We start from the raw sequence: 55,548 nt of genomic DNA, 5'->3' as shown, positions 1-55,548 counted from the left end.
AGCCGCTCCCCCGCCTCGACCCGCTCCTCGACGATCTCCACGAGGCCCTCGAGGGTGGCGGTCGACCCGGCGGCGTCGGCACCCTCGACCACCACGACGATCTCCCCCAGCACGCCGCCGGCGGTCCGCTCGGCCAGCTCACCCAGGGTGCCGCGCAGGACCTCCTCGTAGGTCTTGGTCAACTCCCGGCACACCACCGCCCGGCGGTCCGCGCCCAGGACCTGCGCCGCCTCGGCGAGCGTGTCGGCCAGGCGGTGCGGGGACTCGAAGAACACACACGTGCGCTCCTCCGCCGCCAGCCGGGCCAACCACGTCCGGCGTCGGCCCGGGCGCCGCGGCGGGAACCCGTCGAAGCAGAAGCGGTCGACCGGCAGCCCGCTGAGCACGAGCGCCGTGGTGACCGCCGACGGGCCCGGCAGACACGTCACCGGGAGCCCGGCCTCGATGCACGCCACGACCAGCGAGTACCCCGGGTCCGACACCGCCGGCATCCCGGCGTCGGTCACCACCGCCACCACGTCCCCGGCGCGGACCCGCTCGATCAACTGGGGCACGCGACCGGCCTCGTTGTGCTCGAAGAAGCTCATCACCCGCCCCCCGATGGTCACCCCGAGAGCCGTCGAGAGGGAACGCAACCGGCGGGTGTCCTCCGCCGCCACGATGTCGGCGGTCGCCAGGACCTGCCGCAGCCGGTCCGAGGCGTCAGCCGGGTTCCCGATGGGGGTGGCCGCCAACACGACACGTCCGGACGTCATGACGACCACCCTATCGGTGACCGGGCGCATCCCCGCCCGGCGCACGGCCCCCACTATGCTCTGCCTGTGACCTCGACCATGGGCGTGCGCTCACCAGGACGCCCGCTGCCCGCCCCCGACACCGGTCCGGTCGACACGACCCGCGACCTGATCGCCACCGGCGTCATCCTGGTCCTGGCGTTCCTCTCCCGCTTCTGGGGCCTGACCTCGGCCACGGACAAGGGCACCCCGGTCTTCGACGAGAAGCACTACGCGCCGCAGTCGTACAACGTCTCCCAGCTCGGCATCGAGGAAAACCCCGCCTACGGCCTGGTCGTCCACCCGCCCGTCGCCAAGCAGATCCAGTCCATCGGCGGCATGCTCTTCGACTACTCGCCCCTGGGCTGGCGGTTCACCGCGGCTCTGGCCGGGGTGCTCGTGGTGCTCATGGTCATGCGCATCACCCGGCGCCTGACCCGGTCCACCCAGCTCGGCCTCGTCGCAGGGCTGCTGCTGTGCCTCGACGGCGTCAGCTTCGTGACCTCTCGAATCGGCATGCTGGACATCTACCAGGTGCTCTTCGTCGTCGCCGCCGCCAGCGCCCTGCTGGTGGACCGCGACCGGATGCGCGCCCGCATGCACCGCGCCGCCCTCGAGGGCCGGCTCCACCTGTCGAGCCTGGGACCGCGACTGGGATTCCGCTGGTGGCGCTTCACCGCCGGCGTCATGCTGGGCCTCGCACTGGGGGTCAAGTGGTCCGGCCTGTACTTCATCGCCTTCTTCGGTCTGATGACCGTGGCGTGGGACTGGGCCCTGCGCAGCCGTTACGGGGTCCAGCGCCCCCTCGCGGGCGCACTGCTACGCGACGCGGTGCCGGCCTTCCTCACCCTCGTCCTCTGGCCGGCGATCCTGCACATGTTCACCTGGCTGCCCTGGTTCGCGAACGAGAACTCCGTGTACCGGCACGTCGTGGGCGACGAGGTCGAGGACAACTGGCTGCCGGACGCGGTGCAGTCGTGGCTGTACTACCAGTCGTCGGTCCTGGACTTCCACTCCACGCTGACCACCTCCGCCGGGAACCGACACCCCTGGGAGTCCAAGCCGTGGACCTGGCCCATGAGCCTGCGGCCGATGCTCTACTACGTCGAGCAGGGCGAGGGCATCGCCGGCTGCGGGGAGACCTCGTGCGTGCGCGCGATCATGCTCCTGGGCACGCCCGCCATCTGGTGGCTGGCCATCCCCGTCCTGGCGTGGGCGTTCTGGCGCGCCGTCATCTGCCGCGACGGCCGCTACGCGTTCCCACTGGTGGGCTACATGGCCGGCTATCTGCCGTGGTTCTTCCAGCACGACCGCCAGATGTATTTCTTCTACGCCTCGGTCATGGCGCCGTTCTTCGTCATGATGATCGCGCTCGTGCTGGGCGAGATCGCGGGCAGGGCCACCGACTCCCCCCGGCGGCAACTCATCGGTCGTGCGATCGTCAGCCTGTACCTCGCGCTGGTCGCGGTGAACTTCATCTACGCGCTGCCCATCCTCTCGGGGATGCCCATCACGCAGACCGAGTGGAGCCACCAGCTCTGGCTACCCTCCTGGCGCTAGCGCAGTCGCCCACGCGCGGACCCCACCCGCACGTGGATCCCGCCCCCTGAGCATGTGCTGATCACCGGCTCGGTGCCGCCTGATCCCCGCGCCCCGCGGCCGGGGACGAGGTGTCGCCGACGGTGTGCGGTCAGTACCGTCGCGGCAGTGAACGAGCTATCCCTTCCCTTCGCCGATCTCCCGATGAGCGACGTGACCCAACAGTGGCTGGTCGAGAAGCCGGTCATGATCGCCCTGTACCTCGTGCTGGCGCTGCTGGTGCGGTGGGTGCTCCACCGGGGCATCGACCGGATCACCGCCCCGTCGAAGAACGCGTCCCCGTCCTCGTGGTGGCGCCGCCGGCAGGAACGGGCCGACCAGCGCGCCGGCGCGCACACGGTCGAACTCGACCCCGACGGCGACCGCAGTGAGGTCACCGCCGACGAGAGTGGCGGTCTCACCGCCGCGAGCCTGAAGAAGAACAGTCGACGACGCTCCGCGGAGCACGTGCGGACCGAGCACCGGCGCGCGGAACGGCGGGCACAGCGGATGGCCACCATCGGGTCGGTGCTCAAGTCGATAGTCTCGTTCGCCGTGCTCGTGTGGGTGGTGCTGCAGACGCTGGCCATCGTCGGCGTCAACGTGGCGCCCTTCATCGCGTCCGCCGGGATCGTCGGCGTCGCCCTGGGCTTCGGCGCCCAGGCCCTCGTCCGGGACTTCCTCTCCGGACTGTTCATGCTCTTCGAGGACCAGTACGGCGTCGGTGACTGGGTGGACCTGGGCGAGGCCGAGGGCACGGTCGAGCACGTGGGACTGCGCGTCACCTCACTGCGGGACCTGCACGGGACGCTCTGGTACTGCCGCAACGGCGACATCCAGCGCGTCGGCAACTACAGCCAGGACTTCGGCGTGGCGTTCCTCGAGATCCCCGTGTCCTACACCGCCGACGTCGACCGGGCGTGCACCGTGGCCATCGAGACCGCCAGGCAGGCGGCGGCCGAGGAGCCGATCGCCTCGAACCTCATCTCGGGCCCGGAACTCCAGGGCGTGAACGCGCTGGACGCGGACTTCTGGTCCCTGCGGATGACCGCGGTGACGCAGGCCAACACCCAGTGGGCCACCGAGCGGGAGCTGCGGCGCCGCATCCGCAACGCCTTCGACGAGGCCGGCATCGACGCCCCGTACCCGGACGGCCTCCCGGTGTCCGCGATGCGCGCGATGGCCTCGGGGTGAGGCCAGGGCGGCGACAGCCGTCCCCGCCCGGTCGGCGCTAGCCGCCCAGCACCCTGTCGATGCTGAACCGGCCGGCGCCGACCGCCGCCACGAGCAGCGCCCCCACCCCGAGCGCCACCACGAGTTCCCAGCCGTTCTGCGTGATGAACGGGCCGTTGGTCGCGTGGACGAAGTAGAACGCGCCGGCCATATCCACGCCGAGCAGGATGCCCGCGAGCGGGGTGAGGAGCCCGGCGATGAGGGCGGCCCCGGCCACCAACTCCACTCCGGCGACGATCGCGGCGGTGACGGCCGGCTGCGGGATGCCGTAGCTCGAGAACTGCTCGGCCACCCGGCCCAGGCCGAGGGTGAAGAACTTCTGCCATCCGTGGGCCGCGAACACCACCCCGAGCCCGACACGGGCCAGGAGGATCGCGGCGTCCCGGAGGGTCTCCATCCCCTTCACGGGAGGATGCCCCGGCCGGCCTTGGCGAGCCGACGGTGGAGGGCCATCATCGCGAGCCGGTACAACGGCGGGGCGAACTTCTGCGCCGCGAAGCCGACGCGGACGTCCGGGGAGGTGTAGACGAGGTAGCGCCCCTTGCGCACGCCCTCGAGCATCTTCTCGGCGGCTTGATCCGGGGTCACCGCGTGGCGCCGGAACTGGTCGACGGTCCTGGCCACCTCGGGATCGGACCTGTCGACGCCCGCGATCTCGACGGTCTCCACGAGCGGGGTGTCGACGCCGCCGGGGCAGACGAGGTGCACGCCGATGTCGTACGGCGCCAGGTCGAAGCGCAGGACCTCGGCGATGCCGCGGATCCCGAACTTGGCGGCACTGTAGGCGGCGTGCCACGGCAGTCCGAGCAGACCGGCGGCGGACGAGACCAGGACGAGCGCGGCGGGCTTGCGGGCGGTCATCATCGCGGGCACGAACGCCTCGACCACGTGGATGGTGCTCATGAGATTGACCTCGACCATCGACCGCCAGATCCGGTGCTCGAGCAGATCCGGGCGGCCCCAGGCCGAGTTGCCGGCCACGTGGAAGATCGCGTCGGGCGCACCACTGTCGGCCACGACGCGCTCCCCGAACGCCATCACGGCCTCGTGATCGGTGAGATCGAGCGCCTCGGCCACGAGCACGGGCGCACCGGCGTCCCGGCAGGCCTGCTCGGCGGAGGCCAGCCCCTCGGCGTTGAGGTCGGTGAGCACCAAGCGGGCGCCCTCATCCGCGAGCCGGAGGGCCGCCGCGCGACCGATCCCGCTGGCCGCGCCGGTCACCACACAGACCCTGCCCCGGTAGTTCTTGATCCGTCGCCTCGACATCTACTCCCCCACGTCCGGGCCCGGATCGAAAAGCGGCGGGCCACCCGATGTGATCACCGTAGCGGCCCGACGGGGCACGTGAGGCGGGGACGGGCGGGCGCGTCCGCTCTACACGGGTGGCGTGGGGCTCGTCGCCTGGAGGGTGTCGTGGCCGCCGCGGGCGGGGATCGGCGGGACGTACTCGCGCAGCACGCAGCGGCTGCCGCTGTAGATGGTGGCCATACAACGGTTGCAGTGCACGCAGAGCGACCGGCGTCGGTCGTCCTCCTTGAGCTTGTTGGGCAGGTCGGGCTCACGCAGCAGGCCACGGCCCATGGCGACGAACTCGAAACCGGCCCCCATCGCCTTGTCGATGGACGGCCGGTCGACGATCCCGCCGAGCAGCATCATCGGCAGGTCCACGGCCTCGCGGATCTGCCGGGCGTCGTCGAACATGTACGCGTCGGTGTACGGGTACTCCTTGAACATCTTCGGACCCACGACCTTCATGCCCATCTTGATCACCGCGGGCTGGGTGGCGGCGAACTCCTCCAGGGGCGCGGCGCCCTTGAACAGGTAGATGGGGTTGAGCAGGGAGCTGCCGACGGTCATCACCAGCGCGTCGGCGGAGCCGTCCTGCTCGAGCCACTGGGCGACCTGGCGGGCCTCGTCGATCCAGAACCCGCCGGGCACGCCGTCGTCCATGTTGAGCTTGATGGTCACCGCGATCTTGTCGCCCATGGCGTCGCGGATGGCGCGGCCGATGCGGCGGGCGAAGCGGGCTCGGTTCTCCAGCGATCCGCCGTAGGAGTCCTTGCGCCGGTTGAGCTTGGGGCTGAGGAACTCGCTGACGAGGTAGTTGTGGCCGAAGTGCACCTCGATGGCGTCGAAACCGGCCTCATACGCACCGCGGGCGGCGCGGACGTGGTCGGACACGATCCGGTCGATGTCCGCCTCCGTGCAGGCCTTGGTGATCGCCAGGCCGGTGGGGGCCGGGATCCGGGACGGCCCGAGCGGCGGCAGCCCGTTGGAGGAACCGTTGGCGACGGCCCCGGCGTGACCGACCTGGGCGGAGATCGCGGCGCCCTCGGCGTGCACGGCGTCGGTGAGCTTGCGCAGCATGCCGCCGTCGTCCATGCCCCAGTGGTACTGGTGCTTGTCGGTGCGGCCCTCGGGGGAGGTCGCGAGGTAGGCCACCGTCGTCATGCCCACGCCGCCGCGGGCGTACTCGGCGTGGAACTCGATGAGCTCGTCGGTGATGCGCCCCTTGGGACAGCGCCCCTCGAAGGTCGCGGCCTTGACGATGCGGTTGCGCAGCGTCACGTTGCCGATCTTGCCGGGGCTGAAGACGTCGGGTGCGGGTGTTCCGGGCGCGAGACTCATGGGCAGAACTATAACCTGTTCCACCCGCCCCGTCCCCCGTCTGGCCAGCACATTTGCCGCGAATCGCCACAGGAACCCTACGCCGGGCGGCGCTACGGCCCGCCACCTGCGGACCATAGGTACGCCTTACCCGCTAAAGGCGCCCGTGCCGATCTCCACGAGAGGCACGCCGCAGGCGATCGTCACGATCCCGTCATCCCTACCGGCGAGCGTCCGAGGCACCGGCGACCGCGCTCCTGATGTGGGCCGCGAGCACGGCCAGCGCTGACGCGCCCTCCGGGGTGCCCGCCACGACCGGGAAGCAGTGGATCATCCCGGGCCAGACCCGCAGGTCGATCGTCGCGCCACGCGAACGGCTGGCCTCGACGAACCGGCGGACGTCGTCGACCACGAAGTCGTCACCGCCGCACACGATCGCGATCGGGGGCGTCGACGCGTCGAGGGGGCGCCGGGCGGGTGAGACCCCCGGGTCGTCGACCGGGACGTCCCCGGCGTAGGCATCGCGACAGGCGCGGGCCAGCCTCGGTGGCGTGCGCGGGTCGAACGCGCCGCGCCACCGGGCCGCGACGGCCTGCCGCCCCGGGCCGGTGGGCCCGGCGAGGTCGACCCAGGGGCTGACCAACGCCAGGGCGGCCGGGCGCTCCCCACTGCGGCGGAGGCGGTCGAGCAGCCCGAGGGCGAGGGCGCCGCCGGCGGAGTCCCCGGCGACGGCGACCCGCTCTGCACCACCGACGCGCTCAGCGAGATGACGGAATGCCACCTCGGCGTCATCGAGGGCGGCCGGGTATCGGTGCTCGGGCGCGAGTCGGTAGTCGGGAACGTAGGCGGTCGATCCGGACAACCGCGCGAGCGTGGTCGCCATGGTGGCGTGCGAGTCCGGGGAGCCGGCGACATAGCCACCACCGTGCAACACGAGTAGCCCCGGGGCGTCCACCGGCCCGTCGATCCAGAGCCCGGGGACGGGAGCGCCGACCGCCGTCCGGGCCACGCGACGCGATCCCGTGGCCCGCGACGCGCCGGTGGCCACCGCGCGCATCGCCCGGATCCACCTCTCGTCGAACGGGGCGACGGTCAACACGGGTCGGATGACCAGCTGCAGACCGAGGCGTTGGAGGCGGGCCCGCAGGCTCGGCCTGCGGGTGAGGGTGATCCGCCGGTCGGCCTCGGTGACCACCCGACGCGCCAGCAGGGCGACGAGGGCCTCGAGGACCCTGGCTACTACCGTGCCGACGAACCGATCGGACGTCCGGATGGAGCACTCCCACTCGAGCTCGCCGCCGCCGGGCAGCGCGCGCACCGTGACGCGGCCGGGGTGACGTCGGCCGAGCCCGCGCAACAGCGCAGGCGCCCACTCGTGCCACCGCGCGGCGTCGGAGGCGAGGGAGAGCACATCGCCGGGCTCGGCCGAGAAGCGTGCGACGACGGTGAAAGAGTGAACGGCCACTGCGCCAGCTCACCACAAAGCCAGCTCACCACAGCGCCAACTCACCCCAGCGCCAACTCACCCCAAAGCCAACTCACCCCAAAGCGGAAAGGCCGTCCCCGCTTGCGCGGAAACGGCCTCTGAACTCGTAGTCCTTGGGTGGAGCTAAGGGGAATCGAACCCCTGACCTTCTCGATGCGAACGAGACGCGCTACCAACTGCGCTATAGCCCCTCGCCGCCCTGGCGGGCGACGATGCCACCCTCGCGGGCGACGATGCCGCCCTCTCGAGCAGCGTGGAACACCTTACCAGGATGGTCGGCCCCCCGACCAAACCGGGCCGTCGATCAGCCCACCGCGCGCCGCAGCGGTACGTGCTGCCGACGCCGGTGATCGTGGTGCCCGGGGTCGGAATCCAGGTGATCGTCGAACGTATCGAGGACGTCGAACGCCGGGTCCTCGTCGTCGATCTCCAGCACGACCGCACCGGGACGCCGCAGGCGGGGCGGCACCACGGACAGCTCGTCGTCCTCGCGGGACTCCACACCGAGCCGGGCGCGACGCATCCTCTCGACGCGGCGCCGGCGCAGGCTCTCCTCGAGCTTGACCTGGCGGCGCAGGTAGGTCAGGTAGGCGGCGAGCAGCAGGGCGGAGCCTCCGGCGAACCACCAGACGGCGGGCACGGTGAGCAGCGCGGCGATCACGGTGACGACGGACAACGCCACGAGGATGAGCGCGGTGCGCTGGCGCGCGTGGGCCCGCTGCTCGGCGGCCTCGCGGTCCGCCATCGGGTCGTAGGCCCCGCGCCCGCGCCGCCGCTCGGCGAAGCTCAGATCGGCGTCCGTGAGCTCGACCTCGGGCTCGGCCGGGCGTCGGCGCCCACGATGGGTGAGAACGGCCTCCTCGTCGATGCCCGCGGCGTCCTCGGCATGATCGGTCCGAGCCGCGGTCCGCTCCCCCGCCGTGCCCTCGACGAGCTCGCCGTCGACGACCACCGCGTGCCGCATCTCGTCGTCCGCCACCGCGCCCGACACGTCCGAATCCGCGGCCGCCGCGCCCACGCCGCTCGCGGCTCCGCCGCCCGAGCGGAGGTCGCCGACCCGGGCGCCCACGGCGGAGGCGGACCGCTCGTCGACCGACGCGACCGCCCGGACCGGGTCCTGCTCGTCGGCCACGGTGATGGCCGGGATCTCGGAGGTGACCTCCTCGGCGGCCGGGTCCCCTGCCACCGCGGCGCGCCGCTCCTCCATCGCCCGGCGGACGGCCTCGCCCCGGCGGCCGGCGGCCTCACGGCGCAGGGTCTGCTCGAGCAGGTGCTCCCACGTCTCGGTGTCGAGCAACTCGGCGTCCGTCGCGCCCGCCCCGGAGGGCAGACCGAAGAGGGAGTCCTCGTCCTCGGCCTGGACCGGGTCGGCGGCGGCACGGCCGCGACTGGGTACCAGTCGTCCGGAACCGCCGGAGTAGAGCGTGCGCGTCTGGGCCAGTGCGTCACCGGTGCGGCGGATGGGATTCCGCGACCGGATGAGCATCGGCGCGAGGACGAACAGCCAGACCACCACCAGCAGGATGATCAGCAGCGAGCTCGACATCGATCAGGCCTCCTCGAGCGTCTACCCCGACACGGGACGTCGTGGTGAGGTCCCAACCGTATCGGGGCCCGAGCCCCGTCCAGTGACGGCGCGCCGCAGGTCACGATGCTCAGGACATACTCAGACGCGCGGTCACGCGCGTCGCGCCAGACCCGCCTCCACGAGAGCCGCGACGGCGCCCCGCCCGTGCTCCTCGCGGGTCCGGGCCACGAGGAGGTGATCGCGCCACGCACCGTCGACGTGGAGGTAGCGGCGAAGCAGTCCCTCCTCGCGGAAACCGCACCGGTCCAGCACCACGCGGCTGGCGGTGTTCTCCGGCCGGACGGTGGCATCGACCCGGTGTAGCGCTCCCGGGCCCAATGCGTGGTCGACCCCCAGCGCCAGGGCGGCGGTGGCGACCCCGCCACCGAGGAAGGGCCGCCCCACCCAGTAGCCGATCCAGCCGGAGTGCAGCGCGCCGCGGACGATCCCGCCCACCGTGAGCTGCCCGCAGAAGCGGCCGTCCAGTTCGATGGCGGCGGGCAGACTCGCGCCGGCGCGGGCGTAACGCTTGAGCTGGGCGTGGATCGGGGGCCACGCGCGTGCGGAGTTGTTCTCGTGCCAGCGTCCCTCGAGGGTGGGTTCCCACGGTTCGAGGTGGTCCCGCTCGAACAACCGCAGCGCCGCCCAGTCCCGGGCGTCGCGGCGGCGGACCGGGCGCAGGGTCACGACCCCGGCGCGCACGCGTACCGGCCCGGCCTCGATCGGCCACCCGGGGCGGGTCACCGTGTCGGCGGCGAACGCGCTCCACGGGCCGCTCATGTCGCCGGCCCGGTCACCCGCGCTGGGCGAGGAACATCACGTCGACCTCGTCACCCGTACGCACCGCGGTGACGCCGGGGTCTATCACGACGAGGCAGTTCGCCTCCGCCAGCGAGGCCAGCAGGTGGGTGGACGACCCCTGGGCGCCGCCGAGGGCGCGGACGAGGTATTCGCCGGTGTCGGTGTCGCGCATCAGTTGTCCGCGCAGGTATCCGCGTCGACCCTCGACCGACGAGATCGGCGCGACGGTCCGTGCGCGGACGGTGCGGCGCATGGGCTGGCGCTTGCCGAGGGCGATCCGGATGAGGGGGCGGACCATGATCTCGAAGACGACCAGGGCGCTCACCGGGTTGGACGGCAGGAGGAAGGTGGGGACCTCGTCGCGTCCGAGCCGCCCGAACCCCTGGACCGACCCGGGGTGCATGGCCACCCGGTTGACCTCGATCTGGCCGAGCTCTGCCATGACCTGGCGGATGCGGGTGGTCGCCTCACCGCCGGCGGCGCCCGAGACCACGACGAGCTCGCTGCGCACGAGTTGACCCTCGAGGACCTCGCGCAGGCGGGACGGTTCGGTGCTGGCGATGCCCACGCGGTGGACGTCGGCGCCGGCGTCCCGGCCGGCCGCGGTGAGGGCGTAGGAGTTGACGTCGTAGACCTGTCCGGTGCCGGGCCGGCCGTCGACGTCGACGAGTTCGTCGCCGACGGAGATGACCGCCATCCGTGGCTTGGGGTGCACCAATACCTTCGCGCGCCCGACCGAGGCGAGCAGGCCGACCTGCGCCGGTCCGATGATGCTGCCCGCGCGCACCGCCACGTCCCCGGGCTGCACGTCGTCGCCGACCCGTCGGACGTAGTCCCCGGTGCGGACGGCGCGGGAGGGGGTGATGTGGCGCCCGTCGGCGGTGGCCCACCCGATCGGCAGGACCGCGTCCGCGAGCGTGGGCAGCGGTGCGCCGGTGTCCACCCGGACGGTCTGGCCGGGCTGGAGGCGGGTCGGTTGACGGGATCCCGCGGTGATCTGACCGACCACGGGCAGTGTCGCCGGTCCGGCCGGGCCGTCCCCGCCCTGGGGGGTGGGTCCGCCGGCGCGCACGTCGACGCTGCGCACCGCGTACCCGTCGATGGCGGCCTGGTCGAACGCCGGCAGCGGCCGTTCCGCCACGACCTCCTCGGCGCACAACAGACCCTGCGCCTCGGAGATCGCCACACGGACCGGGCGCGGGGCGACCGCGGCCGCCGTCACCAGCGCCAGCTGTTCCTCGACGGAGCGCACCCAGTGTCCCCTTCCCGTACCAGTCACCGCCCGCCGAGCGGGCCCGCCTCACCTACGGCGCTCGTCAGGAACCCAGCCGGTCCGAGAGCCACTCGCGGAGATCGTCCGCGTACGCCGGGTTGTCCAGCGCGAAGTCCACGCAGGCCTTGATGTAGCCGCCCGGGTTGCCCAGGTCGTGCCGCGTACCGTCGTGGACCACCACGTGCACGGGGTGCCCCTCGCCGATGAGCAGGTCGATCGCGTCGGTGAGCTGGAGCTCGCCGCCGGCGCCCGGCTCGATCCGGCGCAGCGCGTCGAAGATGGCCCGGTCGAGCACGTACCGCCCGGCCGCGGCGAGGTTGGACGGAGCGTCCTCGGCGGCGGGCTTCTCGACCATGCCGAGCACCTTCTTCACCGACGGGTCATCGGTGTCCTCGACGCGGAACACGCCGTAGGACGACACGTCCTCCGGATCCACCTCGAACGCGCACAGCACGCTGCCGCCGCGGGCCGCGCGGACCGCCGACATCCGGCCGAGGATCCCGAACGGCAGGACGAGGTCGTCCGGCAGCAGTACGGCCACCGCCTTCTCCTCGTCGCCGAGCACCGACTCCACCTGCGCGACCGCGTGACCGAGCCCCAGCGGCTCGTCCTGGCGCACGTCCACGACCTCGATGAGCCCGGGGGCGCGCTGGACCTTGTGCAGCAGGACGTCCTTGCCGCGGTCGGACAGCGTGTCCTCGAGGACCTGGTCCTCGGAGAAGTGCGCCATCACGCCGACCTTGCGCTCGGAGGTGACGATCGCGAGTCGCCCGGCGCCGGCCTCGGTGGCCTCCTCGGCGATGAGCTCGATGCCCGGGGTGTCCACGACCGGTAGCAGTTCCTTGGGCACCGTCTTGGTGGCGGGCAGGAACCTGGTCCCCAGGCCGGCCGCCGGCACGACGGCGGTCCGGAACTGCGGGTCGACAGAGGTACTGGACGTCATGGCGACCACCTTAGACCTCGCACCCGCCCCCTCGGGGTGACGCCACGCGCGGCAGACTGGGGTCATGCAGTCCGACCGGCCCGATCGCACCGACGAGACCGTCGCCCTCTCGGTCGCCAAGACGCGGTTGCGCCGCGAGGCCCTCGATCGCCGGGCCGCGGTGCCGGCGCCGGTGCGCGCCGAGCGCGACCGGAGGATCCTCGGGCGCCTGGGGGGCGTCGTCACCGCCGGGATGGTGGTCTGCGCGTACGTCCCCGACGACGACGAGGCCGGCGGACGGGGTCTGGCCGAGGAACTCACCCGGTGCGGTGCGCGGGTGTTCCTGCCGGTCTCGCCGGTGGTCGGCCCGTTGCAGTGGGCGGCGTACGCGGGGCCGGCGGACCTGGTCCCGGGACGGTTCGGCATCCCCGTCCCGTCGGCCCCGCCCGCCGGGCCGGAGTTCATCTCGGGTGCCGATCTCGTCCTCGTCCCCGCCGTCGCCGTGGACCGGTCCGGGAACCGGCTCGGCCGGGGCGGTGGCTACTACGACCGGTCCCTCGCGTTGACCGGCCCGCACACGAGGATGCTCGCGCTGCTGGACTCCGAGAACGTCGTCGACCACGTCCCCGCCGAGCCACACGACCGGCCGGTCGACGGCGTCATCACCCCGGAGGCGGTTCTCGACTTCGGAACTTGGCACTCGCCGGAGTAGAGTGCCAAGGCGTTATCCGATACTCCTCGGGAGGCCCGATGCCCACCTACTCCTACCGGTGCCGCGACTGCGACGTCGCCTTCGACATCCAGCAGTCCTTCGACGAGGACTCGCTGACGGTCTGCCCCCGGTGCGACGGCACGCTACGCAAGCTCTTCAACACGGTCGGCGTCGTCTTCAAGGGCTCCGGCTTCTACCGCACCGACAGCCGGGCCTCCGGCGACAGCGGCTCGGCCGGCAAGGGATCGGGCGGCAGTTCGTCCGGCAGCGGTTCCTCGGGCTCCGGCTCGTCGGGCTCCGGCTCGTCGGACAGCAGCTCCTCGACGTCCGGTTCCTCGGGATCCGGCTCGGGCTCCGGCTCCGGCGCATCCACCGGCTCGGGCTCCTCCTCGGGGTCGTCGACCTCGTCGTCGTAACCGGCACCGTCGTCACCGGCACCGTCGTCACCGGCACCGCCGTCGTCACCGGCCGCGTCACCGCCGCCCACGGCCGGGGCACCGCCCGCCGGTTCTCCCCGCGCGCTTATCCACACCCCCGGCCGTCTCCACAGGCGTCGCACCTCCGCGCGCCCGGAGCGGCATGGCCGCCCCGCCGCGCCGCTACGGTCTGATCGAACGGCACCGGCCCGCCCGGCGCCCACCGACCCGGCGCTCGAGTCGAGCGCACCGACCGACGGGGGACCCCATGCGCCGCACCATCGCCTCGGTGACCACACCCGGGCGGTGGCGGCGGCGCCGCGCGGTTCGGATCGGGCTCGCGGCCGCGCTAGTGGTGGCCGCACCGTTCGTGGGCCGATCCGGTGCCCCGGACCCGGCGGACCCCACCGCCCCGACCGCCGCAGACGCGGGGCGCGGCGACGATCCCGCGCGCGGACCGGTCCGGGTGGTGCCCGTCCCGCTCGCCGACCCGACCGTGGCCGATCTGCTCCGACCCGGCGACCTGGTCGACCTCGTCGGCACCGCCGACCTCGCCCCGGGGCAGGCACCCGCCCTCGCCGCCCACGCCGCCCGGGTACGGGACGCCCCCGTGGGACGCTCCGGCGCCCGCTCGCTCCTCGTCGAGGTCCCCGAGGCCGACGCCGCCCGCCTCGCCGCGACGGCCGCCGGGACCCCGCTGGCCGTCGTGGTCCACGGTTGAGATGAGGTCAGGAGACTTGGCCGGGTGGTATCGTCGCCGGATCTGAAAGAACCCGCCTGGGAAAGGGGCGCACGATGCTCAAGGGATTCAAGGAATTCATCATGCAGGGCAATGTGATCGACTTGGCGGTCGCGGTCGTCATCGGTAGCGCGTTCGCCACCATCGTCGACGCGTTCACCAGCGCGATCATCAACCCGCTCATCGCTCTGCTGGGCGGGAACAACGAGATCGGTTTCGCCGTCCAACTCCGGGACAACAATCCCGCGACCGTCATGGACTTCGGGATGCTCATCACCGCGATCATCAACTTCCTGCTGATCGCGGCCATCATCTACTTCGTCCTGGTCGGGCCGATGAACAAGATGAAGGAGGCCGCCGCCAAGCGCAAGGGCATCGAGGCCCCCGCCTCGGACAACGACCTCCTCGTGGAGATCCGCGACCTGCTCGCCGGTCGCCCGCTCACGCACCCGTCGGAGCCGGACAGTCCGTCGAGCAACGCCTGATCGACTCCGGTCCGCGTTCCACGGTCTACGTCCCACGCCCCGTCGGCGCCGTCATGGCCGGCGGGGCGTCGGCGTCTGCCGGCGGTGGCGCTTCGTCGCCGTGGAGTCAGCCGTGATGCGGCGGACGCTGATCGCGCCACCAGTCGTCGTCGATCCGACTGTCCGCGGTGCGCGCCTCGTCCGAGGTCGTCTCGGGCAGGATCTCCCCGAACACCTCGTCGAGTCGCGCCCGGTCCACCGGCCGCGGATCCATCACAGTTCGTCGAAGGCGGACAATTGCGCCACCACGTACGAGACGAGCGGGCACAGGGTCGCCATCCCGTCGCGGATGGCCGCGCGGCTCGGCGCGAGGTTGGCGACCACCGTGCTTCCGGACACCCCCACGTAACCGCGCGAGACGATCGAGTCCACCGCGCCGGCCGTGAGACCCGACGACCGGATGGCCTCGGCGATGCCGGGCAGGCGCTGGTCGAGGATCTCCTCGGTGACCTCGGGCGTGATGTCCCGGGGACCGACCCCGGTGCCCCCCACGGTCACGACGAAGTCGAATCCACCGACCACCGCCGTCTCGAGGGCCTTGCGGACCTCCGCCTCGTCGGACGCCACGCCCACGACACCGCCGACGAGGAACCCCTCCTCCTCGAGGAGCTCGGTGACCAGGGGGCCGATCGAGTCCTCCCGCTCGTTGAGGCGGTCGGTCACCACCACGACCATGGCGCGCCCGGCGATCTGCGGCTCGACCGGCTCGACGGCCGCGGGGTCGAAGTCCATACCAGTGGGGAGCTTGCGGCCTCCGGGCAGAGCCCGCGGGTCAAATCTGGTGCTCATCTGGCCTCTCCCAGCATCACGTCTACGGTGTTCGGCGAATCGCCCTCACGAGAAGCATAGGTGACGGTCACCGTGTCCCCCGGTGCCTGGGACCGGATGGCCGCGACGAGCGCGTCGCCGCCCTCGATGAGCCGTTCCCCCACCCCGGTGATGACCGCGCCCTGCTCGATCCCCGCGCGCTCGGCGGGCCCACCCGGCTCGACGGCACGCACCAGCGCGCCGTCGCCCTCCGGCGAGTCGCTGACCGAGACCCCGAGCACCGCGCGGGTCGCGTACTGCTGCTTGATCAGCTGGTCGGCGATCCGCCGGGCCTGGTCCACCGGGATGGCGAAGCCCAGGCCGATCGATCCCGAATTGCCCGATCCCAACGACGCGATGGCCGAGTTGATCCCGACCAGTTCGCCGTTCATGTTGACCAACGCGCCGCCCGAGTTGCCCGGGTTCACGGCTGCATCGGTCTGGATGGCGTCGATCACCGTGCTCTGGTCCGACTGGGCGCCGCCGGCCCGCACCGGGCGGTTCAGCGCGGAGACGATGCCGGTCGTGACGGTGCCCGACAACCCCAGTGGCGACCCCACCGCGGCCACGGCCTGTCCCTCGGTCAATGTCGCCGAGGTGCCCAGGGCGATGGGGGTGAGCGGGCGGGAGGTCTCCGCCTTGATGACCGCGATGTCGGTGGCCGGGTCCGTGCCGACGACGCTCGCGGGAGCCTTGGAGCCGTCGTCGAAGCGCACCTGGATCTGGCCCCCGGCCTGAGCTGCGCCGATGACGTGGCTGTTGGTGATGATGAGGCCGTCGGCGGTCAACACCACCCCGGACCCCTCGCCGCGGCCCGTCTGGGAACGCACGTCGATCGACACGACGCTCGGCAGCACCTTGTCCGCCACCGCCTCGACGGTGCCGTCGGGCGCCGTCCCCTCGGGTTGGGTCGCGCTGATGGGCGAGGACAACCCCGCCGCGGATCCGCCGGCGACCGTCGCACCGATCCACCCACCGAGCCCACCCGAGACGAGCATGGCGGCCACGATGCCGGCCGCGAGCAGGCCCCGGCCCGACTTCCGTTGTCCCGGCGGCGTTCCAGGATCGACACCCGGCCCGGCCCCGGGGTGGGGCGGCGGGCCCGAGGGGGGCATGGCGTCGGAGGGGGGTATGGCGTCCGTGGGTCGCCACGGTCCGGCGTGCCCCTGGCCCTGTGCGTGCCCCTGCGCCTGCGCCTGCGCGGGGTGCTGAGCGGGGAAGGCCGTGGTGGGCCGATCGGTTCCACCCCACCCCTGGGCCATGCCGTAGGGATTCTCGGCGGCGTAGGGGTTCTGGCCGGAGGGTCCGTGTGCGGGTCCTCCGAGACCGGCACCCGATCTGCCGGCCCACTCGTCCGGGGACCCGGGTTCGCCCCTGCCCCGGCCGTTCTCGTTCTCGTTCTCCATGGGTCCCATGGTTCCCGATGGCGCTGTGTGCCCGCTGAGACGGTACTCGCCACCCCGGGACTCACCCGGGCGGCTGCTCGCTTCCGGGGATGGTCACCCGCACCAGTGCGCCGCCGCCCTCGGCGTCGCTGATCTCGACGGTTCCACCGTGTCGGGTCGTGACCTGTCGGACGATGGCCAGCCCCAGACCCGACCCCGGCATCGCGCGCGCCTCGTGCGAGCGGTGGAACCGTTCGAAGACCAACTCGCGGTCCTGTTCGGGAATGCCGGGCCCCTGGTCGGCGACCGTCAGTTCCATCACCGCGTCGGAGACGGGCCGCATCCGCACCGTCACCGTCCCGCCGGCGGGACTCCACTTGGCCGCGTTGTCGCACACGTTCAGCACCGCCCGCTCGATCCCGGCCGAATCGCCGAAGGAGTACCACGGCATCAACTCGACGTCGAAGTCCACGTCGTGTCGGCGACGCCGGACCCGCTCGAGGGCCCGTTCGACCGCGTCGGAGACGGCCACCGGCTCCAGCTCGACCTCGCCGGAGTCCTCCCGGGCGAGCTCGACCAGATCCCCGACGAGCTGACTGAGTTCCGAGATCTGCCCCACGACGTCTGCCTCGAGTTCGTTCCGGTCGGCGTCGGGGATCGTCCGCGCGCCGGGGCGACTGGCCGCGATGAGCAACTCGACGTTCGTCCGCAGACTCGTCAGGGGCGTCTTGAGTTCGTGCCCGGCGTCCGCGACGAGCCGCGCCTGTCTCTCCCGGCTCTCCCCCAGCGCGACGAGCATCTGGTTGAAACTGCTCGTCAGGCGGGCGATCTCGTCGTCACCGGCCACGGGGATCGGCCGCAGATCATCGGTGCGGGCGATGCGTTCCACGGCCCTGGTCAGCCGGGCCACCGGCGCCAACCCGGTGCGGCCGACGGCCGTCCCGGCCACCGCGGCCAGGGCGATACCCGCTGCCCCGACGAGCGTGAGCACGATCGCCAGACGGTTCAACGCAGCACGGGTGGGGCTGAGGTCCTGGGCCAGGATGAGGGTCGAGCCGTCTCGGACCCCGACCGCGTAGATCTGCTTGCCCCCGGAGGTACGCAGGCTCGATTCCGACTCGCCGCGCACCACCGCGATCTCCGGGCCGCCGATCTGGAAGGGTTCCCCGGTCGCGGTGCGAACCCCGGAGGGGGCGACGATCTGGGCGTCCAGGTTCGGGTTGAACGCCCGCAGCGCAATCAACGTGCTGCGGGACTGGAGGGCGAACTCGGACGCGAGTTGGCTGTTGACCAACTGATCGGCCTGCTGCTGCAGGCGGTTGTTGACATCGCTGTACATCGACCCCGACACGACGAAGTACGCCGCGACGGCCATGAGGGCCACCGCGACACCCACCGAGCTCGCCGCCAGCAGCGTCACCCGCTGGTGCAGGGAGATCGGTGCGGACCCCGTCCGCATCGTGCGGGCGGGCACTACGGCGTCTCGCGCAGCACGTAACCCACACCGCGCACGGTGTGGATCAACCGGCTCTCACCCTCCCCTTCCGTCTTACGCCGTAGGTAGCCGATGTAGACCTCGAGAGCGTTACCCGAGGTCGGGAAGTCGTAGCCCCACACCTCCTCGAGGATGTGGCTCCGGGTGAGGACCCGGCGTGGGTGGTGCATGAGGAGCTCGAGCAGGGAGAACTCGGTGCGGGTCAGCTGGATCCGGCGCTCGCCGCGGGTGACCTCGCGGGTCGCGATATCCATCCGCAGGTCCTCGAACTCCAGCACCTCGTCGACCTCCTCGGCGTCCGTGCCGCGACGACGCAGCAGAGCCCGCAGGCGGGCGAGGAGTTCCTCCAACGCGAAGGGTTTGGGCAGGTAGTCGTCGGCCCCCGCGTCCAGACCAGCGACCCGCTCGGAGACGGCGTCCCTCGCGGTGAGCATGAGCACCGGCAGGTCGTCCCCCCTGCTGCGCAGGATCCGGCAGACCTCGAGCCCGTCCCGACGGGGCATCATCACGTCGAGGATGACCGCGTCCGGCCGGTTGGCGTCGACCCTCTCGATCGCCTCGATGCCATCGCCGGCGAGCTCCACGTCGTACCCGTTGAAGGTCAGTGAGCGCCGGAGCGATTCGCGCACGGCCTGGTCGTCGTCCACAACGAGAATCTTCATGACCGGATTCTCGCCCACCCGACTGAAGCGCGGCTGAGGATCCGCCCCGGAGGGCCGCCGCCACGCGCGCCACAGACGCCGACGAGCCCGACGGGTCCGTGTGGACCCGCCGGGCTCGTGACCGGGCGTGTGCGTGCGGCGCCCGCGGCGCCGCCGTGCTCAGCTGCGCCCCGGGGGCGGCAGCCGACGCGGCTCAGCGGTCGAGGTTGACCAGGCCGAGCTGAGCGGCCTTGACCAGACGACGCGGCAGCGCCACGGGGCGGCCGTCGATCTTGGTCTCCTGGAGGGCGACGTTGTCAGCCTTCCACTGGGACCGGCGGGAATGGGTGTTTGCACGCGAGAGGCGGCGCTTCGGAACTGCCATGATTATCGTCCTCGGGGTCTAGGAGGGTGGTCGGGGCGCGAACGCCCCGCTGCTCACTTGCGGCGGGTGCGGTTGCCGTAGCGACGCTGGAACTTCTCGACGCGGCCGGCGGTGTCCATGACGCGCTGCGCGCCGGTCCAGAACGGGTGCGACTCGCTGGTCACGTCCACGACGATGAGCGGGTACGTCTGACCGTCCTCCCACTCGACCGTGCGGCTGCTGGTCGCGGTGGAACGGGTGAGGAACTTGGTGCCCGTGCCCGAGTCCTGGAAGACCACCGGGTGGTAGTCGGGGTGAATGTCGTTCTTCATACTGGATCCCTCTAGCTCGGTAGAAAGTCTGTGGGTCTGGCGCTCGCTCCTGCAAGAGCGCGCAATTGCCAGTGGCCGAACCGGGGATCCCGGTGTCAGCACACGCATCGGTAGATCGTACCCGTAGGATGGCCGGGCACCCAATTCGTGCGCCGCGGACATCCGGCCGCCGGAGCCGGTGCGGCCGCCTTTATGCCCACTGACGTGCCGATTACCGTTTCACGCAGTCGGGCCGTAAACTAGACCATCGCTGTTGTCTGCACGTTTGCTATCGCCTCTCACGGTGCTCGCGACGTGGCGGTAAGCCCCCCGTACGGCCCAGGCCGACCGAGGGTGCCTCCTCCGCCGCGCGCCACCGCAGGACGGGGCGGAAGGAGAACCACGCCATGTCGGCGCATTGCCAGGTAACGGGACGGAAGCCGGGTTTCGGCAAGTCCGTCTCGCACTCACACCGCAGGACCAACCGTCGCTGGAACCCGAACATCCAGCGCCGTAGCTACTTCGTGCCCTCCGAGGGTCGTCGCATCACGCTGACGGTCTCGACCAAGGGCATCAAGACCATCGACCGCGATGGCATCGAGGCCGTCGTGGCCCGCATCCGCGCCCGTGGGGAGAAGATCTGAGATGGCCCGTAACGACATCCGCCCCATCATCAAGCTGAAGTCCACGGCCGGTACCGGGTTCACGTACGTGACCCGCAAGAACCGTCGCAACAATCCGGACCGCATCGTCCTCAAGAAGTTCGACCCGGTCGTCCGTAAGCACGTCGAATTCCGAGAGGAGCGCTGACTCGTGGCCAAGAAGTCCAAGATCGCGCGCAACGAGCAGCGCAAGGCCAAGGTCGCCCGGTTCGCCGAGCGCCGCGCCGAGCTCAAGGCAATCATCAAGAACCCCGAGAGCACGGACGAGGCACGTATGGATGCCCAGACCGCGCTCAACAAGATGCCGCGTGACGCCTCGCCCGTGCGGGTGCGTAACCGCGACGTCGCCGACGGTCGCCCCCGCGGCTACCTCCGCAAGTTCGGCCTTTCCCGCGTCCGCATGCGCGAGATGGCCCACCGTGGCGAGCTGCCCGGTGTCACGAAGTCGAGTTGGTGAGTAGGTAACCATGGCTAAAGCACGTAGCACCCCGTCCAAGAAGATCCGCGCCCAGGAGGGCCGTCGACCCAAGAAGAACCCGCTGAAGGTGGCGGGTATCGAGACGGTCGACTACAAGGACGTCAACACCCTCCGTACGTTCATCTCCGATCGCGGCAAGATCCGTTCGCGTCGGGTCACCGGCCTCACGCCGCAGCAGCAGCGTCAGGTCGCCGTCGCGGTCAAGAACGCCCGCGAGATGGCCCTGCTGCCGTTCACCAGCCGCTGAGTCACCACTCGGCGCGGGTGAACCGAACCGCCCGTCCCGCCCGCGGCCTCTAGCCGCCGACTCAGGCAACAGCAACCCGATCGGGGTCGTGCCTCCTCACGCAGGAGTGCGCGACCCCGATCGGCGTTACCGCGCCTCCCCCTCCCCTCCCCGACACCAGGAGTCCACCCGTGGCCGGCGTCCTCAACGGCTTCGCCGTCATCGTCGCGCTGGTCGCGCTGGGCTGGGTCCTCGCCCGGACCCTGGTTCTCGGCACGGACGCACGGCTGGTGCTCAACCGGCTCGTCTTCTACGTCGCCACCCCGGCACTGCTGTTCGACTCCCTCGCCCGCACCACCCTCGACCAGGTCTTCACCGGCGTGTTCGTGGTGTCCGCGGTGTCGGCGATTATCGTCGCGGTCCTGTACGTGGCGATCGCCCGGTTGTGGCTCAGACGCCCGGCCGCCGATCTGGTGGTGGGTGCCCTGTCCGCCGGCTACGTCAACTCCGCCAACCTCGGAATCCCCATCGCGCTGTACGTCCTCGGGGACCTCGGGTTCGTCATGCCGCTGCTGCTCTTCCAGGTGGTGGTCCTACAACCGGTCGCCATCGCCGTGCTGGAGCGGGCCGCGCGGGCCGAGGGGTCGGACGGCGGCGGGGACGGGGGCGCGCTCGGTGCGCTACTGCAGTCGGTCCGCACCCCGATCGTCCTCGCCGCGCTCGCGGGCGTCGTCGTCGCCGCCCTGCCCTGGACGCCGCCCGAGACTCTCCTGGAGCCCGTGCACCTGGTCGGCCAGATCTCCGTCCCCGGCGCCCTGCTGGTGTTCGGCATGTCGCTCTACGGGGTGAAGGTCCTCGAGGCCGGCGCCTCGCCCCGCCGGGAGATCTTCCTCGCGAGCGCACTCAAACTCGTCGCCCACCCCGTGCTCGCGTACGCCATCGGCGCCGGGCTCATGGGGATGCGGGGCCACGAGCTCCTCACCGTGGTGGTCGCCGCCGCGCTGCCCACCGCGCAGAACGTCCTCGTGGTCGCGACCCGGTACGGACACGGGACTCTGCTGGCCCGGGACTCCGCCGTCCTCACCACCCTCGGCGCGCTGCCGGTCCTCCTGCTGGTCTCCGCACTACTGGCCTGACCCGGCGGCGATGACCCCGGCGAATACGACCGCGTTGTTGACGCCGTGGAGCACGATGCCGGGCACGATCGACCGGTACCACTCGGCCATCGCGCACAGCGAGATCCCCACCACCAGCAGGTAGGGCAGCGCCGGGGGCAGCAGGTGCACGGCGGCGAACACCGCCCCGGCGAGCAGGATCCCCGCTACGGCCCGCAGCCGCGCCCGCAGGGCCGGCAGCACGATGCCACGGAACACGACCTCCTCCGCCACCGGGACGAGCACGGCGACGGTCAGCAGCCCGAGGACGGCGAACACCGGCCCGCCGGCCGCCAGGTCCGCGATCGCCGCATCGGCCTCATCCCCCGTCGACTCGGCGCCCGCCCCCAGGGGGATGAGCACGATCATCGAGGCGGTGACGCCGGCCGCCATCACCGCGGGGATCTGCCACGCAAGGTGCCAGGGTGAGCGGTCCGGTGGCCGGAGGCCGACGTCCGCCCACCCGAGACCGCGCCGACGCAGGAGGTGGATCCGCACCGCGAGTAGCGCGGCCACGGCGGTGCCGGCGAGGACGACCAGGGCGAGGAGCGCGGTATCGGGGCGGCCGGCCCCGAGGGACCGTGCGGTGACCAGGCCGAGGAGGACGACGACGACGAGGGCGGCCCCGTACACGAGGACCCACGCCAACGCCGACAGCGCCGCCCGGCCCCGGACCGGTGTGGTCCAGAGGCCGGGCGGCGCCGGCGGCGGCGGGGTCACCTGAGGTGCTCGGCCACCCGGAACGGCGCGTCGGTGGCCGCCTCGATCTGCTCGAGGGTCACCCCGTCGACGATCTCGATGAGGGTCAGCCCGTCGGCGTCCCGGTCGAACACGCCCAGCTCGGTGATGATCCGGTTGACGCAGCCCAGGCCGGTGAGCGGCAGGGAGATCTCGGAGACGATCTTGGAGGAACCGTCCTTGGCGACCTGGTCCATGACCACGACGATCCGGCGGGCACCCACCACGAGGTCCATCGCGCCGCCCATGCCCTTGACCATCGCGCCGGGGACCATCCAGTTGGCGATGTCACCGGCCGGGTTGACCTCCATCGCGCCGAGGATCGCCACGTCGATCTTGCCCGAGCGGATCATGCCGAAGCTCATCGCCGAGTCGAAGATCGCCGACCCCGGTAGGGTCGTGACGGTCTCCTTGCCGGCGTTGATAAGGTCCGGGTCGACGTCGTCGGGGTGCGGGTACGGCCCGATGCCCAGCAGCCCGTTCTCGGACTGCAGGGTCACGTTGACGCCCTCGGGGACGTAGTTGGGGACCAGGGTCGGCAGGCCGATCCCGAGGTTGACGTACTGGCCGTCCTCCAGCTCCAGGGCCGCGCGGGCGGCCATGGCCTTGCGGTCGCGTCCGATCCTGCTCATCAGCGCTGTCCTTCCGAGGGCGGGTTGGTGGTGGTCTTCTCGATCCACTTGGTCTGGGCGACCTGCTCCGGGGTCAGTTCCACCAGGCGGTGGACGAAGATGCCCGGGAGGTGGATGTCGTCGGGGGCGAGCTCTCCGACCTCGACGATCTTCTCGGCCTCGACGATGCACACCCGGCCGGCCATCGCCGCGAGCGGCGAGAAGTTGCGGGCCGTGAGGTTGAAGCGGAGATTGCCGTTGCGGTCGGCCACGGCGGCGCGTACCAGCGAGTAGTCGGCCTCGATGGCCTGCTCCAGCACGTAGGTCTCGCCGCGGATCTCGCGGGTCTCCTTGGGCGGGGAGGCCACCGCGATCCCGCCGGCCGAGTCGTACTTCCACGGCATGCCGCCGTCGGCGACGAACGTGCCGACGCCGGTGCGGGTGAAGAACGCCCCGATGCCGGACCCACCCGCACGCATCCGCTCGGCGAGCGTGCCCTGCGGGGTGAGCTCCACCTCGAGCTCACCGGACAGGTACTGGCGGGCGAACTCCTTGTTCTCCCCGACGTAGGAGGAGACGATGCGCCGGAGCTTGCCGCTCTCCAGCAGGATGCCGAGGCCCTTGCCGTCGACGCCGGCGTTGTTGGAGAACACCTCGAAGTCCCCGACGTCGCGGGCGGCGAGGGCCTCGATCACGATCTGCGGGATCCCGCTCAGGCCGAACCCGCCGGCGGCGATGGACGCCCCGTCGGGGATGTCCGCGACGGCCTCGGCCGCGGTCATGATCTTGCTGGACATACACGCACTCCTTGGGTGTGGGGGCGGTCAGGCGATGCCGAGGATCTCGATCGCGCTCTTGCGCATGTCGACCTTGCGGACCTTGCCGGTGACGGTCATGGGGAACTCGTCGACCACGTGGACGTACTTCGGGATCTTGTGGCGGGCGAGCTTGCCGGTGGCGAACTCGCGGACCTCCTCGGCCGTGAGATCGTCGCGTCCCGGCTTGAGCCGGACCCAGGCCATGAGCTCCTCGCCGTACTTGGGGTCGGGCACGCCGATCACCTGGGCGTCGAGGATGTCCGGGTGGGTGTAGAGGAACTCCTCGACCTCCCGCGGGTAGATGTTCTCGCCACCGCGGATGACCATGTCCTTGATGCGGCCGGTGATGCGGACGTAACCGGCGTCGTCCATCTCCCCGATGTCGCCGGTGTGCATCCAGCCCTCGGGGTCGATCGCCTCGGCGGTCTTGTCCGGCTGGTCCCAGTAGCCCAGCATGACGCTGTAGCCCTTCGTGCAGAACTCGCCGGCCTCGCCGCGCGGCAGGGTGGCACCGGTCGACGGGTCGACGATCTTGATCTCGAGGTGCGGCCCGACCCGGCCGACCGTGGACACGCGCCGGTCCAGCGAATCGTCCCGACGGGTCTGGGTGGACACCGGCGAGGTCTCGGTCATGCCGTAGCAGATGGAGACCTCCTCCATGTTCATCCTGTCGATCACCTGACGCATGGTGGATTCGGGGCACGGCGAGCCGGCCATGATCCCGGTACGCAGCGTGGACAGGTCGTAGGAGTCGAAATCCTCCAGCGCGAGCTCGGCGATGAACATCGTGGGCACGCCGTAGAGACTCGTGCACTTCTCCTGCTCCACCGCGCGCAGCGAGGCCGCGGGGTCGAACGCGGGCGCGGGGATGACCATGGCCGATCCGTGGCTGGTGCACGCGAGGTTGCCCATCACCATGCCGAAGCAGTGGTAGAAGGGCACCGGGATGCACACCCGGTCGACCTCCGTGTAGTTGACGAGCTCGCCGACGAAGTACCCGTTGTTGAGGATGTTCGAGTGCGAGAGCGTGGCGCCCTTGGGGAAGCCCGTGGTGCCGGAGGTGTACTGGATGTTGATCGGGTCGCCCGGCTGCAGTGCGGCGCGGATCGACGCCAGTTCCTCGGCGTGGGTGGGGCCCGAGACCAGCGACTCCCACTCCTCGTCGCCGAAGAGCACGACCAGTTCGAGGTCGGGGCAGTTCGGCTGGACCTGCGCGAGCATCCCGGTGTAGTCGGAATCCTTGAACTGGGGGGCGGCGACGACGGCCTTGATCCCCGCCTGCTTGAGGACGTACTCCAGCTCGTGGACCCGGTAGGACGGGTTGATGTTGACCAGAACCGCGCCGATCTCGGCGGTGGCGTACTGGACCATCACCCACTCCCACCGGTTGGGCGACCAGATGCCCACCCGGTCGCCCGCCCGGATGCCGAGGCGGTGCAGACCGGAGGCCAGACGGCGGACGTCGGCGAGGAACTCGGCGTAGGTCCACCGCCGGTCGGCCTGCACGTCGACGAGCGCGTCTCGGTCGCCGAACCTCTCGACGGTCGCCGCGAGGTTCTCGGGGATCGTCTGGGTGAGCAGGGGGACGTCGGTCTCTCCGCGCGTGTGGGACCCGGCGGGGTCGAGGGTCGTGGAATCGAGATCGGTGGTGGTCATCTCGGTACTCCTTGGGGGTGGGGCCGGACGGCCCACGGGGTGGGGATTGCGGTATCAGGTGGCGACGGCCGCGGCGCGACGCATCGTCGCCTCGGCCTGGCGGAAGACGGGACCGTCGACCATGCGACCGTCCAGCCGGAACACGCCCTGGTTGTGTTCCGCGGCGGCGAGGACCTTCCGGGCCCAGGCCACCTCGTCGTCGTCGGGGGCGTAGGCCTCGCGGACCACCGCCACCTGGGACGGGTGGATACACGCGGTGGCCACGAACCCCAGCGCGACGGCGTCGAGCGCCTCGGCGCGCTGGCCGGAGGAGTCGGCGATGTCCAGGTGCACGGAGTCGACCGCCCACCGACCGAACGCGGCCGCGGCGAGCGCGACCCGCGCACGGGCGTGACGGGGTACGTCGCGGTACTCCCCCGCCTCGCGGGGGCCACCGGCCTCGGCGGAGGAGAACCGGCTGGTCGATCCGCCCATCGCGGCCAGGAGGTCCTCGGCGCCCCACATCATCCCGGCGCACCCGGGCGCGGCGGCGATCTCCTCCGCGCGGACGACCCCGAGCGGGGTCTCGACCAACGCCAGCACCGCGGCGCCGGTCGTCGAGTGCAGATCCGTGACCTGCGCGGCGGACTCGGTCTTGGCCAGCATCACGCAGCGGTAGTCCGTGTCCGCCAGGGCCTCGAGGTCGGCCGCGTGGTCGTCGGTGCCGGTCGGGTTGACCCGCACGATCGTCCGGTCCGGATCGAGTGTCGAGGCCCGCAGCGCCTCACGGGCTGCGGGGCGGTCCGCCGGTGCGACGGCGTCCTCGAGGTCGACGATCACGACGTCCGCGCGGTCGGCGGCCTTGCCGTAGCGCTCCGGCCGGTCGGCCGGGCAGAACAGCAGTGCCGGGCCGGGCGGGATCCAGGCGGGTGCGGGGGTCATGCCGTGGCCTCCCCGCCCGGGCCCGACTCCGTCGGCCGCTTGCGGACGAGCGTCTTGCGGACCGCCCTGGCCACGATGTCGCCGTGCTGGTTGCGGCCGATGTGCTCGAGGGTCACGATGCCCTCGCCCGGCCGCGACTTCGACTCGCGCTTGTCGGTGCACACGGTCTCCGCGTACAGCGTGTCACCGTGCAGGACCGGTTTGGGGAAGCTGACCTCGGAGAAGCCGAGGTTCGCCACGATCGTGCCCTGGGTGAGCTGGGCGACCGACAGTCCCACGAGCGTCGACAGCGTGTGCATCGAGTTCATGAGCCGCTCGCCGCCGAAGCCCGGCTGCTCGGCCGACCACGCCGCGTCCAGGTGCAGGGCCTGCGTGTTCATCGTCAGCGTGGTGAACAGGACGTTGTCCGTCTCGGTCATCGTGCGCCCGGGGCGGTGGAGGTAGGCGGTCCCCACCTCGTACTCCTCGAACCACAGGCCACGCTGGACGACCTCTCTGCGCTGGTCTGTCATCGCCTACAGCCCCAGACCGCGCGCGATGAGCATGAGCTGCACCTCGGTGGTGCCCTCGCCGATCTCGAGGATCTTGGAGTCGCGGTAGTGCCGCGCCACCGGGTACTCGTTCATGAAGCCGTAGCCACCGTGGATCTGGGTGGCGTCGCGGGCGTTGTCCATGGCCGCCTCGGAGGCGATCATCTTGGCGATGGCGGCCTCCTTCTTGAACTCCTTGCCGGCCAGCATGAGGCGCGCGGCCTCGTAGTAGGCGCAACGCGCCGTGTGGGCGCGGGCCTCCATGCGGGCGATCTTGAACGCGATGGCCTGGAACTCGCCGATCTTGCGGCCCATGGACTCGCGCTCACGGGCGTACTTCACGGACTCGTCGACGCACCCCTGCGCGGCACCGGTGGCCACGGCGGCGATCGCGATGCGTCCCTCGTCGAGGATCGACAGGAAGTTCGCGTACCCGCGCCCCTCCTCGCCGAGGAGGTTCTCCGCCGGCACCCGGGCGTCGGCGAAGGTCAGCGGGTGCGTGTCGGAGGAGTTCCACCCGACCTTGTCGTACGCGGGCTCCGCGGTGAATCCGGGGGTGTCGGCCGGGACAATGATCGTCGAGATGGCCTTCTTGCCGTTCTCACGGACACCGGTCACCGCGGTCACGGTGACCAGCGAGGTGATGTCGGTGCCGGAGTTGGTGATGAACTGCTTGTTGCCGTTGACCACCCACTCGTCGCCGTCACGCTTCGCGGTGGTCTTGGTGGCGCCGGCGTCCGAGCCCGCACCGGGCTCGGTCAGGCCGAAGCCGGCGAGCGTGCGGCCGGCGGCCAGGTCCGGGAGCCACGTGGCGCGCTGCTCGTCGTTGCCGAAGTGGTAGATGGGCATGGCGCCCAGGCCCACGCCGGCCTCGAGGGTCATGGCGGTCGACTGGTCGACGCGGCCGAGCTCCTCCAGGGCGAGCGACAGCGCGAAGTAGTCGCCGCCCATCCCGCCGAACTCCTCGGGGAACGGCAGACCGAACAGGCCCATGTCGCCCATCTGGGCGACGACCTCGTAGGGGAAGGTGTGGTTGCGATCGTGCTCGGCCGAGGCCGGGGCGACCACCTTGTCGGCGAAGTCCGCGACCGTCGACTTGAGGTCGGCGTAGTGCTCTTCCAACTCAGGCATTGCCTTCTCCTTCGGATTCCTCGGTGGAGGGGTGGGGCTCGACGGTCGCGAGCAGGTGGTCGGCGGGCACCTGCTCGCCGGTGGTGACGTGCACGCGGACCACACCGTCGATCGGCGCGGGCAGCGCGTGTTCCATCTTCATGGCCTCGACGGCCAGAATGTTCTGTCCGGCGGTGACCTCGTCGCCGTCGGCGACGAAGCACGCGATCACCGAACCGGGCATGGGGCTGACGATCTGGCCGTCCGACATCCCGGCGTCGTGGATCCGGGAGTCGATGAGCGGGAGCATCCGCAGGTCCCAGGTCCCGCCGTCGCCGGCCACCCAGAAGGTGTCGGCGGCCTTGGGGTCCGCCGAGCGCACGACGGTCCAGCGCTGCTGGGTGCCGTCGACGGTCAGCCGGAGGGAGGCGCCGTCCCGGGCGACCCGCGCACGATGTCGGGAGGAGACCTCGGGCGCCTCGGTGGAGCCGATCGTGGCGTCGGTGATGGTCACCTCGGCGTCGTCGGGGGTCCCCCGCAGTCCCACGGTGACCGCGTCGGACCCGGCGCCGGCGTCCAGGCGGGTCCACACCTCGGCGCGCCCGCCGATCCGCCACCCGTTGGGAACGTCCCACGGGCCGCGGCGTTGCGCGGGCACCCGGGCCCAGCGCTCCTCGGTGCGGTGCATGGCCACGGCGATCAGTCCGCCCTCGGGGGCGGGCGTCGCGGTGTAGTCGTCGACGGACCGGTCGAGCAGGCCCGTGTCCAGCTCGCCGGAGACGACCTCCGGCCGCGAGAGCAGGAACCGGCAGAAGTCGACGTTCGTGCGCAGACCCAGCACGTGGGTGCCGGCGAGCGCGGCGTCGAGCCGGGCCAGTGCCTCGGCGCGGTCGGCGCCGTGCGCGATGACCTTGCCGAGCATCGGGTCGTAGTCGCTGCCGACGACCGTGCCCACACGGAGGCCGGAGTCCACGCGGATGCCGTCGCCGGAGGGCTCCTCGAGCCCGACCACGGTGCCGCCGGTGGGCAGGAAGCCCTTGGCCGGGTCCTCGGCATAGACGCGGGCCTCGATCGCGTGGCCGGTGAGGGTGATGTCCTCCTGGCGCAGGGTGAGCTCCTGGCCCGCGGCGATGCGGACCTGCCAGTCGACCAGGTCGACACCGGTGACCATCTCGGTGACCGGGTGCTCGACCTGCAGGCGGGTGTTCATCTCCATGAAGAAGAACTCGTCCGGGGCGTGCGCGGAGACGATGAACTCCACCGTGCCCGCGCCCACGTACCCCACCGACCGGGCGGCGTCGCACGCCGCCTGACCGATGCGCTGACGGGTGACCTCGTCGAGCAGTGCGCTGGGCGCCTCCTCGATGACCTTCTGATGGCGGCGCTGCAGTGAGCACTCCCGCTCACCCAGGTGGATGACGTTGCCGTGGGTGTCGGCCAGGACCTGCACCTCGATGTGGCGCGGGGTGTCGACGAACCGCTCGAGGAACAGGGTGTCGTCGCCGAAGGCGCCTGCCGACTCCCGTCGCGAGGACTCCAGTGCCGCCGGCAGATCGGCGGGATCGGTGACGCGGCGCATCCCCTTGCCGCCACCACCGGCCGAGGGCTTGACGAGGACCGGGTAGCCGACCTCGGCGGCACCGGCGATCAGTTCGTCGTCGGTCAGTCCCGGACGCGAGATCCCGGGCACGGTGGGGACGTCACGTGCGGACACCGCCGCCTTGGCGGTGATCTTGTCGCCCATGGTCTCGATCGCCGAGGCCGGCGGTCCGACGAAGATCAGGCCGGCCTCGTCGAGTGCCCGCGCGAACCGCGAGTTCTCGGACAGGAAACCGTAGCCCGGGTGCACGGCCTGCGCCCCGGTCTGGCGGCAGGCGTCGATCACCTTGTCGATGTCGAGGTAGGACTGCGAGGCCTGGGCCGGGCCGAGGCGGACGGCGGCGTCGGCCATGCGCACGTGCAGCGCGTCGGCGTCCGCGTCGGAGTAGACGGCGACCGAGCGGATACCCGCTGCCCGCAGCGAGCGGATCACGCGGCACGCGATCTCCCCGCGGTTGGCCACCAGGACGGTGTGGAGTTTCTGTGACAGTTGTTCTGACATGGGGCTGCTCACATCCTGAAGACGCCGTTGTTGACCGGCTCGAGGGGGGCGTTGGCCGCGGCCGCCAGGGCCAGACCGAGGACAGTGCGGGTGTCTGCGGGGTCGATGATCCCGTCGTCCCACAGGCGGGCCGTGGAGTAGTACGCGGTGGACTGCTCCTCGAACTGCTCACGGATCGGCGCGGTGAACTCGGCCTGCTGCTCGTCGGTCCACTCCCCGCCCGACTTGGTGACCTGCGCGGCACGGACCGAGGCGAGGGTGTCGGCGGCCTGGGGCCCGCCCATCACGGCGATCTTCGCGTTGGGCCACATCCACAGGAACCGCGGGGAGTACGCACGGCCGCACATGGAGTAGTTGCCGGCACCGAAGGACCCGCCCACGACGATGGTGAACTTGGGGACCCGGGCGCACGCCACGGCGGTGACCATCTTGGCGCCGTTCTTGGCGATGCCGCCCGCCTCGTACTGCCGGCCCACCATGAAGCCGGTGATGTTCTGCAGGAAGACCAGCGGGATCTTGCGGCGGTCGCACAGTTCGATGAAGTGGGCGCCCTTGAGCGCGGACTCCGAGAAGATGACGCCGTTGTTGCCGATGATGCCCACCGGGTGCCCGTGGATATGGGCGAACGCGGTCACCATGGAGGTGCCGTAGTTCTCCTTGAACTCGGTGTACTCGCCGCCGTCGACGATCGTGCCGATGATGTCGCGCACGTCGTAGGGCTGGCGCGAGTCGACCGGGACGAGGTCGTAGAGGTCGGCCTGCGGGCGGACCGGCTCGCGGGGCTCGAGCACCTCCCAGTCCGGCTCGGGCGCCGGCGGGCAGGTCGCCACGATCCGGCGGACCTTCATCAGGGCGTCGTAGTCGTCGTCGGCGAGGTGGTCCACCACACCGGAGGTCTTGGCGTGCAGGTCGCCGCCACCGAGCTCCTCGGCCGTGACCTCCTCGCCCGTCGCGGCCTTCACCAGCGGCGGGCCGGCGAGGAAGATCGTGCCCTGGTTCCGGACGATCACGGCCTCATCGCTCATCGCGGGGACGTACGCGCCACCGGCGGTGCACGACCCCATGACCGCGGCGATCTGCGGGATGCCCTTGGCGGACATGTTCGCCTGGTTGTAGAAGATCCGGCCGAAGTGGTCGCGGTCGGGGAAGACCTCGTCCTGCTGCAGCAGCATCGCGCCGCCGGAGTCCACGAGGTAGATGCACGGCAGGTTGTTGGCCAGCGCCACCTCCTGGCCGCGGAGGTGCTTCTTCACCGTCATCGGGTAGTAGGTGCCGCCGGAGACGGTCGCGTCGTTGGCGATGATCAGGCACTCGCGGCCCGACACCCGGCCGATCCCGGCGACGACGCCGGCGGCGGGGGCCTTGCCCCCGTACATCTCCTCCGCCGCCAGCGGCGAGAGCTCGAGGAACGGGCTGCCCGGGTCGAGCAGCACGTCCACGCGCTGGCGGGCGAGCAGCTTGCCGCGCTCGAGGTGGCGCGCACGGGCCTTCTCACCGCCGCCCAGCGCGGCCCGCTCGAGGCGCTCGCGGAGGTCGGCGAGAAGTTCCTCGTGGGCCTGGCGATTGGTGGTCGCGGAAGTCATCGGTGCCGCTCCCTTTCAGTTAAGTCGGATTAACTGAAATCGACGATAGTGCTGCGCCTCACAAATGTCCAGACCGGATTCGGGATCACCCACCCGGACCCGGACCCGCGCTCACCCACTCCGCGGACCCGACGACGCGCACGGCCGGCGTCCCGGCGGGGGGTTGCAGCTCCCGGTCGTCGCGCCGCCGATCCGGCCGAGAACCCCGCGCGGAGACGCCGCCATTCCCGCCATCCGTGCAGGTGGACAGCTTAGGCTGGTCTGACTTAGCACAGCCTTAACTTGCTTGCAAGCCGGGGGGATGCGGTGTTGACTCTGGGGCACACCACGCCACCGTCATACGAGGAGCGATCATCATGGCCACACTCACCGGAATCAGCGCCTGCACCGTCACGGCGTGCTCCTTCAACAGTGAGGAGAGCTGCAACGCGGGCGCCATCACCGTCGCCGGAACCCCGGATCACGCCGAGTGCGGCACCTTCATCTCGCTGGACGTCCGCGGCGGACTGCCCACCGCCAGCGCACACGTGGGCGCCTGCCAACGGGTGGAGTGCACCCACAACAAGGACCTGCTCTGCTCGGCGGACTCCGTCGAGATCGGCTCCGGCGCCGATACCGCCGACTGCCTCACCTACAGCCCGGCCTGATCGGCCCGGTCCGCGCCATCGCGGGAAGCTAGCTGGCGCGGGCCACGTACTGACCCATCTCACGGACGACGTCATTGACGCACTCCGCGCGGGTCAGGAACGGCAGGTGGATGACATCGGCGTGGGTACCGAGCGCCGTCAGCAGATGCAGGCCGTCGGGATCGACGCCCAGGACATACGGCGGCTGCGCCGGGTCGGCGGACCCGGCCAGCATGGCCAAGTCAGAGCCGAAGCGCGCCCGGATCTCGTCCGCGAGCCCCGGCGCCTCGCATGCCAGGGGATCCGACGGCACCGCGTCCAGGCAGCCCGCGCGGACGGTGCCCTCGTGCCCCAGTCGGCGGATGTCGAGGTCGCCGAGTTCGATCTCGATCTCGACCACCCAGCCCTCACCCTGCCGTGCCGCACGCGCCACGCCGAAGCCGTACAGGCTCGCGACGTGGACCTTGGCCTCGACGATCGGGGCGAACTCGTCGATCATGACGACCACCTCGACCGACTCTCCCGGGGCGACCATCAGTGCGGACCAGGGGGCCGGGGTCCCGGTGACGATGATCGCCCCCTCCCCGATCCAGCGATGGCCGGCGGAGACCATGACATCCGAACGGTTCTTGGTCCCGCGTACGGCGACCGTCGCGATGCCGGCTCCGTCGAGCAGACGGCGCGCGCCGGTGGTTATCGGATCCGACACGACCGGGTGCGCTGCCATCGATTGCCTCCAGAGACCGGCCCCGCCCGCCGATGCGTTAGGTGACCCTCGCCTTACTTAGGTACCCCTAAAGTGCCCGACGGTGCGGAGCCTGTCAAGAGGGCCACCGATTTTCGCACCCCCTCGCCCTACAGTGGGGGGGTGACCGACGCCACAACCGATGCCACAACCGATGCCACAACCGATGACACCGCCCCTGCCCGGCCCCACCCCGACACCGCGCGGGTCCACGCCTTCCGTGACGACGCACTCGGGTACGACGACGCCACCGCCCTCGCCGAGCGGGTCCGCGGCGGCGAGGTGTCACCGACCGAGCTCGTCGAGGCCGCCATCGAACGATGCCAGCAGGTGGATCCGGCGCTCGGCGCCCTGGTCTTCACCGCCTTCGACAGGGCCCGCGAGCACGCACGCCGGACCGCGGACTCGCGCCTGTCCTCGCCGTTCGCCGGCGTGCCGTCGGCCTTCAAGGACGCGGTGCAGGTCGAGGGCGCCCCGATGCGGCTCGGCTCGCCCGCCGTCCCCGACTCCCCCGCGTTGCACGACGGCGAGTACGCGCGGGCGTTCCGCGCCACCGGCCTGATCCCGTTGGGCATCACCGCCATGCCCCCGTTCGGCTGGACCGCCGCAACCGAACGGCAGGGTGGCCTGGTGACCCGCAACCCGTGGAACACCGGCCGCACCAGTGGCGGTTCCTCGGGTGGTTCCGCGGCCCTCGTGGCCGCGGGGGCGTTGCCGATCGCCCACGCCAACGACGGCGGGGGGTCGATCCGGATCCCCGCGGCGGTCACCGGGTTGGTCGGGTTCAAGCCGAGCCGGGGTAGGCACACCGACGAGAAGTTCTCCCGGGGCATGCCGATCCCCATCGTGTCGCAGTCGGTGGTCTCCCGGTCCGTCCGGGACACCGCCACGTTCCTCACCGCGTTCGAGGCGAGCCACCTCCCGGTCGGCGTCCCCCCGGTGGGCCCCGTCGCCCCCGTCCCGGCACGGCGCCTGCGCATCGGGCTCGTGGAGCAGAGCCCGGCGGGCGGTGCGACCGATGCCGCGACCCTGGCGGTCCTCCGCGAGACCGCCAGCCGGCTGGCCGAACTGGGCCACGAGGTGGTGCCGACCGAGGCGCCCGTCCCGACGGGGTTCCGGGACGATTTCATCGCCTACTGGGGGCTGCTCGCGCTAAGCACGTCATCGTCCGGGCGCAGGCTCTTCGACCCCGATTTCGACCCCGCCGAGCTCGACCCCTTCACGGTCGGGCTCGCTCGGATGGCCCGACGGAACATCGCCTCGCTTCCCCTGCACCTACTGCGGTTGGCGAGGACCCGGCGGCAGTTCGACGCCCGGTTCGGCGACATCGACGTGTACATCAACCCGGTGGTCGCCCACGAGACCCCGGAGGTCGGGTACCTGGACGCGGACCTGCCGTTCGAGACCCACCTCGAGCGGGTCTCCAACTGGGTCACCTTCACCCCGCTGCAGAACATCGCGGGGTCGCCGGCCGTCTCGCTGCCCACCGGACACGCGCCGGACGGGATGCCCGTCGGCGTGCACTTCTCCGCCCGCAGGGGGCAGGACCGGCTCCTGCTGGAGCTGGCCTCGGAGTACGAGGCCGCCCATCCGTTCGCCCGGATCTGGGAGTGAGGCTCACTCCCCCAGCAGCTGGGTGACGCGCGGCCCGACCCGCTGACGCAGGATCACCTCGGTGCGGGTGCGCAGGACGCCGGGCGTGGAGATGATGGCGCTGAACACCTCCTCGAGGTGGGCGTGGTCCCGCGCGACGACCCGGCAGACGACGTCGAACTCGCCGGCGATGCTCACCACCTCGAGCACCTCGCGCACCTGCGCCAGCCCCGCACACGTCTCGTCGAGCCTGGCCTGCGCCACCTGGATGTGGACGAGCGCGCCCAGCGGATACCCGAGGGCGGCGGGATCGAGGCTCGGCGCCCAGGAGGCGAGGACGCCGCGCGCCTCCAGCTTGTCGAGCCGGGCCTGGGCGGTGCCCCTGGCCACCCCGAGTCGTCGCGAGAACTCGCGGACCCCGACGCGCGGGTCGGACAGGACGATGTCGAGGAGCCGCCGGTCGGTGTCGTCCAGGTTGGGTGATGGGTCCATGTGTCCACGGTATACGACGACGAGGTGGACAGCTGGTCCAGCCGGCGCCCGTTCTGGGCCCTCCGAATGTACAGAGTGACCGGTCTTCGAATGGCCGCGTGACGCGCCTCACAGTTCGTCCTAGCCTGGGGGGACATCGTTCGTCTCGCGAAGGCCAGGTGTTGATCATGACCTCTCTCCTCCACCCCACGGACGGCACGCATGACGACCTGCCGCGGACCGGGCGGGCGGACGCCGGATCGTTCTCCCTCTCCGATCGATACACGCGCGAGAGCGGCACGGTCTTCCTCTCCGGGATCCAGGCACTGGTCCGGACGGTCCGCGACCGGGCGCGGCTCGACCGCAGGCAGAATCTGCTCACCGCGAGCCTGGTCAGCGGCTACGAGGGATCGCCGCTCGCGGGCTACGACCTCGAACTGGCCAGGCGTCGAGAGTTCCTCGAACCGTTCGACATCGTGCACCGCCCCGCCCTCAACGAGGAGGCGGGCGCCACGGCGGTGATGGGGTCCCAGCTCGCCCGGCGCACGGGCACCCTGCGCTCCACCGCCAACACCGGCGGCGCCGCCCTCCAGGGGGTCGTGGGGTACTGGTACGGCAAGGCGCCCGGCCTGGACCGTGCCACCGACGCGTTGCGGCACGCCAACCTGATCGGTACCGATCCCACCGGCGGCGCGGTGGTGCTGGTCGGCGACGATCCCGGCGCCAAGTCCTCCACCGTGCCGTGCGCGTCCGAGTTGGCGCTCGCGGACCTGTACATGCCGACGCTCTACCCCGCGGACCCGCAGGACGTCCTGGACTTCGGCGTCCACGCGGCGATCCTGTCCCGGGTCTCCGGTCTGTGGTCCGCGATGAAGATCTCGGCGCACGTCGCGGACGCCTCGGCGACCGCCCTCGTCGATCCCGACCGGATCCTGCCCGTGTACGGCGACCTCGGGACGAGCCCGCACGTGCCGTCCGGTCGGCTCCTGGGGGCCGGCCTCATGGAGCTCGAGCAGAACCAGCTCACCATCCGTCTCCCCCGTGCGCTGGAGTACGCCCGCCTCAACCGTCTCAACCGGATCGTGCAGTCGACCCCCGACGACCGGATCGGCGTCGTCGCGGCCGGCAAGACCTACCTGGACGTCCGCGAGTCACTGCGCCGCCTCGGGATCGGCGACGACGAGCTGGGCCGCCGCGGGATCCGCATCCTCAAACTGGGCATGATCTACCCCCTGGAGCGCACGATCCTCGACGAGTTCATGTCCGGTCTCGACGAGGTGATCGTGGTGGAGGAGAAGCGCGACTTCATCGAGACCATGATCCGGGACATCCAGTTCCGCAAGCCCGGGGTGGCGAACGTGGTCGGCAAGGCGCACGAGGACGGGTCCACCCTGTTCAGCCGGTTCGGCGAGCTCGACGTCGATTCCGTCACCCGCGGCCTGGCGCAGCGTCTCGGCCCGGTCCACGGAATCGAATCGGCTCGGGCCTGGCTCGACGGCCCGGGACGCGGACGCTCCCGGATCGCGCTTCCGCTCGCCACGAGCCGCACCCCGTACTTCTGCTCGGGGTGCCCCCACAACAGCTCGACCAAGGTCGCCGACGGCACGCTCGTCGGCGGGGGCATCGGCTGTCACGCGATGGTGCTCATGATGGACGAGGAGCAGGTCGGCCACGTCACCGGAGTCACCCAGATGGGCGGCGAGGGGATCCAGTGGACCGGGATGGCGCCGTTCCTCACCGAGCGGCACATGGTGCAGAACGTCGGCGACGGCACCTTCATGCACTCGGCCTCCCTGGCACTCCGGGCCGCCGTGGCCTCCGGCGACAACATCACCTACAAGCTCCTCTACAACGGGACGGTGGCGATGACCGGCGGTCAGGACCCGGTCGGCGAGATGACCCTGCCCGAGATCCTCCGGCTCCTGCAGGCCGAGAAGGTCGCGAGGATCGTCGTCACCACCGACGACGTCAGGGCGACCCGGTCCCGGGGCCTGCCGAGGGGAGTGGAGGTCCGCGACCGGGTGGACACCCTCGAGGTGCAGCGGGAACTCGCGGCCGTCCCGGGGGTCACGGTTCTCGTGCACGACCAGTACTGCGCGGCCGAGAAGCGCCGCCACCGCAAGCGTGGCACCTATCCCACGCCGGACGAGCGGGTGGTGATCAACGAGCGCATCTGCGAGGGATGCGGGGACTGCGGCCGGAAGTCCAACTGCCTGTCGGTCCATCCGGTGGAGACCGAGTTCGGTCGGAAGACGCAGATCGACCAGTCCACCTGCAACTTCGACTTCTCGTGCCTGGAGGGTGACTGCCCCGCGTTCGTCACCGTCGTCCCCGGTGAGAAGTCCCGGCGGGTGACGTCCGCGCCTGCCCTGGCGGCCGACGCGATCCCGGAACCGGCCCGCGCCGGGGTCGCGCCCGACCGCGGTTTCTCCCTGCGGCTGACCGGGATCGGCGGCACCGGCATCGTCACCGTCTCGGCGATCCTCGCCACCGCGGCCGTCCTCGACGGCCACTCGGCGCGCACCCTGGACATGACCGGGCTCGCCCAGAAGGGCGGCGCGGTGGTCTCCGACGTCCGCGTGACCCGCACGCCGACCGAACAGCCCCCGAAGATCGGGGCCGGCGACTGCGACCTCTACCTGTGCTGTGACGGCCTGGTCGGCGCGGACAGCACCCACCTGAAGGTGGCCGCTCCCGATCGCACCACGGCGGTGGTGTCCACCACTCAGATACCCACCGGGAAGATGGTGATCGACACCTCCGAGCACTACCCGACCACCTCGGACATCCAGGCGATCATCGACCCGACCACCTCGCGCGGGCTGTACCTCGACCCGGGGGCGCTCACCGAGCAGCTCTTCGGGTCCACCCAGACCGCCAACATGCTCATGGTCGGGGCGGCGTACCAGAGCGGGGCCCTGCCGATCTCGGCGCAGTCGATCGAGCGGGCGATCGAGCTCAACGGGGTGGCCGTCGACGCTAACCTGCAGGCCTTCCGTCGCGGCCGGCAGGCGGTCGCCGAGCCGAGCGCCCTCGCGGCGTTGGCGGCCGGGTTGCACCGCCCGGCCGGAACGGCCACGGCGGGCCGGCACGTGCCCTCCCCCGCGGCGGAGCGATTGCTGACCCACCTCGACGCCGACGCCTCCGACGAGCTCCGCGACGTGGTCGCGCTCCGGGTCGACGAACTGATCGGCTACCAGGACGAGGCGTACGCGGCCGACTACGTCCGGCGCGTGGAGGAGGTCCGCGCTGCCGAGGCCGGCGTCCCCGAGCAGCTCAGCCTCGCCGTGGCCCGCAACCTGTTCAAGGTGATGGCCTACAAGGACGAGTACGAGGTCGCCCGCCTGGCCGTGGATCCACAGTTCGCGACGCAGCTCGACGAGGACTGGGGCGAGGGGGCGGTGGCCAGACTGAAGTTGCATCCCCCGGCGCTGCGCGCGATGGGAATGAAGAAGAAGATCTCGATCGGCCCGCGGGCCATGCCGGCGATGAAGGCGTTGGCCCGGATGAAGCGACTGCGCGGCACGCGGATGGACCTCTTCGGCTACGCGGAGGTCCGCCGCGTCGAGCGTGAGCTGCTGGCTGGGTACCGGGATCTCGTCGCCGACCTGGCCTCGGAGTTGCGGCGCGCGGGCCCGGTGGGCAAGGACGCCACCTGGCTGGCGACCGCGGTGGCGCTCGCGGAGCTACCGGACATGGTCCGCGGCTACGAGCACGTCAAGCTCGCGAACGTCGAGCGGTACCGGGAGGAGATGGCCCGCCTCCGGTCCGCCCTCACCTGATCGGCGAACCCCCTGATTCAGCCCGCGCAATTCAGCCCACCTGATTCGGCCCACCTGATACAGCCCACCCAGACGATCCGCCCTCCGGAATCCGGTCCGCCCCCGGGGCCCCGAGGGCGGATCGTGATCGAAAGCGCGAGTCGATCTGCGCGAGCGAACCGAGGGGCAGATCAGCACCCGGGCAGGCGCTCAGGACCGCAGCGCGGCCGAGGCCATCGCCGTGAGCACGCGCCGAAGGTCGGCCTCGGCCATGGCCGGCAGCCGGGGGCTGGAGTTGAGGAGCCCGAACACAGCGTGGACGTGGGCCCGCGCCTCGATCGACGAGAGCTCGGGACGCACCCGCACCAGGGCGTCCACCCACAACTGCGCGTATTCCCGCTGCAGGGTGCGCACCTCGTGCCGGGGAGCGGCCGGCAGGGAACCGAGGTCACGGAACTGCACGCTGATGAGATCGGGCTCCGTGGCGACGAAGTCCACGTGCACCCCGAGCAGGGCATCGAGCACGTCCGCCGGCTCGCCGGCCCGCTCGACCGCCGCCCGCCCACCGTCCCGCAGGCGACGGGAGATGTCGAGCAGCATCTCGGCCAGTACGTCCTCCTTGGAGGTGAAGTACCGGTACATGCCGGGCCCGGAGATCCCGACCTCGGCGCCGATGTCGTCCAGCCGCACGGCGTGGAACCCGCGCCGGGCCATGAGGCGGGCGGCGGCCACGAGGATCTCGTCGCGGCGCCGTGCCTTGGCCCGGGCGCGCGGGGTCAGCGGGGCCGCGGCGTCCTGCTGCTCGCCCACCCCGCTGCCCGCGGCCCCGGTCCCGGTCATGTCAGTGCCATCTCGGACGTGCCGTCTCAGTGGAAGAAGTGCCGGGCGCCGGTGAAGTACATGGTGATCCCCGCCTTCTCCGCGGCCTCGATCACCTCGGCGTCGCGGACGGAGCCGCCGGGCTGGACCACCGCGCGCACGCCCGCCTCGGCGAGCACCTCGAGCCCGTCCGCGAAGGGGAAGAACGCGTCCGACGCGGCGACCGACCCGGTGACCCGCTCCCCCGCGCGCTGCACGGCGAGCCGGGCGGAGTCGACGCGGTTGACCTGGCCCATGCCCACGCCCACGGTGGCGCCGGACTGCGCGAGCAGGATGGCGTTGGACTTGACCGCACGGCACGCGCGCCACGCGAACAGCAGGTCGCGCAGGGTCTGCTCGTCGGCGTCGTCGCCGCACGCCTTGGTCCAGCCGGCGACCACGTCACCGTCGGCGTCGAGCGAGTCACGCTGCTGGACCAGCACGCCGCCGGAGATCTGCTTGCGCTCGAACTCGCCCTCGGCGGGCGTCTGCGCGGAGAGGATGCGGATGTTCTTCTTGCGCTGCAGGATCTCCACGGCACCGTCCGCGTAGGACGGGGCGATGATCACCTCGGTGAAGATCTCGGCGACCTGCTCGGCCATCTCCACCGTGACCTCGCGGTTGGCGGCGATCACGCCACCGAACGCGCTGACGGGGTCGCACTCGTGCGCGGCGCGGTGGGCGGCCGCGATGTCGGCGTCGATCGCGATGCCGCACGGGTTGGCGTGCTTGATGATCGCGACGCACGGCTCGGCGTGGTCGAAGGCGGAGCGCCACGCGGCGTCGCCGTCGACGTAGTTGTTGTAGCTCATCTCCTTGCCGTGCAACTGGGTGGCCTGGGCGAGGCCGGGCGCGGCGGCAGCGTCGGTGTAGAGGGCGGCGCTCTGGTGCGGGTTCTCGCCGTAGCGCAGGGTGGCGGCGAGGTCGAGGCTCTGCCCCTGCCACACCGGGAACGCCTCCGCGCCCTCATCGGTCGGCTCCGCGGTCTGTGCGGTCATCCACGTGGCCACGGCGACGTCGTAGGCCCCGGTGTGGCGGAACGCGGCGGCGGCCAGGCTGCGGCGCTTCTCGAGGGTGAACCCACCGGCCGCGACGGCCTCGAGCGCCTCGCCGTATCCGGCGGGGTCGACGAGCACAGCCACCGACGGGTGGTTCTTCGCGGCCGCGCGGACCATCGACGGTCCGCCGATGTCGATCTGCTCGACGCAGGCGTCGTAATCGGCGCCGGAGGCGACGGTGTCGGTGAAGGGATAGAGGTTGACGACGACGAGCTCGAACGGTTGCACACCGAGGTCGGCGATCTGCTCGAGATGCTCGGGCTTGCGGGTGTCCGCGAGGATGCCGGCGTGAACCCGCGGGTGCAGGGTCTTGACGCGGCCTTCGAGGCATTCCGGGAACCCGGTCAGCGCGTCGACGGGCGTCACGGCGACCCCGGCGTCGGCGATACGCTGCGCGGTCGAGCCGGTGGAGACGATCTCGACCCCGGCGTCGGCGAGCCCCCGGGCGAGCTCGGTGAGCCCGGTCTTGTCGTAGACGCTGATGAGTGCGCGGCGGACGGGCCTGCGGGAATCGGTCACGTTAGGTGCACCTTTCGACCTTCGATGTGGAGTCGGCCACGGGCGGCGGCCGCGAGGACGTCGACGAGCATCTCGCGCTCGACGACCTTGATGCGTTCATGGAGGGTGGCCTCGGTGTCGTCCGGGTGGACGTCGACGGCACGCTGGGCGATCACGGGTCCGGTGTCGACGCCGGCGTCGACCAGGTGGACGGTGCTGCCGGTGACGGTCACCCCGTAGGCGAGCGCGTCGCGCACCGCATGGGCGCCGGGGAACGACGGCAGTAACGCCGGGTGGGTGTTGAGTACGCGACCGTCGAACCGTCCGAGGAACGCGGCGCCGAGGATGCGCATGAAGCCCGCCGAGACCACCCAGTCGGGATCGAACCCGCTCACCACGTCGGCGAGGGCGCGGTCCCAGTCGGCGCGGTCGGTGTGGTCGCCGGGCCGGACGACGGCCGTCGGGAGGTCGGCGCGGCCAGCCCTGGCGACGGCCTCGCAGTGGCGGTCGGAGACCAGCGCGACGATGCGGTACGGGCAGCCGGGGGCGTCGGCGGCGTCGAGCACGCTCTGCGCGAGGGTCCCGGAACCGGATGCCATCAGGACGACGCGGCAGCCCCCTGGGGAACCGGCGCTGGGCGAAGAGGCGCTGGGGGTCTCGCTACCGACCACGTCCGGCTCTCCTACCCGTCGATCCTCAGACCCACCGGGAGCGCGGGCCACGGCTGGGAGTCTAGTCGGCCGCCCCTCTGCCCTCGGCAGGCAGACCGGTCGGATCGTCGGAGTCGGACTGTGCATCGCCGGGTTCGGCATCGTCGGCGACCGTGTCCCCACGCCGGGTGTCCTCGGGCTCGCCCTCGTCGAGCCGGACCTCCTCGAACTGATCCTCGGCGGGCTGATCTTCGGTGGGCTGATCTTCTGTGGGCTGGCCTTCGGCGGATTGGCGTTCCGCAGACTGCTCCTCCCCGGACTGGCCTTCCGCGGACCGCGGGTCCTCGACCACCGCCGGCGATGGCGGGACCTCGGTGGCCGTGTCGTCTTCGCCCGGGGCCGGCTCGAGGTCGGACTGTGCGCCGAACTCGGCCTCCGCGATGCTTCCGGAGCCGTCGACCTCGTCGTCGTCGACCGTGTTGTCAGGCTCGTCATCGGCACCGTCCTCGGCGCCGGCGTCACCGCCCCCTGCATCACCGACCCCTGCGTCCCTGACCCGTGCGTCCTCGACCGGGTCCTCGACCACCGGGGCGGTCCCGGCGCGGCGACGACGCCGCTCGAGTTCGCTCTCGGCCCGCTCGCGGCGCCGAGTCAGGCCCGCCAACGACAAGGCGATCGTCGCCGACCCGATGATGCCGAACAGCACCAGGGCCATCGACGCCGCGATGAGCGAGCCCGTCCCGACCATGCCGAGCATCCCCAGCCGGCCGCCCGCGATGACCGGGCTCACCGCGACCACCAGAGCCACGATCCCGGCGGCCAACCACGTCGCCTTGACGGCGTCGCCGGTTGTGCGGAACCAGTGCGCCACCGACCTCGCGAGCCCTGCCGCCACGAACACGGTCACCAGCAACAGGCCCTGCACGACCCAGTGCGGGTTGGTGGTGGGCAGTACGGCCGCCAACGGCACCTCCGGCATCGGCCCCCGGGACACCGCGAACACGCTGTAGGAGGCCTCGCCCAGGTGCGCCTCCCCGCCCACCATGAGCGCGGCCCCGGTCATCACCACGTTGGGCAGGTACGCCACCGAGATGCCCGTGAGTGCGGCCGTGCCCACGACGCCCTTGCCGATCTCCAGGACCGACCCGACCGGCTCCCACGCCATGACCAGTCCGACCAGCACCAGCAGTGTCGCGATGGCCCACGTCGCGGCGACGAACGCGGTGCCCAGGTGGATCCCCCCGCGCACCCACAGCGGAAGGATCTCGCGCAGGTCACGGCGGAAGTACAGCCACACCCCCAGCCCCGAACCCACGATCCCCACACCTGCGGTCCACAGCAACGCCGTCGACAGCGCCGACTCGCGTACCGCGAAATCCGAGGCGGCCGACCCGACCAGCAGCGTCGCCAGACCGGTCAACAGCAGCCCCGCCAGCGTCACACCGGCCACTGCCGCACCCGCCTCGCGCGGGCCCGGCTGCTCGACGTCCGCCAGCACCGCACGGGTCTGTCGGGCCAGGACCGCCACATAGATCAGCGCGGGCAACAACGGCAGGAACCCCAGCTCGACCTGGTCCACGGTCAACGGCACCCGGTTGACCACCAGCCACTCCACCGCGACCACCGCGAACAGCGAGTCGAACCCGTCGGCGGCGAACAGCAGCACCGCCAGGGTGAGCGCCGCCAGCACCAGTACGGAGACGATGACGGGCAGCGCCGCGGCGGCCGCCGTCCACAACAACGAGCGGGCACCCGCGGGCGACCGTCTCGCAGCGGGCCGGATGACGCGTGGGGGACTCACTCTGACAACCGTAGATACCCACCGGCGCGGGGCACCCCCGGCACGCCGCGACCCCCGCCATCCGGGGATGACGGGGGTCGCTGGGTAGTGCGCACTCGCGGTCGCCGGGAGGGCCACCGCGGGTGGATCACATGGCGTCGAGAAGATCCTTGGCCAGCTGCGCGGTCTCGGACGGCGTCTTGCCGACCTTGACGCCCGCGGCCTCGAGGGCCTCCTTCTTGGCCTGCGCGGTGCCCGCGGAGCCGGAGACGATGGCGCCGGCGTGGCCCATCGTCTTGCCCTCGGGGGCCGTGAAGCCGGCCACGTAGCCGACGACCGGCTTGGTGACGTTGGCCTTGATGTAATCGGCCGCGCGCTCCTCGGCGTCGCCGCCGATCTCGCCGATCATGACGATGACCTTGGTCTCCGGGTCGTTCTCGAAGGCCTCGATGCAGTCGATGTGCGTGGTGCCGACGATCGGGTCGCCACCGATGCCGATGGCGGTCGAGAAGCCGTAGTCGGCCAGCTCGTACATCATCTGGTAGGTCAGGGTGCCCGACTTGGACACCAGACCGACCGGGCCCTTGCCCGCGATGTTGGCCGGGGTGATACCGACCAGCGACTCGCCCGGCGTGATGATGCCCGGGCAGTTGGGGCCGATGATGCGCGTCTTGCCGCCCTTGGCGAGGTTGTAGTTCCACGCGGTGGCGGTGTCCAGCACCGGGGCGCCCTCGGTGATGACCACGGCGAGCCCGATCTCCGCGTCCACGGCCTCGATGATCGCGTCCTTGGTGAACGGCGGCGGGACGAACAGAATCGTCGTGTCGGCACCGGTGGCCTCCATGGCCTCCTTCACGGAACCGAACACGGGCAGCTCGACGTCGTTACCGTCGGCGTCCTTGTGGGACACCGTCGTGCCGGCCTTGCGGGCGTTGACGCCGCCGACGATCTGGGTACCGGCCGCGAGCATGCGGGCGGTGTGCTTGCTGCCCTCGCCGCCGGTGATGCCCTGGACGATGACCTTGTTGTCCTTGTTGAGGAAAATCGACATGTGTGTAAGGTCCTCTGCTTCTTACTTGGCGGCCAGCTCGGCGGCCTTGTCGGCGCCGGAGTCCATGTTGTCGGCCAGGGTCACGAGCGGGTGGTTCGCCTCGGCGAGGATCTTGCGACCCTCCTCGACGTTGTTGCCGTCGAGTCGGACCACGAGGGGCTTGTTGGCCTCGTCGCCCAGGATCTCCAGGGCCTTGACGATGCCGTTCGCGACCGCGTCACACGCGGTGATGCCGCCGAAGACGTTGACGAACACGCTCTTGACCTGCTCGTCATTGAGGATGACGTCGAGACCGTTGGCCATGACCTCGGCAGAGGCACCGCCGCCGATGTCGAGGAAGTTGGCGGGCTTGACGCCGCCGTGGTTCTCGCCCGCGTAGGCGACGACGTCGAGGGTCGACATGACCAGACCGGCGCCGTTGCCGATGATGCCGACCTGTCCGTCCAGCTTGACGTAGTTGAGGTCGTTCTCCGCGGCCTTCTGCTCGAGCGGATCCGTGGTGCCCGCGTCGGCGAAGTCGGCGAAGGTCTCCTTGTGACGGAACTCGGCGTTCTCGTCCAGGGTGACCTTGCCGTCGAGGGCGAGGATCTCGTCATTCGGCGTACGGACGAGCGGGTTCACCTCGACCAGCGTGGCGTCCTCGTTGATGAAGACGTCGTACAGCTTGGCGATGGTCACCGCAGCGGCGTCCAGCACCTCCTCCGGCAGGTGGCCGGCCTTCGCGATCTCGCGGGCCTTGGCCTCGTCGACACCGACCGTGGGGTCGATGTTGATCCGGGCGAGGCGGTCCGGGGACTCCTCGGCGACCTGCTCGATCTCGACGCCGCCCTCGACCGAGCACATGGCCAGGTAGTTGCGGTTCGACCGATCGACCAGGAAGGAGATGTAGTACTCCTCCGCGATGTCGCTGGCCTCGGCGACCAGCAGGTTCTTGACGATGTGGCCCTTGATGTCCAGGCCCAGGATGTCCTCGGCCCGGGCGCGGGCCTCCTTGGCATCCTCCGCCAGCTTCACGCCGCCGGCCTTGCCACGGCCTCCGACCTTGACCTGCGCCTTGACGACGACAGGCTTGCCGATCTCGGCCGCAACCTTCTCGGCCTCTTCCGCGGTGTCCGCGACGCGCCCCGGGGTGGTGGGCACGTCATGCTTCGCGAAAAGAGCCTTTGCCTGGTATTCAAAGAGATCCATCAGCTCACCATCTTGACGTGGGTAGATTCGCCCGGCCCTGTTGAAAGCCGAGTCCTGCCTCATCCTAGGCGCGTGGTGTGTCCCCCGTCGCACACTGGGGGTAGCTGTGTGTAGTGGATCACACCGGACGGCAGTCCGAACCGTCACACCCCACACATGGGCACCCCGGAGCCCCTCGGGCACCACGAGTCACACCGGTGTGACGCACCCCTCCCTCACGCGCCGCCGACAACCTTGCGGCACCGTTGCCGATCCGTTACGTTGGACGACGTTCATCACGAAAAGATCACGGCGCGAACGCAGAGGGGAAACGACACGGTGCAGAAGTCGCAATTCGAGGAAGCCGCGACTCCCGTCGTCATCCCCCCTGCCGGTGCGCACCGGGTCGGCCGTCACCGGATGCCCGCGCCGCCGCACGCACTGCGCGGTCGCGCAGCCGTCCTGGCCGTCGCGGCCGGCGCCGCGGTGACCGCGGCTTCGGCCGGCTCCGCCATGAGCGACACGAGCACCCACTCGGCCGAGGCCGGGGACATCGCCCTGCTCGCCAACGGGGAGCCCGCCCCCGCCACCTCCGCGCCCGGTGCACCGTCGACCTCGGCGCCGGCGACGCCCTCGGCCCCGGCGCCGGTCGTCCTGCCGGCCGCTGCCGACGGCTCGTCCACCGATGACATCAGCTCGACGATGCTGTACGCGGGCACCGAGATCAACGCCCAGCGCGAGATCGCCGAGGAGCAGGCGCGACGGCCGAAGGTCGTCATCCCCGCGATCGGCGCGTTCACCTCCCCCTACGCGATGCGGTGGGGCGTGATGCACTCGGGCATCGACATCGCCAACGTCAACGGCACGCCCATCCTGGCTGCCACGGACGGCGTCGTGGTCGACGCGGGCCCCGCCCAGGGCTACGGCAACTGGGTTCGGATCATGTCCGACGACGGCACCATGACGGTCTACGGCCACATGGAGACCGTCGACGTCCAGAAGGGCCAGCGCGTCTACGCCGGTCAGAAGATCGCCGGTATGGGCAACCTCGGTTTCTCGACCGGCACCCACCTGCACTTCGAGGTGCTCGTCAACGACGGCCAGCAGCACGTCGATCCCGTCATCTGGCTGGCCGAGCACGGTCTCGACGTGCTCGCGGGCAGCGTCGCCTCCGCCTTCGGTAGCTGACAGTTCGACCTGTTCCGGCCGGGCCCACTCGATAGTTCGAGAGGCCCGGCCCCGGCGGCGCCATGACGCCCCTGCCCTAGAGCTTCTGCATGGGGACGCCCCCGATGAGCATCAGCCGGACCTTGCCCGACGCACCGAAGTCGATCGTCGCAGTGGCCCGCGGCCCGCTGCCGTCGCAGGACAACACCTTGCCGAGTCCGTACTTGTCATGGGTGACCCGGTCCCCCGGCGCCAGCTCGAGCGCGGGCGCGGACGCCTTCGCGCGGGGGATCCCGGACGACCGTCCACTCGCGGACCCGGCTCCACCTGAGCCGTACCCGCCCGAACCGTAGCCGCCCGAGCCGCCTCCGAAGCGGCGGCGCGGGACGTACGAGTCGTCATCCCCGAATCCGCCACCACCGGCCGGCTCCTCGCGCTGCCACTCGATCGCCTCGGTGGGGATCTCCTCGAGGAACCGCGATCCGGGATTCGTCATGGGCTGCCCCCACGACGAGCGCATCATCGCGCGGGTCAGGTACAGGCGCTTACGGGCGCGGGTGATCCCCACGTAGGCGAGCCTGCGCTCCTCGGACAGCTCCGCCGGGTCGCCCAACGCCCGCATGTGAGGGAACAGGCCGTCCTCCATGCCGATGAGGAACACCACCGGGAACTCCAGCCCCTTGGCGGTGTGCAGGGTCATGAGAGTGACCTGTCCCTGATCCTCGTCCGGGATCTGGTCGGCGTCGGCGACCAACGAGACCCGCTCGAGGAACGCCGCCAGCGACCCGGGCTCCGCCAGACCCTCGTCCAACTGGGCATCCGCCTGGTCGGGCACCGCACCCGCGGCGTCCCCGGCGTCCTCGATCCCGAAGCCCTGTTCCCGCGCGGAACGTTGCAGTGCGGCCTCCGAGGAGAACTCCCGGCCCACGCCGACGAGCTCGTTGAGGTTGTCCAGGCGGGCGGCGTCCTGCGGATCGTTGGACGCCTCCAGCTCGGCGCGGTAGCCGGTGCTCTCCAGCACGGCCTCCACCAGTGCCCCGACATCGGGCGCCGAGTCCTCCCCGGCGGCGTGACCGCTGCCGTCCAGCCGCCCCCGCAGGTCGTCGAGCATCTGCACGAACCCGGCGATCGCCTTGACCGACCTCGTCGGCAGCAGCGACACCTTTCCCTCAGCCGCGTCCCGCAACGCGCGGCCGAACCCGATCCCCCGCTGCTCGGCGTGGACCACCACGCACGCCTCGGCACGATCCCCGATCCCTCGTCGGGGGGTGTTGAGGATCCGGCGCAGCGCCACGGTGTCGTCCGGGTTACCCAGCACCTTGAGGTAGGCGACGATGTCGCGCACCTCCTTGCGCTCGTAGAACCGGGTGCCGCCCACGACCTTGTAGGGCAGGCCCAGTCGGACGAACACGTCCTCGACCACGCGGGAGGAGTTGTTGGTCCGGTAGAACACGGCCATGTCGGAGTAGGAGGCCTCACCCGAGTCGACCAGCCTGTCGATCTCCCCGGCGATGAACCTCGCCTCGTCGTGCTCGTTGTCCGCCACGTAGCCGACCAGCAGCTCACCCGCACCCTCGGAGGTCCACAGGTTCTTCTCCCGGCGGCCCGGGTTGCGCGAGATCACGGCGTTGGCGGCCGTGAGGATGGTCTGCGTGGAACGGTAGTTCTGCTCCAACAGGATGGAACGTGCATCGGGGTAGTCGTGCTCGAAGTCCTCGATGTTCCTGATCGTGGCCCCGCGGAACGCGTAGATCGACTGGTCGGCGTCACCGACCACGCAGAGTTCGGCCGGGGGGACGCCCACCTCGTCGTCGTCGTTCCCGGCCGCCCCGCCGACGAGCGTGCGCACCAGGACGTACTGGGCGTGGTTGGTGTCCTGGTACTCGTCCACCATGACGTGACGGAACCGCCGCCGGTAGTACGCCGAGACCTCGGGGTGGGCACGCAGCAGCGCGACCGTCTCCCCGATCAGATCGTCGAAATCGAAGGCGTTGGCCGCCTGCAACCTCGACTGGTACTCCGTGTAGACGGCCGCGACGGTCTGCCCGGTGCGGTCGGAGTCCTCCATCGCCCGGTCCATCGCCTCGGACGGCTCGCGCAACTCGTTCTTGTGGTTGGAGATGGCCGTGGCCAGCATCCGGGGGGTGAACTTCTTGACCTCGAGCTGCTGCTCCTTGGCGATCATCCCCAGCAGCCGCCGGGAGTCGTCCGAGTCGTAGATCGTGAAGTTCGAGTTCCGCGTCCCGAGCAGCGCGGACTGGGCGCGAAGGATCCGCACACAGATCGAGTGGAACGTCGCCACCCACATCCGCTCGGCGTGCGGGCCGACCAGTGTGGCGACCCTCTCGCGCATCTCGGCGGCGGCCTTGTTGGTGAACGTGATGGCCAGGATCTGCCCCGGGTGCGCGCCACCCTCGGCCAGCAGGTACGCGATCCGCCGCGTGAGCACGCTGGTCTTGCCCGAGCCCGCGCCGGCCACGATCAACAACGGGCCGCCGCGGTGTGTGACCGCGGCGGCCTGCTGTGGGTTGAGCCCGTCGAGGAGGAGCGAGTGGGGCGTGGTCGGTCGGGCGGAAGCGTGTGCGGTGTCGGTCATCGTGGGTCCAATCTACCCACTCGGTCCGACACCCCGGGCTCAGCGTTGACCGGCCCCCGTGAACTCCTTCACCTGGGACGCCGTGGCGGTCAGACCGGGGTCGTTGTCCAGGTAGTGGCGCGTCTCGCGGACGATGAGGCCGGAGAGGACCAGGAGGCCGATGAGGTTGGGGATGGCCATGAGGCCGTTCATGACGTCGGCGAAGTTCCACACCACCTCGAGCTCGGTGACCGCCCCCACGAACACCACGCAGGTGAACACCATGCGGTACGGGATGACGCCGCGCGCGCCCACGAGCCGCTCCATACAGCGCTCGCCGTAGTACGACCAGCCGAGGATGGTGGAGAAGGCGAAGAACGCGATGGACACCGCCACCAGCTTGTCGCCCTCGGGGAAGGCGGAACCGAAGGCGTCGGCGGTCATCGTCCCGGCGCTGTCGCTGCCCTCCTGCCACACACCCGTGGTCACCAGCACCAGACCGGTGAACGTCACGACGATGATGGTGTCGATGAACGTCTGGGTCATCGACACCAGGCCCTGCCGGGTGGGGTGGGTGGTCTTGGCCGCCGCCGCCGCGATGGCGGCGGATCCCATACCGGACTCGTTGGAGAAGATGCCGCGGGCGACACCCATCTGGATGGCGTAGAGGATCGCCGAGCCGACGAAGCCGCCGACCGCCGAGGTGCCGGTGAAGGCATCCGAGAAGATCTGACCGAACGCCGACGGGATCTGGCCGGCGTTGACCACGAGCACGACGGTCCCGCCGACGAGGTAGAGCACGATCATCAGCGGCACGAACCCGGCGGTGACGCGGCCGATCGCCTTGATTCCGCCGAGGAGGACCGCGCCGGTGAGGACGAACATCACGATGCCGGTGGTGACGTGCGGGACGCCGAACGAGTTGTCCAACTGGGTGGCCACCGCGTTGCCCTGGGTCATGTTGCCGATGCCGAAGCTGGCCAGGACGGCGAACACCGCGAACACGATGGACAGGACGAGGCCGATCCTGCCGCCGGTGCGCCCGAAGAGTTCCGCGAACCCCCGGTGCAGGTAGTACTGCGGGCCGCCGGACTGCTCGCCGCGGGCGTCGGTGACGCGGAAGCGCACACCGAGGAACGCCTCGGAGTACTTGGACGCCATGCCGACGAGCGCGGTGATCCACATCCAGAAGAGGGCACCCGGTCCGCCCAGCGCGATGGCCGTGGCGACACCGACGATGTTGCCCACGCCGACGGTCGCGGCCAGGGCGGTGGTCAACGCCTGGTACTGCGAGATGTCACCCTCGCCGCCGTCGTCCTTCCGTTTCAGCAGCCCCAGCCTGAGGGCGGGGACCAGCTTGCGGAACTGCAGCATCCGCAGCCGGATCGTCAGGAACAGGCCGGTGCCCAGCAGCAGCGGGATGAGGACGAACGGTCCCCAGATCACCGATCCGATGTCGGCGAGAAACGTGTTGATATCTTCCACGGGCGGAAACATTAGACGGTCATTCGTCCGGTTCGGGGCGCAGTGGGATAATTCGGTCATGAGCATCGATCCCGCCGGCACCGACGACCCGCTGTCAGAGTCCGAAATCCAGGAACTGCGATTGGAGATCGACCGCCTGGACGCCGAGATCCTCGATGCGATCGTCCGCCGCAGCGAGATCTCCAAGCGCATCGGCCGCACCCGCATGAAGTCGGGCGGCACGAAGCTCGTCCACACCCGGGAGCTCAAGGTCTACGAGCGGTTCTCCTCGCTCGGCGAGGAAGGGCAGACCCTCGCCGGCATGCTGCTGCGTCTCGGCCGGGGCCGCCTGGGCTACTAGCTGTACTGACAACCAGGGCCCCGGCTACTCTTCCGGCCCGACCCTGCCCGCCGTGGACGCGAAGCCCAGCCAGGTGTGGTGATTGTTCGCCCAGCACCACCCCACCTTGGGTGCGCCCTTGTTCGCTTTGCCATCGCGGCCGGTCCCGCCACTGATCCACAGTGCGGGCGTCCGCGAGTCCAGCCCGCCGCCCTTCTTGGGTTTGCGTGAGCCGATGCACATGAAGCACTTCCCGGGCTCCAGTAGGTCGGGGCGCTGAAGCAGCCAGCTGATCCCCTCGGAGACGGTGAGCGGGGTACGACCCCGGGCGTCCATCTCGGTGTGGGCGTCGGTGGGCGTCCAGTCCAGCATGTCGTCGTCGCGTGTCACGTCCCCCACCAGGTATAACGGGGCGTCCGGGACGTGGACGTCGTCGGTGGGCACGAACTCGGCCAGGTCGGTCATGTCGACGACGACGAAGCCCGCCTTACCGTGGCGGCGCATGAGGGTGGCCAGTCGCGCGGTGGGCACCAGGGACGGGTGGACGGCCAGCACGGACCCGCCACCGCCTTCGCTGTCACCGGGTCCGGCAGGCAGGGCGCGGGCGTGGGCCCGCAGTTGGTCGGCCGTGATTCCGGCGAGCTCGGGCACGCCGAGCTCGATGAGTCGCTCGGCCTGGCGGGCGATGGGGGCGTCGGGAGGAACTACGGGGGTCACATCGCCGGAACGGCCCGCGGCCCGCCGTTATTCCCGGTTAGCCTCGAAGCCATGACCGACATCAGCACGACGAAGCAGTGGATAGCGGTGGAGAACCTGGTTCCGTCGATCGGCGAGGTGTCTCTGCGGGAGCTGTTCGACGCCGACCCGGACCGCGGCCGCCGGATGTCGGTCACCGCGGGCGATCTGCACGTGGACCTGTCCAAACATCTGGTCACCGACGAGATCCTGTCCGCCCTGCTCGAACTCGCCCACGCCGCCCGGCTGCCGGCGCAGCGGGCCGCGATGTTCCGGGGCGACCGCATCAACACGACCGAGGATCGCGCGGTTCTCCACACTGCGCTCCGTCTTCCGCCCGATGCCGAACTCGTCGTCGACGACCGGAACGTGGTGGCCGACGTCCACGCGGTACTCACACGCATGGCCGACTTCTCCGACCGCGTCCGCTCCGGCGAGTGGACCGGACACACGGGCGAGCGGATCGACACGGTGCTCAACATTGGCATCGGGGGCTCCGACCTTGGCCCGGTGATGGTCGACAGCGCCCTGCGGCAGTTCCGGACGGCCGGCATCAGCGCCAGGTACGTCTCCAACGTCGACCCCGCCGACCTCTCGGCCACCCTCGCGGAGATCAACCCGGCAACCACCCTGGTGGTGGTGGCCTCCAAGACGTTCACCACGCAGGAGACCATGGCCAACGCGCACGCGGCGCGTCGGCACTTCGTGGAGGCCCTCGGCTCCGAGGACGCGATCGCCTCGCACTTCGTAGCCGTCTCCACCGCCGCCGAGAAGGTCGCCGACTTCGGCATCGCGGCGGACAAGATGTTCGAGTTCTGGGACTGGGTCGGTGGACGATATTCCGTCTCCTCCGCCATCGGGCTGTCGGTGATGATCACGGTGGGGCCACCGGCGTTCATCGAACTGCTCGAGGGCTTCCACACGATGGACGAGCACTTCGCCACCGAGGCGCCCGAGCACAACGCACCGGTCCTCATGGCGCTGCTGGGGATCTGGTACACGTGCTTCCTCGGGTCGCAGTCCAAGGCCGTGATCCCCTACGCCCAGGACCTCCGACGGTTCCCGGCCTACCTGCAGCAGCTGACCATGGAGTCGCTCGGCAAGTCGGTCCGGCTCGACGGCTCCGATGTCACCTACCCCACCGGCGAGGTCTACTGGGGCGAGCCCGGCACCAACGGCCAGCACGCGTTCTTCCAGCTCCTCCACCAGGGCACCCAGCTGGTTCCCGTCGATTTCATCGGGATCGCCCGCCCGGGCACGGACCTGGACGCCCACCCCACCGACGGGTCGGACGCGGTGTCCATGCACGACCTGCTCATGGCCAACCTGTTCGCGCAGTCGCGGGTCCTGGCGTTCGGCAAGACCGAGGAGGAGGTCCTCGCCGACGGCGTCGACCCGACCCTCGCGCCGCACAAGGTCATGCCCGGGAACCGGCCGTCCACCACGATCCTCGCGCCGTCCCTCTCGCCGGGCGTCCTCGGCCAGCTCATCGCCCTGTACGAGCACATCGTGTTCACCCAGGCCGCGGTCCTCGGCATCAACGCGTTCGACCAGTGGGGCGTCGAGCTGGGCAAGGCCCAGGCCGGCGAGTTGCTGGGCGCGCTCACCGCCGACACCCACCCAGGCCCCACCTTCGATTCCTCCACGGACTCCCTGGTCGAGATCTACCGCGAGGCACGCGGCCGGCGCTGAGTACGGGCCCTCTCCCCCTCGCGCGGGGCGCGCCACCGTGCGATTCTTGAGCATGGCCACGATCTACTGCACCGCGACGAGCCTCGACGGGTACATCGCCGACGACGACGAAAGCCTCTCCTGGCTGTTCGCCACTCCCGGAGGCGCCGCGCCGGGGTCGACTACCGGGGCCGATGACGAGTCGGTGCCCGAGCTCCACTTCGACCGGTTCTTCGCCGGCGTCGGCTCGATCGTCTGCGGTGCGAACACCTTCGAGTGGGTCCGCCGGGATCTCACCAAGGACGGCCAACCGTTCGTCTGGCCGTACTCACAGCCCACCTGGGTCGTCACCCACCGGGACCTCGACCCCGTCGACGGCGTGGAGTTCTTCGCCGGCGATGTCGCCGACCTGCACCCCCGCCTCGTCGAGGCCGCGGCAGGGCGGGACGTCTGGGTGGTCGGCGGAGGCGACCTCGCCGGCCAGTTCGCCGATCTCTGCCTGCTCGACCGGGTGTGGATCCACCAGTGCGCGGTCGTCCTCGGCTCCGGCCGCCCCCTGCTCCCCCGTCGGCTCCGCCTCTACCGTCGTCAACTCGACACCGACGGGCAGTTCACCGCCATGCTCTTCGACGTCGTCGGCCCGGAACCGCGCGATTCGGCCTAGCTGCTCGACCCCCGGTGCGCCCCCGGTGCTCCCCCGGTGCGCCGGGGGAAAACCCTTGCCTAGTCGAATGTGTGTGCGTATTATAGAACACAGATTCGACACCGGGTAGGCGGCGCACGGTCAGGGGGTGGGGCACATGGGCGGTAACGCAGACCGTTCGTCCGGCGGCTCGTTCCCGTCCGGTGGTTCGTCGTCGCCGGGCGGCAGTGCGGCCGGCGCCTCCTCGTCTTCCGCCTCGCCCTCTTCACTGTCGGAGCTGCGGGCGGCGGCGCGTGAGGGGTGGATGGGGGAGAACCGCGCGGCGGCGCGCCGGTTCGTGGCCTGCTACGAGCTATTTGTCGAATGCCAACGCCGGGAAGAGTCCGGGGCGGGCAGCGGTGAGTGTCGGCCCGGTCATGCGGTGCTCGATCCGATCGATGTCGCGGCCGGGTACGTGGTGTCGGCGATGGCGA

General features: G+C 70.9%; 54 protein-coding genes, 1 tRNA gene and 1 pseudogene (1 of these 56 only partly in view). 19 read left to right on the top strand and 37 right to left on the bottom strand.

All coding sequences use genetic code 11. The annotated features are described in order from the left end of the window. Positions 1-755 carry the 5' portion of a 16S rRNA (cytidine(1402)-2'-O)-methyltransferase gene (gene rsmI / locus AC3DEV_RS08690; RefSeq protein ID WP_488371826.1) on the bottom strand. 85 nt of this gene lie to the left of the window's left edge, so 755 of the gene's 840 nt are visible here — the first part of the coding sequence; the start codon lies at positions 753-755; the stop codon falls past the left edge of the window. Between the two features lie 78 nt (positions 756-833). Here rsmI and AC3DEV_RS08685 point away from each other — a divergent pair, with 78 nt between their 5' ends. Together AC3DEV_RS08685 and AC3DEV_RS08680 are read left to right on the top strand one after the other, a co-directional pair. Then, positions 834-2,333, top strand: coding sequence for a dolichyl-phosphate-mannose--protein mannosyltransferase (locus AC3DEV_RS08685; protein ID WP_488371929.1), 1,500 nt, complete (start codon positions 834-836; stop codon positions 2,331-2,333). 183 nt (positions 2,334-2,516) lie between these two features. Next, on the top strand, positions 2,517-3,545 hold the full coding sequence (locus AC3DEV_RS08680) for a mechanosensitive ion channel family protein (protein WP_488371928.1): 1,029 nt from the start codon (positions 2,517-2,519) through the stop codon (positions 3,543-3,545). Between the two features lie 37 nt (positions 3,546-3,582). Here the strand turns inward: AC3DEV_RS08680 and AC3DEV_RS08675 are convergent, their stop codons facing one another. The 9 genes from AC3DEV_RS08675 to AC3DEV_RS08635 all read right to left on the bottom strand — a co-directional run bounded on the left by AC3DEV_RS08675 (position 3,583) and on the right by AC3DEV_RS08635 (position 12,261). Continuing rightward, a complete protein-coding gene (locus AC3DEV_RS08675) occupies positions 3,583-3,981 on the bottom strand; it encodes a DoxX family protein (RefSeq protein ID WP_206474937.1) in 399 nt (132 codons plus the stop codon). A 5-nt stretch (positions 3,982-3,986) separates the two neighbouring features. Beyond that, positions 3,987-4,850: an SDR family oxidoreductase gene (locus tag AC3DEV_RS08670; protein ID WP_335673249.1), complete on the bottom strand. Its 864-nt coding sequence runs from the start codon at positions 4,848-4,850 to the stop codon at positions 3,987-3,989. 108 nt (positions 4,851-4,958) lie between these two features. Next, the gene (locus AC3DEV_RS08665; protein ID WP_067713288.1) at positions 4,959-6,212 is read right to left on the bottom strand and encodes an NADH:flavin oxidoreductase; all 1,254 of its coding nucleotides are present in this window, start codon (positions 6,210-6,212) and stop codon (positions 4,959-4,961) included. A 199-nt stretch (positions 6,213-6,411) separates the two neighbouring features. Then, entirely contained in the window at positions 6,412-7,656 is a 1,245-nt protein-coding gene (locus AC3DEV_RS08660) for an alpha/beta hydrolase fold domain-containing protein (RefSeq protein ID WP_488371825.1), read from the bottom strand. A 139-nt stretch (positions 7,657-7,795) separates the two neighbouring features. Next, positions 7,796-7,868, bottom strand: a tRNA-Ala gene (locus AC3DEV_RS08655). Positions 7,869-7,981: 113 nt separating this feature from the next. Next, entirely contained in the window at positions 7,982-9,223 is a 1,242-nt protein-coding gene (sepX, locus tag AC3DEV_RS08650; RefSeq protein WP_488371824.1) for a divisome protein SepX/GlpR, read from the bottom strand. 132 nt (positions 9,224-9,355) lie between these two features. Beyond that, positions 9,356-10,024 carry a GNAT family N-acetyltransferase gene (locus tag AC3DEV_RS08645; RefSeq protein WP_335673252.1) on the bottom strand — a complete coding sequence of 223 codons (669 nt, stop codon included), beginning with the start codon at positions 10,022-10,024 and terminating at the stop codon, positions 9,356-9,358. 13 nt (positions 10,025-10,037) lie between these two features. Continuing rightward, a complete protein-coding gene (gene glp / locus AC3DEV_RS08640) occupies positions 10,038-11,297 on the bottom strand; it encodes a molybdotransferase-like divisome protein Glp (protein WP_132061602.1) in 1,260 nt (419 codons plus the stop codon). 64 nt (positions 11,298-11,361) lie between these two features. After that, entirely contained in the window at positions 11,362-12,261 is a 900-nt protein-coding gene (locus AC3DEV_RS08635; RefSeq protein WP_067713277.1) for a UTP--glucose-1-phosphate uridylyltransferase, read from the bottom strand. A 64-nt stretch (positions 12,262-12,325) separates the two neighbouring features. Here AC3DEV_RS08635 and AC3DEV_RS08630 point away from each other — a divergent pair, with 64 nt between their 5' ends. The 4 genes from AC3DEV_RS08630 (at position 12,326) to mscL (ending at position 14,592) form a co-directional block, all read left to right on the top strand. Beyond that, positions 12,326-12,952, top strand: coding sequence for a 5-formyltetrahydrofolate cyclo-ligase (locus tag AC3DEV_RS08630; protein WP_120283951.1), 627 nt, complete (start codon positions 12,326-12,328; stop codon positions 12,950-12,952). Between the two features lie 38 nt (positions 12,953-12,990). After that, positions 12,991-13,368, top strand: a complete 378-nt coding sequence (locus tag AC3DEV_RS08625) for an FmdB family zinc ribbon protein (RefSeq protein ID WP_488371823.1) — start codon at positions 12,991-12,993, stop codon at positions 13,366-13,368. A gap of 289 nt (positions 13,369-13,657) precedes the next feature. Continuing rightward, the gene (locus tag AC3DEV_RS08620; protein ID WP_488371822.1) at positions 13,658-14,089 is read left to right on the top strand and encodes a hypothetical protein; all 432 of its coding nucleotides are present in this window, start codon (positions 13,658-13,660) and stop codon (positions 14,087-14,089) included. A gap of 74 nt (positions 14,090-14,163) precedes the next feature. After that, on the top strand, positions 14,164-14,592 hold the full coding sequence (gene mscL, locus AC3DEV_RS08615; RefSeq protein WP_206474929.1) for a large conductance mechanosensitive channel protein MscL: 429 nt from the start codon (positions 14,164-14,166) through the stop codon (positions 14,590-14,592). Positions 14,593-14,698: 106 nt separating this feature from the next. On the opposite strand, the gene AC3DEV_RS08610 is transcribed toward mscL, so the two are convergent. The 7 genes from AC3DEV_RS08610 to AC3DEV_RS08580 form a co-directional block, all read right to left on the bottom strand. Then, on the bottom strand, positions 14,699-14,845 hold the full coding sequence (locus tag AC3DEV_RS08610) for a hypothetical protein (RefSeq protein WP_167457819.1): 147 nt from the start codon (positions 14,843-14,845) through the stop codon (positions 14,699-14,701). After that, positions 14,845-15,363: a MogA/MoaB family molybdenum cofactor biosynthesis protein gene (locus AC3DEV_RS08605; protein ID WP_200841576.1), complete on the bottom strand. Its 519-nt coding sequence runs from the start codon at positions 15,361-15,363 to the stop codon at positions 14,845-14,847. The genes AC3DEV_RS08610 and AC3DEV_RS08605 overlap by 1 nt, the downstream gene beginning before the upstream one ends. A 53-nt stretch (positions 15,364-15,416) precedes the next feature. Continuing rightward, positions 15,417-16,844 carry a S1C family serine protease gene (locus tag AC3DEV_RS08600; RefSeq protein WP_187700235.1) on the bottom strand — a complete coding sequence of 476 codons (1,428 nt, stop codon included), beginning with the start codon at positions 16,842-16,844 and terminating at the stop codon, positions 15,417-15,419. Between the two features lie 61 nt (positions 16,845-16,905). Further along, positions 16,906-18,297 (bottom strand): HAMP domain-containing sensor histidine kinase, encoded by a 1,392-nt coding sequence (locus AC3DEV_RS08595; RefSeq protein ID WP_488371821.1) that lies wholly within the window; start codon positions 18,295-18,297, stop codon positions 16,906-16,908. After that, positions 18,297-18,980 (bottom strand): response regulator transcription factor, encoded by a 684-nt coding sequence (locus AC3DEV_RS08590; protein WP_488371820.1) that lies wholly within the window; start codon positions 18,978-18,980, stop codon positions 18,297-18,299. Before AC3DEV_RS08590 ends, AC3DEV_RS08595 begins: the two co-directional genes overlap by 1 nt. Before the next feature lie 193 nt (positions 18,981-19,173). Further along, complete coding sequence (gene rpmF, locus AC3DEV_RS08585) at positions 19,174-19,344, bottom strand: 50S ribosomal protein L32 (protein ID WP_067713249.1); 171 nt, start codon at positions 19,342-19,344, stop codon at positions 19,174-19,176. A 53-nt stretch (positions 19,345-19,397) separates the two neighbouring features. Then, positions 19,398-19,655, bottom strand: a complete 258-nt coding sequence (locus tag AC3DEV_RS08580; RefSeq protein WP_067713246.1) for a type B 50S ribosomal protein L31 — start codon at positions 19,653-19,655, stop codon at positions 19,398-19,400. Between the two features lie 386 nt (positions 19,656-20,041). Here AC3DEV_RS08580 and rpmB point away from each other — a divergent pair, with 386 nt between their 5' ends. From rpmB to AC3DEV_RS08555, 5 genes are all read left to right on the top strand, one after another. Then, positions 20,042-20,278 (top strand): 50S ribosomal protein L28, encoded by a 237-nt coding sequence (rpmB, locus tag AC3DEV_RS08575; RefSeq protein WP_163376480.1) that lies wholly within the window; start codon positions 20,042-20,044, stop codon positions 20,276-20,278. A 1-nt stretch (position 20,279) separates the two neighbouring features. After that, entirely contained in the window at positions 20,280-20,444 is a 165-nt protein-coding gene (rpmG, locus tag AC3DEV_RS08570; protein ID WP_010542298.1) for a 50S ribosomal protein L33, read from the top strand. Between the two features lie 3 nt (positions 20,445-20,447). After that, positions 20,448-20,753: a 30S ribosomal protein S14 gene (gene rpsN, locus AC3DEV_RS08565; RefSeq protein ID WP_017836289.1), complete on the top strand. Its 306-nt coding sequence runs from the start codon at positions 20,448-20,450 to the stop codon at positions 20,751-20,753. A 10-nt stretch (positions 20,754-20,763) separates the two neighbouring features. After that, complete coding sequence (rpsR, locus tag AC3DEV_RS08560) at positions 20,764-21,021, top strand: 30S ribosomal protein S18 (RefSeq protein ID WP_007632792.1); 258 nt, start codon at positions 20,764-20,766, stop codon at positions 21,019-21,021. Positions 21,022-21,191: 170 nt separating this feature from the next. Beyond that, positions 21,192-22,136: an AEC family transporter gene (locus tag AC3DEV_RS08555; RefSeq protein WP_396444585.1), complete on the top strand. Its 945-nt coding sequence runs from the start codon at positions 21,192-21,194 to the stop codon at positions 22,134-22,136. Here AC3DEV_RS08555 and AC3DEV_RS08550 read toward each other — a convergent pair. Genes AC3DEV_RS08550 through AC3DEV_RS08510 form a run of 9 tightly spaced genes read right to left on the bottom strand, consistent with a single transcriptional unit; the run spans position 22,125 to position 32,222 of the window. Then, positions 22,125-22,874: a CPBP family intramembrane glutamic endopeptidase gene (locus tag AC3DEV_RS08550; RefSeq protein WP_163376482.1), complete on the bottom strand. Its 750-nt coding sequence runs from the start codon at positions 22,872-22,874 to the stop codon at positions 22,125-22,127. The genes AC3DEV_RS08555 and AC3DEV_RS08550 overlap by 12 nt on opposite strands. Then, complete coding sequence (locus AC3DEV_RS08545) at positions 22,871-23,524, bottom strand: 3-oxoacid CoA-transferase subunit B (protein WP_325767455.1); 654 nt, start codon at positions 23,522-23,524, stop codon at positions 22,871-22,873. The genes AC3DEV_RS08550 and AC3DEV_RS08545 overlap by 4 nt, the downstream gene beginning before the upstream one ends. Further along, positions 23,524-24,300 (bottom strand): CoA transferase subunit A, encoded by a 777-nt coding sequence (locus AC3DEV_RS08540; RefSeq protein WP_067713235.1) that lies wholly within the window; start codon positions 24,298-24,300, stop codon positions 23,524-23,526. Before AC3DEV_RS08540 ends, AC3DEV_RS08545 begins: the two co-directional genes overlap by 1 nt. Before the next feature lie 27 nt (positions 24,301-24,327). Beyond that, complete coding sequence (locus AC3DEV_RS08535) at positions 24,328-25,977, bottom strand: AMP-binding protein (protein ID WP_096907096.1); 1,650 nt, start codon at positions 25,975-25,977, stop codon at positions 24,328-24,330. A 54-nt stretch (positions 25,978-26,031) separates the two neighbouring features. Continuing rightward, positions 26,032-26,898: an HpcH/HpaI aldolase/citrate lyase family protein gene (locus AC3DEV_RS08530; protein ID WP_096907095.1), complete on the bottom strand. Its 867-nt coding sequence runs from the start codon at positions 26,896-26,898 to the stop codon at positions 26,032-26,034. Continuing rightward, complete coding sequence (locus tag AC3DEV_RS08525) at positions 26,895-27,410, bottom strand: MaoC family dehydratase (RefSeq protein WP_185950209.1); 516 nt, start codon at positions 27,408-27,410, stop codon at positions 26,895-26,897. The genes AC3DEV_RS08530 and AC3DEV_RS08525 overlap by 4 nt, the downstream gene beginning before the upstream one ends. A gap of 3 nt (positions 27,411-27,413) precedes the next feature. Next, on the bottom strand, positions 27,414-28,559 hold the full coding sequence (locus AC3DEV_RS08520; RefSeq protein WP_120283971.1) for an acyl-CoA dehydrogenase family protein: 1,146 nt from the start codon (positions 28,557-28,559) through the stop codon (positions 27,414-27,416). Beyond that, positions 28,552-30,639, bottom strand: coding sequence for an acetyl/propionyl/methylcrotonyl-CoA carboxylase subunit alpha (locus tag AC3DEV_RS08515; protein ID WP_119192010.1), 2,088 nt, complete (start codon positions 30,637-30,639; stop codon positions 28,552-28,554). The genes AC3DEV_RS08520 and AC3DEV_RS08515 overlap by 8 nt, the downstream gene beginning before the upstream one ends. A gap of 8 nt (positions 30,640-30,647) precedes the next feature. Then, entirely contained in the window at positions 30,648-32,222 is a 1,575-nt protein-coding gene (locus tag AC3DEV_RS08510; RefSeq protein ID WP_256820601.1) for a carboxyl transferase domain-containing protein, read from the bottom strand. Positions 32,223-32,578: 356 nt separating this feature from the next. Between AC3DEV_RS08510 and AC3DEV_RS08505 the strand changes: the two genes are divergently transcribed. Next, a complete protein-coding gene (locus AC3DEV_RS08505) occupies positions 32,579-32,869 on the top strand; it encodes a DUF1540 domain-containing protein (RefSeq protein ID WP_154828363.1) in 291 nt (96 codons plus the stop codon). 28 nt (positions 32,870-32,897) lie between these two features. Here AC3DEV_RS08505 and AC3DEV_RS08500 read toward each other — a convergent pair whose 3' ends face one another. Beyond that, on the bottom strand, positions 32,898-33,575 hold the full coding sequence (locus AC3DEV_RS08500) for a hypothetical protein (protein WP_488371819.1): 678 nt from the start codon (positions 33,573-33,575) through the stop codon (positions 32,898-32,900). Positions 33,576-33,716: 141 nt separating this feature from the next. On the opposite strand from AC3DEV_RS08500, the gene AC3DEV_RS08495 reads away from it, so the two are divergent. After that, positions 33,717-35,207, top strand: a complete 1,491-nt coding sequence (locus tag AC3DEV_RS08495; RefSeq protein ID WP_488371818.1) for an amidase — start codon at positions 33,717-33,719, stop codon at positions 35,205-35,207. A 3-nt stretch (positions 35,208-35,210) separates the two neighbouring features. On the opposite strand, the gene AC3DEV_RS08490 is transcribed toward AC3DEV_RS08495, so the two are convergent. Then, positions 35,211-35,678 carry an Lrp/AsnC family transcriptional regulator gene (locus AC3DEV_RS08490; RefSeq protein WP_069389904.1) on the bottom strand — a complete coding sequence of 156 codons (468 nt, stop codon included), beginning with the start codon at positions 35,676-35,678 and terminating at the stop codon, positions 35,211-35,213. 167 nt (positions 35,679-35,845) lie between these two features. On the opposite strand from AC3DEV_RS08490, the gene AC3DEV_RS08485 reads away from it, so the two are divergent. Next, positions 35,846-39,439, top strand: a complete 3,594-nt coding sequence (locus AC3DEV_RS08485) for an indolepyruvate ferredoxin oxidoreductase family protein (RefSeq protein ID WP_488371817.1) — start codon at positions 35,846-35,848, stop codon at positions 39,437-39,439. A gap of 189 nt (positions 39,440-39,628) precedes the next feature. On the opposite strand, the gene AC3DEV_RS08480 is transcribed toward AC3DEV_RS08485, so the two are convergent. From AC3DEV_RS08480 to sucC, 6 genes are all read right to left on the bottom strand, one after another. After that, complete coding sequence (locus AC3DEV_RS08480; protein ID WP_163376492.1) at positions 39,629-40,258, bottom strand: TetR/AcrR family transcriptional regulator; 630 nt, start codon at positions 40,256-40,258, stop codon at positions 39,629-39,631. A 26-nt stretch (positions 40,259-40,284) separates the two neighbouring features. Further along, positions 40,285-41,853: a bifunctional phosphoribosylaminoimidazolecarboxamide formyltransferase/IMP cyclohydrolase gene (purH, locus tag AC3DEV_RS08475; protein WP_488371816.1), complete on the bottom strand. Its 1,569-nt coding sequence runs from the start codon at positions 41,851-41,853 to the stop codon at positions 40,285-40,287. Then, positions 41,850-42,431, bottom strand: coding sequence for a phosphoribosylglycinamide formyltransferase (purN, locus tag AC3DEV_RS08470; protein ID WP_488371815.1), 582 nt, complete (start codon positions 42,429-42,431; stop codon positions 41,850-41,852). The genes purH and purN overlap by 4 nt, the downstream gene beginning before the upstream one ends. Positions 42,432-42,564: 133 nt before the next feature. Next, positions 42,565-44,283, bottom strand: coding sequence for a cell division protein PerM (locus tag AC3DEV_RS08465; RefSeq protein ID WP_488371814.1), 1,719 nt, complete (start codon positions 44,281-44,283; stop codon positions 42,565-42,567). A gap of 127 nt (positions 44,284-44,410) precedes the next feature. Beyond that, positions 44,411-45,313: a succinate--CoA ligase subunit alpha gene (sucD, locus tag AC3DEV_RS08460; protein ID WP_271800157.1), complete on the bottom strand. Its 903-nt coding sequence runs from the start codon at positions 45,311-45,313 to the stop codon at positions 44,411-44,413. A 21-nt stretch (positions 45,314-45,334) separates the two neighbouring features. Next, positions 45,335-46,501, bottom strand: a complete 1,167-nt coding sequence (sucC, locus tag AC3DEV_RS08455) for an ADP-forming succinate--CoA ligase subunit beta (protein WP_120283984.1) — start codon at positions 46,499-46,501, stop codon at positions 45,335-45,337. A 318-nt stretch (positions 46,502-46,819) separates the two neighbouring features. Here sucC and AC3DEV_RS08450 point away from each other — a divergent pair, with 318 nt between their 5' ends. Next, positions 46,820-47,668 (top strand): M23 family metallopeptidase, encoded by an 849-nt coding sequence (locus AC3DEV_RS08450; RefSeq protein WP_240341418.1) that lies wholly within the window; start codon positions 46,820-46,822, stop codon positions 47,666-47,668. Between the two features lie 76 nt (positions 47,669-47,744). Here AC3DEV_RS08450 and AC3DEV_RS08445 read toward each other — a convergent pair whose 3' ends face one another. Then, the gene (locus tag AC3DEV_RS08445) at positions 47,745-50,243 is read right to left on the bottom strand and encodes a UvrD-helicase domain-containing protein (RefSeq protein WP_488371813.1); all 2,499 of its coding nucleotides are present in this window, start codon (positions 50,241-50,243) and stop codon (positions 47,745-47,747) included. Positions 50,244-50,282: 39 nt separating this feature from the next. Next, positions 50,283-51,719, bottom strand: a complete 1,437-nt coding sequence (locus AC3DEV_RS08440) for an alanine/glycine:cation symporter family protein (protein WP_132061565.1) — start codon at positions 51,717-51,719, stop codon at positions 50,283-50,285. A gap of 46 nt (positions 51,720-51,765) precedes the next feature. Between AC3DEV_RS08440 and AC3DEV_RS08435 the strand changes: the two genes are divergently transcribed. Next, a complete protein-coding gene (locus tag AC3DEV_RS08435) occupies positions 51,766-52,047 on the top strand; it encodes a chorismate mutase (protein WP_069388780.1) in 282 nt (93 codons plus the stop codon). Positions 52,048-52,071: 24 nt separating this feature from the next. Here AC3DEV_RS08435 and AC3DEV_RS08430 read toward each other — a convergent pair whose 3' ends face one another. Beyond that, positions 52,072-52,743 carry a DUF5701 family protein gene (locus AC3DEV_RS08430; RefSeq protein WP_488371812.1) on the bottom strand — a complete coding sequence of 224 codons (672 nt, stop codon included), beginning with the start codon at positions 52,741-52,743 and terminating at the stop codon, positions 52,072-52,074. 51 nt (positions 52,744-52,794) lie between these two features. Between AC3DEV_RS08430 and pgi the strand changes: the two genes are divergently transcribed. The 3 genes and pseudogenes from pgi to AC3DEV_RS08415 all read left to right on the top strand — a co-directional run. After that, positions 52,795-54,453 carry a glucose-6-phosphate isomerase gene (gene pgi, locus AC3DEV_RS08425; protein WP_488371811.1) on the top strand — a complete coding sequence of 553 codons (1,659 nt, stop codon included), beginning with the start codon at positions 52,795-52,797 and terminating at the stop codon, positions 54,451-54,453. A 52-nt stretch (positions 54,454-54,505) separates the two neighbouring features. Then, on the top strand, positions 54,506-55,096 hold the full coding sequence (locus tag AC3DEV_RS08420; RefSeq protein ID WP_488371927.1) for a dihydrofolate reductase family protein: 591 nt from the start codon (positions 54,506-54,508) through the stop codon (positions 55,094-55,096). Positions 55,097-55,232: 136 nt separating this feature from the next. Then, positions 55,233-55,548, top strand: a pseudogene (locus tag AC3DEV_RS08415) (hypothetical protein); the annotation flags it as partial.

The sequence above is a fragment of the Dietzia sp. IBK-p2-15D genome, assembly GCF_057773105.1.
Note: the sequence above shows the minus strand (reverse complement) of the source record. Positions and strands in the feature narration are given on the sequence as shown.

Excerpts from the sequence above, each read along its gene's own strand:
- AC3DEV_RS08685 (WP_488371929.1), top strand. The coding sequence starts at position 834 with ATGGGCGTGCGCTCACCAGGACGCCCGCTGCCCGCCCCCGACACCGGT.
- AC3DEV_RS08680 (WP_488371928.1), top strand. The coding sequence starts at position 2,517 with ATGAGCGACGTGACCCAACAGTGGCTGGTCGAGAAGCCGGTCATGATC.
- AC3DEV_RS08675 (WP_206474937.1), bottom strand. The coding sequence starts at position 3,981 with ATGGAGACCCTCCGGGACGCCGCGATCCTCCTGGCCCGTGTCGGGCTC.
- AC3DEV_RS08670 (WP_335673249.1), bottom strand. The coding sequence starts at position 4,850 with ATGTCGAGGCGACGGATCAAGAACTACCGGGGCAGGGTCTGTGTGGTG.
- AC3DEV_RS08665 (WP_067713288.1), bottom strand. The coding sequence starts at position 6,212 with ATGAGTCTCGCGCCCGGAACACCCGCACCCGACGTCTTCAGCCCCGGC.
- sepX (WP_488371824.1), bottom strand. The coding sequence starts at position 9,223 with ATGTCGAGCTCGCTGCTGATCATCCTGCTGGTGGTGGTCTGGCTGTTC.
- AC3DEV_RS08645 (WP_335673252.1), bottom strand. The coding sequence starts at position 10,024 with ATGAGCGGCCCGTGGAGCGCGTTCGCCGCCGACACGGTGACCCGCCCC.
- AC3DEV_RS08635 (WP_067713277.1), bottom strand. The coding sequence starts at position 12,261 with ATGACGTCCAGTACCTCTGTCGACCCGCAGTTCCGGACCGCCGTCGTG.
- AC3DEV_RS08630 (WP_120283951.1), top strand. The coding sequence starts at position 12,326 with ATGCAGTCCGACCGGCCCGATCGCACCGACGAGACCGTCGCCCTCTCG.
- AC3DEV_RS08625 (WP_488371823.1), top strand. The coding sequence starts at position 12,991 with ATGCCCACCTACTCCTACCGGTGCCGCGACTGCGACGTCGCCTTCGAC.
- mscL (WP_206474929.1), top strand. The coding sequence starts at position 14,164 with ATGCTCAAGGGATTCAAGGAATTCATCATGCAGGGCAATGTGATCGAC.
- AC3DEV_RS08610 (WP_167457819.1), bottom strand. The coding sequence starts at position 14,845 with ATGGATCCGCGGCCGGTGGACCGGGCGCGACTCGACGAGGTGTTCGGG.
- AC3DEV_RS08605 (WP_200841576.1), bottom strand. The coding sequence starts at position 15,363 with ATGGACTTCGACCCCGCGGCCGTCGAGCCGGTCGAGCCGCAGATCGCC.
- AC3DEV_RS08600 (WP_187700235.1), bottom strand. The coding sequence starts at position 16,844 with ATGGAGAACGAGAACGAGAACGGCCGGGGCAGGGGCGAACCCGGGTCC.
- AC3DEV_RS08590 (WP_488371820.1), bottom strand. The coding sequence starts at position 18,980 with ATGAAGATTCTCGTTGTGGACGACGACCAGGCCGTGCGCGAATCGCTC.
- rpmF (WP_067713249.1), bottom strand. The coding sequence starts at position 19,344 with ATGGCAGTTCCGAAGCGCCGCCTCTCGCGTGCAAACACCCATTCCCGC.
- AC3DEV_RS08580 (WP_067713246.1), bottom strand. The coding sequence starts at position 19,655 with ATGAAGAACGACATTCACCCCGACTACCACCCGGTGGTCTTCCAGGAC.
- rpmB (WP_163376480.1), top strand. The coding sequence starts at position 20,042 with ATGTCGGCGCATTGCCAGGTAACGGGACGGAAGCCGGGTTTCGGCAAG.
- rpmG (WP_010542298.1), top strand. The coding sequence starts at position 20,280 with ATGGCCCGTAACGACATCCGCCCCATCATCAAGCTGAAGTCCACGGCC.
- rpsR (WP_007632792.1), top strand. The coding sequence starts at position 20,764 with ATGGCTAAAGCACGTAGCACCCCGTCCAAGAAGATCCGCGCCCAGGAG.
- AC3DEV_RS08545 (WP_325767455.1), bottom strand. The coding sequence starts at position 23,524 with ATGAGCAGGATCGGACGCGACCGCAAGGCCATGGCCGCCCGCGCGGCC.
- AC3DEV_RS08540 (WP_067713235.1), bottom strand. The coding sequence starts at position 24,300 with ATGTCCAGCAAGATCATGACCGCGGCCGAGGCCGTCGCGGACATCCCC.
- AC3DEV_RS08535 (WP_096907096.1), bottom strand. The coding sequence starts at position 25,977 with ATGACCACCACCGATCTCGATTCCACGACCCTCGACCCCGCCGGGTCC.
- AC3DEV_RS08530 (WP_096907095.1), bottom strand. The coding sequence starts at position 26,898 with ATGACCCCCGCACCCGCCTGGATCCCGCCCGGCCCGGCACTGCTGTTC.
- AC3DEV_RS08525 (WP_185950209.1), bottom strand. The coding sequence starts at position 27,410 with ATGACAGACCAGCGCAGAGAGGTCGTCCAGCGTGGCCTGTGGTTCGAG.
- AC3DEV_RS08520 (WP_120283971.1), bottom strand. The coding sequence starts at position 28,559 with ATGCCTGAGTTGGAAGAGCACTACGCCGACCTCAAGTCGACGGTCGCG.
- AC3DEV_RS08515 (WP_119192010.1), bottom strand. The coding sequence starts at position 30,639 with ATGTCAGAACAACTGTCACAGAAACTCCACACCGTCCTGGTGGCCAAC.
- AC3DEV_RS08510 (WP_256820601.1), bottom strand. The coding sequence starts at position 32,222 with ATGACTTCCGCGACCACCAATCGCCAGGCCCACGAGGAACTTCTCGCC.
- AC3DEV_RS08505 (WP_154828363.1), top strand. The coding sequence starts at position 32,579 with ATGGCCACACTCACCGGAATCAGCGCCTGCACCGTCACGGCGTGCTCC.
- AC3DEV_RS08500 (WP_488371819.1), bottom strand. The coding sequence starts at position 33,575 with ATGGCAGCGCACCCGGTCGTGTCGGATCCGATAACCACCGGCGCGCGC.
- AC3DEV_RS08490 (WP_069389904.1), bottom strand. The coding sequence starts at position 35,678 with ATGGACCCATCACCCAACCTGGACGACACCGACCGGCGGCTCCTCGAC.
- AC3DEV_RS08485 (WP_488371817.1), top strand. The coding sequence starts at position 35,846 with ATGACCTCTCTCCTCCACCCCACGGACGGCACGCATGACGACCTGCCG.
- AC3DEV_RS08480 (WP_163376492.1), bottom strand. The coding sequence starts at position 40,258 with ATGACCGGGACCGGGGCCGCGGGCAGCGGGGTGGGCGAGCAGCAGGAC.
- purN (WP_488371815.1), bottom strand. The coding sequence starts at position 42,431 with ATGGCATCCGGTTCCGGGACCCTCGCGCAGAGCGTGCTCGACGCCGCC.
- sucD (WP_271800157.1), bottom strand. The coding sequence starts at position 45,313 with ATGTCGATTTTCCTCAACAAGGACAACAAGGTCATCGTCCAGGGCATC.
- sucC (WP_120283984.1), bottom strand. The coding sequence starts at position 46,501 with ATGGATCTCTTTGAATACCAGGCAAAGGCTCTTTTCGCGAAGCATGAC.
- AC3DEV_RS08445 (WP_488371813.1), bottom strand. The coding sequence starts at position 50,243 with ATGACCGACACCGCACACGCTTCCGCCCGACCGACCACGCCCCACTCG.
- AC3DEV_RS08440 (WP_132061565.1), bottom strand. The coding sequence starts at position 51,719 with ATGTTTCCGCCCGTGGAAGATATCAACACGTTTCTCGCCGACATCGGA.
- AC3DEV_RS08435 (WP_069388780.1), top strand. The coding sequence starts at position 51,766 with ATGAGCATCGATCCCGCCGGCACCGACGACCCGCTGTCAGAGTCCGAA.
- pgi (WP_488371811.1), top strand. The coding sequence starts at position 52,795 with ATGACCGACATCAGCACGACGAAGCAGTGGATAGCGGTGGAGAACCTG.
- AC3DEV_RS08420 (WP_488371927.1), top strand. The coding sequence starts at position 54,506 with ATGGCCACGATCTACTGCACCGCGACGAGCCTCGACGGGTACATCGCC.